The sequence below is a fragment of the Pseudomonas spirodelae genome, from assembly GCF_034653255.1.
GTDB lineage: Bacteria > Pseudomonadota > Gammaproteobacteria > Pseudomonadales > Pseudomonadaceae > Aquipseudomonas > Aquipseudomonas spirodelae.
Genome location: NZ_JAYEET010000001.1, coordinates 173,015 through 230,685 on the forward strand (window position 1 = coordinate 173,015; position 57,671 = coordinate 230,685).

Annotated in this window: 48 protein-coding genes and 6 tRNA genes (2 of these 54 running past the window's edge); 19 read left to right on the forward strand and 35 right to left on the reverse strand. The window is 59.3% G+C overall.

What is annotated here, in order from left to right:
* The 7 genes in view from gspK to gspE are tightly spaced (at most 13 nt apart) and all read right to left on the reverse strand, a layout consistent with a single transcriptional unit that may run on beyond the window.
* Nucleotides 1–514, reverse strand: partial view of a type II secretion system minor pseudopilin GspK gene (gene gspK, locus SOP97_RS00800; RefSeq protein WP_322947695.1) — the 5' portion only. Its footprint begins 452 nt before the window's first position; the window shows 514 of its 966 coding nt (coding positions 1–514); the start codon lies at nt 512–514; its stop codon lies beyond the left edge, outside the window.
* Complete coding sequence (gene gspJ, locus SOP97_RS00805; RefSeq protein WP_322947696.1) at nt 511–1,206, reverse strand: type II secretion system minor pseudopilin GspJ; 696 nt, start codon at nt 1,204–1,206, stop codon at nt 511–513. Before gspJ ends, gspK begins: the two co-directional genes overlap by 4 nt.
* Nucleotides 1,203–1,592 (reverse strand): type II secretion system minor pseudopilin GspI, encoded by a 390-nt coding sequence (gspI, locus tag SOP97_RS00810; protein ID WP_322947698.1) that lies wholly within the window; start codon nt 1,590–1,592, stop codon nt 1,203–1,205. Before gspI ends, gspJ begins: the two co-directional genes overlap by 4 nt.
* Nucleotides 1,589–2,131, reverse strand: a complete 543-nt coding sequence (gspH, locus tag SOP97_RS00815; RefSeq protein WP_322947700.1) for a type II secretion system minor pseudopilin GspH — start codon at nt 2,129–2,131, stop codon at nt 1,589–1,591. Before gspH ends, gspI begins: the two co-directional genes overlap by 4 nt.
* A 5-nt stretch (nt 2,132–2,136) precedes the next feature.
* Nucleotides 2,137–2,562, reverse strand: a complete 426-nt coding sequence (gene gspG / locus SOP97_RS00820; RefSeq protein ID WP_090242975.1) for a type II secretion system major pseudopilin GspG — start codon at nt 2,560–2,562, stop codon at nt 2,137–2,139.
* 3 nt (nt 2,563–2,565) lie between these two features.
* Nucleotides 2,566–3,783, reverse strand: coding sequence for a GspF family T2SS innner membrane protein variant XcpS (gene xcpS / locus SOP97_RS00825; RefSeq protein ID WP_322947703.1), 1,218 nt, complete (start codon nt 3,781–3,783; stop codon nt 2,566–2,568).
* Nucleotides 3,784–3,796: 13 nt separating this feature from the next.
* Entirely contained in the window at nt 3,797–5,284 is a 1,488-nt protein-coding gene (gene gspE / locus SOP97_RS00830) for a type II secretion system ATPase GspE (RefSeq protein ID WP_322947705.1), read from the reverse strand.
* A gap of 294 nt (nt 5,285–5,578) precedes the next feature.
* Between gspE and gspD (SOP97_RS00835) the strand changes: the two genes are divergently transcribed.
* From gspD (SOP97_RS00835) to gspD (SOP97_RS00860), 6 genes are all read left to right on the forward strand, one after another.
* Nucleotides 5,579–7,828: a type II secretion system secretin GspD gene (gene gspD, locus SOP97_RS00835; protein WP_322947707.1), complete on the forward strand. Its 2,250-nt coding sequence runs from the start codon at nt 5,579–5,581 to the stop codon at nt 7,826–7,828.
* A 436-nt stretch (nt 7,829–8,264) separates the two neighbouring features.
* Complete coding sequence (locus SOP97_RS00840; RefSeq protein WP_322947709.1) at nt 8,265–10,826, forward strand: M66 family metalloprotease; 2,562 nt, start codon at nt 8,265–8,267, stop codon at nt 10,824–10,826.
* Nucleotides 10,823–11,284: a hypothetical protein gene (locus SOP97_RS00845; protein WP_274087920.1), complete on the forward strand. Its 462-nt coding sequence runs from the start codon at nt 10,823–10,825 to the stop codon at nt 11,282–11,284. The genes SOP97_RS00840 and SOP97_RS00845 overlap by 4 nt, the downstream gene beginning before the upstream one ends.
* An 86-nt stretch (nt 11,285–11,370) precedes the next feature.
* On the forward strand, nt 11,371–11,826 hold the full coding sequence (locus SOP97_RS00850) for a type II secretion system protein N (RefSeq protein ID WP_274087919.1): 456 nt from the start codon (nt 11,371–11,373) through the stop codon (nt 11,824–11,826).
* A 480-nt stretch (nt 11,827–12,306) separates the two neighbouring features.
* Nucleotides 12,307–12,954, forward strand: a complete 648-nt coding sequence (locus SOP97_RS00855) for a type II secretion system protein N (protein ID WP_411912010.1) — start codon at nt 12,307–12,309, stop codon at nt 12,952–12,954.
* Between the two features lie 4 nt (nt 12,955–12,958).
* The gene (gene gspD, locus SOP97_RS00860; protein WP_274087917.1) at nt 12,959–14,908 is read left to right on the forward strand and encodes a type II secretion system secretin GspD; all 1,950 of its coding nucleotides are present in this window, start codon (nt 12,959–12,961) and stop codon (nt 14,906–14,908) included.
* A 60-nt stretch (nt 14,909–14,968) separates the two neighbouring features.
* Here gspD (SOP97_RS00860) and SOP97_RS00865 read toward each other — a convergent pair whose 3' ends face one another.
* From SOP97_RS00865 to leuC, 14 genes are all read right to left on the reverse strand, one after another.
* On the reverse strand, nt 14,969–16,180 hold the full coding sequence (locus SOP97_RS00865) for an O-succinylhomoserine sulfhydrylase (RefSeq protein WP_274087916.1): 1,212 nt from the start codon (nt 16,178–16,180) through the stop codon (nt 14,969–14,971).
* A gap of 45 nt (nt 16,181–16,225) precedes the next feature.
* Nucleotides 16,226–17,734 carry an amidophosphoribosyltransferase gene (purF, locus tag SOP97_RS00870; protein ID WP_274087915.1) on the reverse strand — a complete coding sequence of 503 codons (1,509 nt, stop codon included), beginning with the start codon at nt 17,732–17,734 and terminating at the stop codon, nt 16,226–16,228.
* A 45-nt stretch (nt 17,735–17,779) separates the two neighbouring features.
* The gene (locus SOP97_RS00875) at nt 17,780–18,334 is read right to left on the reverse strand and encodes a CvpA family protein (protein ID WP_322947714.1); all 555 of its coding nucleotides are present in this window, start codon (nt 18,332–18,334) and stop codon (nt 17,780–17,782) included.
* Nucleotides 18,335–18,481: 147 nt separating this feature from the next.
* Nucleotides 18,482–19,090: an SPOR domain-containing protein gene (locus SOP97_RS00880; protein ID WP_322947716.1), complete on the reverse strand. Its 609-nt coding sequence runs from the start codon at nt 19,088–19,090 to the stop codon at nt 18,482–18,484.
* Nucleotides 19,074–20,381, reverse strand: a complete 1,308-nt coding sequence (folC, locus tag SOP97_RS00885; protein ID WP_322947718.1) for a bifunctional tetrahydrofolate synthase/dihydrofolate synthase — start codon at nt 20,379–20,381, stop codon at nt 19,074–19,076. Before folC ends, SOP97_RS00880 begins: the two co-directional genes overlap by 17 nt.
* Nucleotides 20,378–21,262: an acetyl-CoA carboxylase, carboxyltransferase subunit beta gene (gene accD / locus SOP97_RS00890; protein WP_274087911.1), complete on the reverse strand. Its 885-nt coding sequence runs from the start codon at nt 21,260–21,262 to the stop codon at nt 20,378–20,380. The genes folC and accD overlap by 4 nt, the downstream gene beginning before the upstream one ends.
* Before the next feature lie 224 nt (nt 21,263–21,486).
* Nucleotides 21,487–22,107: a phosphoribosylanthranilate isomerase gene (locus SOP97_RS00895; protein WP_322947721.1), complete on the reverse strand. Its 621-nt coding sequence runs from the start codon at nt 22,105–22,107 to the stop codon at nt 21,487–21,489.
* A gap of 51 nt (nt 22,108–22,158) precedes the next feature.
* Nucleotides 22,159–23,025 (reverse strand): tRNA pseudouridine(38-40) synthase TruA, encoded by an 867-nt coding sequence (truA, locus tag SOP97_RS00900; RefSeq protein WP_322947723.1) that lies wholly within the window; start codon nt 23,023–23,025, stop codon nt 22,159–22,161.
* Nucleotides 23,026–23,028: 3 nt separating this feature from the next.
* Complete coding sequence (locus tag SOP97_RS00905) at nt 23,029–25,848, reverse strand: FimV/HubP family polar landmark protein (RefSeq protein ID WP_322947724.1); 2,820 nt, start codon at nt 25,846–25,848, stop codon at nt 23,029–23,031.
* Between the two features lie 154 nt (nt 25,849–26,002).
* Nucleotides 26,003–27,013, reverse strand: a complete 1,011-nt coding sequence (locus tag SOP97_RS00910; RefSeq protein WP_274087907.1) for an aspartate-semialdehyde dehydrogenase — start codon at nt 27,011–27,013, stop codon at nt 26,003–26,005.
* Nucleotides 27,014–27,158: 145 nt separating this feature from the next.
* Nucleotides 27,159–28,271 (reverse strand): aspartate-semialdehyde dehydrogenase, encoded by a 1,113-nt coding sequence (asd, locus tag SOP97_RS00915; RefSeq protein ID WP_322947726.1) that lies wholly within the window; start codon nt 28,269–28,271, stop codon nt 27,159–27,161.
* A 54-nt stretch (nt 28,272–28,325) separates the two neighbouring features.
* On the reverse strand, nt 28,326–29,408 hold the full coding sequence (gene leuB / locus SOP97_RS00920) for a 3-isopropylmalate dehydrogenase (RefSeq protein ID WP_322947728.1): 1,083 nt from the start codon (nt 29,406–29,408) through the stop codon (nt 28,326–28,328).
* A gap of 92 nt (nt 29,409–29,500) precedes the next feature.
* Nucleotides 29,501–30,148: a 3-isopropylmalate dehydratase small subunit gene (gene leuD / locus SOP97_RS00925; protein WP_322947730.1), complete on the reverse strand. Its 648-nt coding sequence runs from the start codon at nt 30,146–30,148 to the stop codon at nt 29,501–29,503.
* Between the two features lie 10 nt (nt 30,149–30,158).
* Nucleotides 30,159–31,586, reverse strand: coding sequence for a 3-isopropylmalate dehydratase large subunit (gene leuC / locus SOP97_RS00930; RefSeq protein WP_322947732.1), 1,428 nt, complete (start codon nt 31,584–31,586; stop codon nt 30,159–30,161).
* A 185-nt stretch (nt 31,587–31,771) separates the two neighbouring features.
* Between leuC and SOP97_RS00935 the strand changes: the two genes are divergently transcribed.
* Both SOP97_RS00935 and SOP97_RS00940 read left to right on the forward strand, forming a co-directional pair.
* Nucleotides 31,772–32,665 (forward strand): LysR family transcriptional regulator, encoded by an 894-nt coding sequence (locus tag SOP97_RS00935; RefSeq protein ID WP_322947734.1) that lies wholly within the window; start codon nt 31,772–31,774, stop codon nt 32,663–32,665.
* 103 nt (nt 32,666–32,768) lie between these two features.
* Nucleotides 32,769–36,068: a sensor domain-containing protein gene (locus SOP97_RS00940; protein ID WP_322947736.1), complete on the forward strand. Its 3,300-nt coding sequence runs from the start codon at nt 32,769–32,771 to the stop codon at nt 36,066–36,068.
* A gap of 48 nt (nt 36,069–36,116) precedes the next feature.
* On the opposite strand, the gene SOP97_RS00945 is transcribed toward SOP97_RS00940, so the two are convergent.
* Nucleotides 36,117–36,563 (reverse strand): Hsp20 family protein, encoded by a 447-nt coding sequence (locus SOP97_RS00945; protein WP_322947738.1) that lies wholly within the window; start codon nt 36,561–36,563, stop codon nt 36,117–36,119.
* A gap of 131 nt (nt 36,564–36,694) precedes the next feature.
* Here SOP97_RS00945 and SOP97_RS00950 point away from each other — a divergent pair, with 131 nt between their 5' ends.
* Entirely contained in the window at nt 36,695–37,441 is a 747-nt protein-coding gene (locus tag SOP97_RS00950) for an SDR family oxidoreductase (RefSeq protein ID WP_322947740.1), read from the forward strand.
* A 3-nt stretch (nt 37,442–37,444) separates the two neighbouring features.
* Here the strand turns inward: SOP97_RS00950 and SOP97_RS00955 are convergent, their stop codons facing one another.
* The 5 genes from SOP97_RS00955 to SOP97_RS00975 all read right to left on the reverse strand — a co-directional run bounded on the left by SOP97_RS00955 (nt 37,445) and on the right by SOP97_RS00975 (nt 42,217).
* Nucleotides 37,445–38,422, reverse strand: a complete 978-nt coding sequence (locus SOP97_RS00955) for a tRNA dihydrouridine synthase (RefSeq protein ID WP_322947743.1) — start codon at nt 38,420–38,422, stop codon at nt 37,445–37,447.
* Between the two features lie 138 nt (nt 38,423–38,560).
* Nucleotides 38,561–39,010, reverse strand: a complete 450-nt coding sequence (locus SOP97_RS00960; RefSeq protein WP_274087897.1) for an acyl-CoA thioesterase — start codon at nt 39,008–39,010, stop codon at nt 38,561–38,563.
* A complete protein-coding gene (locus SOP97_RS00965) occupies nt 39,007–39,657 on the reverse strand; it encodes a bifunctional 4-hydroxy-2-oxoglutarate aldolase/2-dehydro-3-deoxy-phosphogluconate aldolase (protein ID WP_322947746.1) in 651 nt (216 codons plus the stop codon). The genes SOP97_RS00960 and SOP97_RS00965 overlap by 4 nt, the downstream gene beginning before the upstream one ends.
* A gap of 22 nt (nt 39,658–39,679) precedes the next feature.
* A complete protein-coding gene (edd, locus tag SOP97_RS00970) occupies nt 39,680–41,488 on the reverse strand; it encodes a phosphogluconate dehydratase (protein WP_322948010.1) in 1,809 nt (602 codons plus the stop codon).
* Nucleotides 41,489–41,536: 48 nt separating this feature from the next.
* A complete protein-coding gene (locus SOP97_RS00975) occupies nt 41,537–42,217 on the reverse strand; it encodes a 6-phosphogluconolactonase (RefSeq protein ID WP_322947748.1) in 681 nt (226 codons plus the stop codon).
* A 203-nt stretch (nt 42,218–42,420) separates the two neighbouring features.
* Here SOP97_RS00975 and SOP97_RS00980 point away from each other — a divergent pair, with 203 nt between their 5' ends.
* Nucleotides 42,421–44,175 carry a sensor domain-containing diguanylate cyclase gene (locus SOP97_RS00980; RefSeq protein WP_322947750.1) on the forward strand — a complete coding sequence of 585 codons (1,755 nt, stop codon included), beginning with the start codon at nt 42,421–42,423 and terminating at the stop codon, nt 44,173–44,175.
* Nucleotides 44,176–44,373: 198 nt separating this feature from the next.
* Here SOP97_RS00980 and SOP97_RS00985 read toward each other — a convergent pair.
* The 6 genes from SOP97_RS00985 to SOP97_RS01010 all read right to left on the reverse strand — a co-directional run bounded on the left by SOP97_RS00985 (nt 44,374) and on the right by SOP97_RS01010 (nt 47,439).
* A tRNA-Glu gene (locus SOP97_RS00985) sits at nt 44,374–44,449 on the reverse strand.
* Nucleotides 44,450–44,513: 64 nt separating this feature from the next.
* Nucleotides 44,514–44,589 (reverse strand) — tRNA-Ala (locus SOP97_RS00990).
* A gap of 51 nt (nt 44,590–44,640) precedes the next feature.
* Nucleotides 44,641–44,716 (reverse strand) — tRNA-Glu (locus SOP97_RS00995).
* A 63-nt stretch (nt 44,717–44,779) separates the two neighbouring features.
* A tRNA-Ala gene (locus tag SOP97_RS01000) sits at nt 44,780–44,855 on the reverse strand.
* Between the two features lie 145 nt (nt 44,856–45,000).
* The gene (gene gltX, locus SOP97_RS01005; RefSeq protein ID WP_322947752.1) at nt 45,001–46,482 is read right to left on the reverse strand and encodes a glutamate--tRNA ligase; all 1,482 of its coding nucleotides are present in this window, start codon (nt 46,480–46,482) and stop codon (nt 45,001–45,003) included.
* A gap of 36 nt (nt 46,483–46,518) precedes the next feature.
* The gene (locus SOP97_RS01010) at nt 46,519–47,439 is read right to left on the reverse strand and encodes a LysR family transcriptional regulator (protein WP_322947754.1); all 921 of its coding nucleotides are present in this window, start codon (nt 47,437–47,439) and stop codon (nt 46,519–46,521) included.
* Between the two features lie 106 nt (nt 47,440–47,545).
* Between SOP97_RS01010 and SOP97_RS01015 the strand changes: the two genes are divergently transcribed.
* Genes SOP97_RS01015 through SOP97_RS01025 form a run of 3 tightly spaced genes read left to right on the forward strand, consistent with a single transcriptional unit; the run spans nt 47,546 to nt 51,082 of the window.
* Nucleotides 47,546–48,595 (forward strand): HlyD family secretion protein, encoded by a 1,050-nt coding sequence (locus SOP97_RS01015; RefSeq protein WP_322947756.1) that lies wholly within the window; start codon nt 47,546–47,548, stop codon nt 48,593–48,595.
* The gene (locus SOP97_RS01020; protein WP_459349889.1) at nt 48,585–50,135 is read left to right on the forward strand and encodes an MDR family MFS transporter; all 1,551 of its coding nucleotides are present in this window, start codon (nt 48,585–48,587) and stop codon (nt 50,133–50,135) included. The genes SOP97_RS01015 and SOP97_RS01020 overlap by 11 nt, the downstream gene beginning before the upstream one ends.
* 47 nt (nt 50,136–50,182) lie before the next feature.
* Entirely contained in the window at nt 50,183–51,082 is a 900-nt protein-coding gene (locus SOP97_RS01025; RefSeq protein WP_322947758.1) for an EamA family transporter, read from the forward strand.
* Nucleotides 51,083–51,178: 96 nt separating this feature from the next.
* Here SOP97_RS01025 and uvrB read toward each other — a convergent pair whose 3' ends face one another.
* Nucleotides 51,179–53,194: an excinuclease ABC subunit UvrB gene (gene uvrB, locus SOP97_RS01030; protein ID WP_274087889.1), complete on the reverse strand. Its 2,016-nt coding sequence runs from the start codon at nt 53,192–53,194 to the stop codon at nt 51,179–51,181.
* Nucleotides 53,195–53,380: 186 nt separating this feature from the next.
* Between uvrB and SOP97_RS01035 the strand changes: the two genes are divergently transcribed.
* From SOP97_RS01035 to SOP97_RS01055, 5 genes are all read left to right on the forward strand, one after another.
* Nucleotides 53,381–54,577, forward strand: a complete 1,197-nt coding sequence (locus SOP97_RS01035) for an amino acid aminotransferase (protein ID WP_274087888.1) — start codon at nt 53,381–53,383, stop codon at nt 54,575–54,577.
* Between the two features lie 65 nt (nt 54,578–54,642).
* A tRNA-Asn gene (locus SOP97_RS01040) sits at nt 54,643–54,718 on the forward strand.
* Nucleotides 54,719–54,727: 9 nt separating this feature from the next.
* A tRNA-Pro gene (locus tag SOP97_RS01045) sits at nt 54,728–54,804 on the forward strand.
* 337 nt (nt 54,805–55,141) lie between these two features.
* Nucleotides 55,142–55,366: a DUF2061 domain-containing protein gene (locus SOP97_RS01050; protein WP_274087887.1), complete on the forward strand. Its 225-nt coding sequence runs from the start codon at nt 55,142–55,144 to the stop codon at nt 55,364–55,366.
* 106 nt (nt 55,367–55,472) lie between these two features.
* A complete protein-coding gene (locus SOP97_RS01055) occupies nt 55,473–57,032 on the forward strand; it encodes a glycoside hydrolase family 17 protein (RefSeq protein ID WP_274087886.1) in 1,560 nt (519 codons plus the stop codon).
* Here the strand turns inward: SOP97_RS01055 and SOP97_RS01060 are convergent, their stop codons facing one another.
* A complete protein-coding gene (locus tag SOP97_RS01060; protein WP_274087885.1) occupies nt 57,033–57,401 on the reverse strand; it encodes a hypothetical protein in 369 nt (122 codons plus the stop codon).
* 103 nt (nt 57,402–57,504) lie between these two features.
* Here SOP97_RS01060 and SOP97_RS01065 point away from each other — a divergent pair, with 103 nt between their 5' ends.
* Nucleotides 57,505–57,671, forward strand: partial view of a hypothetical protein gene (locus SOP97_RS01065; protein ID WP_274087884.1) — the beginning only. Its footprint extends 406 nt past the window's final position; the window shows 167 of its 573 coding nt (coding positions 1–167); it begins with the start codon at nt 57,505–57,507; its stop codon lies off the right edge, out of view.

Genomic DNA, 57,671 nt, shown 5'->3' on the forward strand with positions numbered 1-57,671 from the left:
GATAGGCAGGCTGTGCCAGCAGGTATTGATTGTCTTCCGCGCCATAACCGCCCGAAGGCTGATCGTCGGCATCTAGCCAATCAAGCAGACGTTCCGCGTAGGGCGCTTCGATCTGCAGCCCCAGCAGCAGACGGCGAAATTGCGCCACCGCCGCTGCGTTGGGCTGCCCTTGGCGCAGCATGCTGTTGAGGTTGAAACGTCCGCTTAGATCGCTGATCTGTACGCGCAACGCGCCGCCCTCCTCCAGAGCAAAAGGCGCACGGGGTTTGGCCCACGCCTCGCCCGGGTAATCCACCGGCGCCCGCGGGTCACCCTCGCGCAAGTCGCGCTGCAGGATGGCTTTGGCCAGGGTTTCGCCCCCCAGGGCGTAATGCCAGGCCTGGCGCACGTGCAACTGATTGGCGCTGCTGCGAATCGATAACTGCTGGCGCGCAATGATTCCAGCGCTGACTACCGTAACCACGGCCACCACCAGCAACACGGTTATTAACGCCATACCGCGCTGCTGGCTCATGGCTGTGACTCTGCGGGAGGTTCATCGGCTAATTCAGCAGAGCCCTCGGGATTCTGCTGCGGTGCTTGTTGCAGACGCTCAGGCAAGCCTTCAGGCAGGCGCAGTAACCGGCGCAACTCGCCATAACGACGATGCTGCAGCACCAGCTCAATGGCTTGCGGCAGAAGCTTGAGCGCCTCATCGGGCTTTTTGTCTAGCGGCGGCCAATTGGTCTGCCAGATACCCTCTTGATCCAAGTAACGCAGCTGCAGCTGGGTGACACCGTCCAGCGCCTGCTGAATCTGCGGCTGGCTGTCCTGAGCTTGATCCAGCACTGTCCAGTAACGCCGCTGCAACTGCTCGCCACTGAGCTGCCAGCGCACCCGCTGCAGGCTTGAACGGGGCTGCCCCAACGGGTTGCGCCAGCCATTGCGCGTCAACTCCAAGACCGGATTTTCGGGGCCGTCGCCCATCAATGCGGCGCGTGAGTCGCCAAAGGCGTCACGCACAGGCCTCGCCTGCACCTGAAGCACATCGCGCTCGAACGCCGCCATGGCGCGCACCAGTTCACGCAACTGCAATTCATGACTGCGGGTGACCTTGTCGGTTTGCAGCACGCTGTCGAGCATGCGGTAAGTAGCCAGCCCCAACAGCGCGAAGATGGCGATGGCGATCAGTAATTCAAGCAAGGTGAAACCGCGCACTGCCCTCATCGCATCACCCCGACAAAGCCATTTAGGCTGACCACGGACCGCTCACGCACACCGGCTGCGGAGCGGTCCTGCGCCATCGGTGCCACCCACAACGTAACACGGCGCATATCCGCCTCGCTGGTCGCCTCGACTTCGCTTTGCCATTGCCAACGCCGCCCGGCGAACGCTACTTCACCCTGCTCACGACCATTCGCCACAGGCTCGCGCGCCAACTGCATTTCACTCAAGCGGTTATCGGCAATCCACATTGCCAGGGTTTTATCCTCCAGACGGGCGGCGATTTGTAGGCTGCGGGCGGTGGCGGTCAGCACACTGGCGGCGACCAGCGCGAAAATCGCCAAGGCCACCAGCACCTCCAATAACGTAAAACCGCCCATGCGTTTCATTGATTGCGCTCTGCTGGCTGCAGGACTTCGACCACCGGCAGACGGAAACCATCACTGACCAGCTGCAGGCGCAAACCATTGCTACGGCGCTCAGCCAAGCGCAGGCGAAATGGGCTGATCTCGCCGCTCGACAACAGCAATAGCTGTGGCAGCAGCCCCACCTTAGCGGGAGCATCGCCTGCAGATGTCGGCAACGCCAACGCAGCACCCTCCAGCTCAACGCTCAATTCGGCCCAGGCTGGCAATGCATGCGCCTTGCTGCCCAGGGCTTGCCAGGTCTGCTTGATCGGGTCATAGCGCAGCACTTGATAAGACTCTCGAGCAAGCAACAGACCGTATTCCTGATTGTCTAGCACGGCCTCTTCAGCCAGCACGCCTATCAATCCGGCTAACCGTTCGGCTTCGTTGTGCAGCTCACGTCCTGGGCCGGCAATGCCCACACTGAGCACCGCCAGACCGATCAGGCTGCCGAGAATCACCAGCACCACCAGCAGCTCGATCAGGGTAAAGCCGCCAAGCCGATTTGGTTGCTGGCACATGCGGGTCAGAGGTCCCAGTTACCGATATCGGCATCCTGGTCGCTACCGCCATCCTTGCCATCTGCCCCCAAGGAATAGAGGTCAAAAGCACCCTTAGTACCGGGGGCCAGGTACTGATAAACATTGCCCCAAGGATCGACCGGCATGCGCTTGAGGTAACCGTCGCGGTTCCAGTTTTTCGGCTGCGGGCTGCCGGATGGCTTCTTCACCAACGCTTCAAGTCCCTGCTGGGTGCTTGGGTAGGCATGGTTGTCCAGCTTGTACATGTCCAGGGCAGCCGACACCGCCTTGATGTCACCCTTGGCGACAGTGACCTTGGCCTGATCAGGCCGACTCATCACTTGCGGCACAACCAGAGCCGCCAGGATGCCCAGGATGACCACCACCACCATGATTTCGATCAGCGTAAAACCTTTCTGTGTCTTGCTCACTGTTTACCCCACCAACTGATTGAGAGACAGAATCGGCAGCAGAATGGCCAGCACGATCACCAGCACCACCGCCCCCATAAACACCAGCATAAAAGGCTCAAACAGGCCGACCAGCAGCGCTACCTGGGCACTCAGATCGTTTTCCTGATTACGCGCGGTGCGGGCCAGCATCTGGTCCAATTCGCCGGAGCGCTCACCGCTGGCAATCATGTGTAGCATCATCGGCGGAAACTGCCCGCTGGCTTCGAGCGCGCGGGTCAGGCTGCCGCCCTCGCGCACTTTTTGCGCGGCGATGACCACATCCGCACGGATCACTCGGTTAGCGATAACCTGTGCGCCAATCCCCAGGGCGTCAACCAAGGGCACACCACTGCGGGTCAGTATCGCCAGGGTCGAGGCAAACCGCGCGCAGTCAGTCGCACGAATCAAACGCCTCAGCAGCGGGATGCGCAGCAAAAAACCATGCCAGCGGGCCTTGATCGCCTCATCCCGCAACGCCCAGCGCAGGGTAAATACACCCAGCACTAGGATAATCACCGCCAGCCAGCCCCAGCCTTTAACCCAATCGCTTAAGGCAATCAGGCCGCGGGTCAGTGCCGGCAGGGTTTGTCCGGAATCAATAAACACCCGCACCACATCAGGCACCACATAACCGAGCAGAAAACCGACGATCAGCAAAGAGGTGCACATCAGGATCAGCGGATAAAGCAGCGCCAACTGGATTTTCTGCCGCGACTGCTGGCGCTGCTCGGTGTAGTCGGCCAACTGCTCCAGCACCGGCCCCAAATGGCCGGCATGCTCACCGGCCGCCACCGTGGCGCGGTAAAGCTCGGGAAACGCCGACGGGAACTCTTTCAGGCTGCTGGCCAGGTCATGCCCCTCCAGCACTCGCGCCCGCACCGCCAGCAACATGCCCTGAATGCGCGGCGAAATAGCCTGCGCCGCCGCTGCGCGCAGGGCCTCCTCAATAGGTAACGCGGCCTGCACCAAGGTCGCCAACTGACGGGTAATCAACGCCAGATCACGGGCCGAAATACCGCGAGAAAAACTGAAATGGCTACCTGCGCCGGCAGGTTCCCGGGTGCGCGTGGCTTTAACAGCCAAAGGCGCCAGCTGCCGCTCACGCAGTATCTGCCGCACCTGGCGGGCACTATCGGCTTCCAGCACACCTTTCTGCTGGCGGCCTTTGCCATCGAGCGCGAGGTATTCGAAGGCAGCCATTAGTTGTCCCCACTCATTCTTCGCGAGTCACACGCAGCACTTCTGCGACCGTAGTCACCCCCTCCAACACCTTGCGCCGGCCATCCTCACGAATGCTCGGGCCCAGGCTGCGGGCGTGACGGGCCATCTCCTGCTCGGAAGCGGCGCTGTGAATCAAGGTACGCAGGTGCTCATCAAACACCACCAACTCATAGATCCCGGTACGCCCACGGTAGCCCTGCTGATGGCACTCAGCACAACCGCCCGCGTGATAGAGCGTCGGCGCAACGTCGGCAGCCACACCAAGCAGCGCGCACTCGGCCTCATCCGCCTGGTAAGCCTGTTTGCAATGCGGGCAGAGCACCCGCACCAGACGCTGGGCCAATACACCGAGCAAGGAAGACGCCAACAGAAACGGCTCAATGCCCATGTCCACCAAGCGGGTAATCGCACCAATCGCACTATTGGTGTGCAAGGTCGACAGCACCAGGTGGCCGGTTAAAGAGGCCTGTACGGCAATTTCGGCGGTTTCCTTGTCACGAATTTCGCCGACCATCACCACATCGGGGTCCTGACGCAAGATGGCGCGCAGACCACGGGCAAAGGTCATCTCGACCTTGGTGTTGACCTGGGTCTGGCCGATGCCCTCGAGGTGGTATTCGATCGGGTCTTCAACGGTGAGGATATTGCGCGTGCGGTCATTCAGGCTGACCAGGCTGGCATACAGCGTGGTGGTCTTGCCCGAGCCGGTGGGTCCAGTCACCAGCAGAATGCCGTGGGGCTTGCGCACGGTGGCTTCCATCAACTCACGGTCGCGCGCACTCATGCCCAGATGCTGCAAATTCAAACGGCCTGCCTGTTTGTCGAGCAAACGCAGCACCACCCGCTCGCCATTGGCCGACGGCAGCGTGGAAACCCGCACATCCACCTCGCGGCCCCCGACTTTCAGGGAGATCCGTCCGTCCTGCGGCACGCGCTTCTCGGCGATATCCAGGCGCGCCATCACCTTAATTCTGGAGACCAGCAGCGCTGCTAGCTCACGCTTGGGCTCCAGTACTTCACGCAAAATGCCATCCACGCGAAAGCGCACGACCAAGCGTTTCTCGAAGGTTTCCAGGTGAATATCCGAGGCATTTTCCTTGATCGCTTCGCCGAGAATGGCGTTGATCAAACGGATAATCGGCGCGTTGTCCTCTTGCTCAAGCAGGTCCTCGGTTTCTGGCACCTGTTCAGCTAAGGAGGCCAAATCCAGGCTCCCGCCCAAATCTTCGGCCAACTGCATGGATGCTGAGTCGTGCTGGTAAGCCTTGGCCAGGGCCTGTTCAAACGCAGCAGCAGGCAACCATTGCAGCGTCAGCACCGAAGCGGCAATCCGCTGGGCTTCTTGCACCACGCAAAGGTCACTGCCTTCACGTACGCACAGCTGCCACTGCTGCTCGTGCTTAAAGAAAAACACGCCCTGGCGACGGGCAAAAGCAAAGGATAATCGCGGCGGCTGAGCAGTTAAAACGGTGGACCGCATGCGTAGTCACCAAGGCTATCTATACGTAATAGGGCGGCTATCTTGCCGGCATTCTCGCTCTTTGCGCAGAATAAACCACAAAATGCGATTCACCTCGCAGATCGTGTAAACCGATCTTAGAAATACAGCCATTGCTCAGTAGTATCCGCGCAACTGAACACGTGCTCCACCGGTAGCAGCGCATCCCCCCGCACACAACGCGTTACTTACCTGTATCTCACCCAACGTTTATAGCACCCCATCTTGGCTGAGCGCAGACACCGCGCACGCTCGGACAATAGAGACAACACCCCCATGAGCAAACTTTCCAGCAGACTCGCTCTGCGCCTGGCCCTGCCGCTTATTGCCATTTTGGCCAGTACCGTACTTTCTATGGCCAATGCCACCGAGCCAGAAACCACAGACAGCTGGACGATCAATATGAAGGATGCGGACATCCGCGACTTCATCGAGCAGATTTCCACCATCAGCAATCAAACGTTCGTGATTGATCCGCGGGTCAAAGGCCACGTCACTGTGATCGCCCAAGAGCCCATGGCCCTGGCGGAGGTGTACAAGTTATTCCTTTCGGTCATGACCACCCACGGCTATGCGGTGATGCCCGACGGCAATCAACTCAGTGTCATACCCAGCAACGAGGCCCGCACGGCGGCGGGCACTCAGGGCAATATGGAAACCCGGGTTATCCAGGTGCAGCATGGCGCGGCCAACGATCTAATCCCGCTCATCCGCCCGCTGGTGGCGAACTACGGCCACCTGGCAGCCGTGAGCTCGTCCAATTCGCTGATCATCAGCGACACGCCGGCCAATATCAGCCGCATCGGCGACATCATCCACCAGCTCGACAGCAGCAATCAGGACGACTTCAGCGTTTACGAGCTGCGCCATGCTTGGGTGCACGACATGAGCGAGGTGATCAATCGCTCGCTGAAAAACAACCAAGGTGGCGGCGCTCAGGTGATTGCCGATACACGCGCCAATCGCCTGCTACTGCTGGGTCCGCACGAAGCCCGTGCGCGCTTGCTAAAACTGGCCCAGAGCCTTGATACACCAAGCTCGCGCTCAGCCAATACCCGGGTAATTCGCCTGCGCTATGGCGATGCCAAAGAAATGGCCAGCACCCTGGGTGATTTCGGCGAAAACATGCAACAAAGTGAGGGGCCCAGTGGCTCACCGCTCAAACTGATGATTCGGGCCGATGAAAGTTTGAACGCCATTGTGATCATGGCTGAAGCCGATACCGTGAGCATGTTCGAGGACTTAGTGCGCCAATTGGACGTGCCCCGCGCACAGGTATTGGTTGAAGCCGCAATTGTCGAAATGTCTGGCGACATCAGCGAAGCCCTCGGCGTGCAATGGGCGATTGATGGCCGCAGCGGCACGGCGGGCCTGGGCGGGGTCAATTTCAGCGATACGGGCCTGTCAGTCGGCACCCTGCTCGGCGCAATTGCCAGTGGTGAGGACGCCGCATTGGCCGCTGGCTTACCCAACGGCGCCATCCTGGGCATCGGCAATGACAAGTTCGGCGCACTGGTGACGGCGCTGTCGGCCAACAGCAAGAGCAATTTGCTGTCCACACCGACGCTACTGACCTTGGACAATCAAACCGCCGAGATTCTGGTGGGGCAGAATGTGCCCTTTCAGACCGGCTCCTACACCACCGATGCGGCCGGCTCGAGCAACCCTTTCACCACGATCGAGCGTAAAGATATCGGCGTAACCCTTAAGGTCACACCGCACATCAACGAAGGTGCGACCCTGCGCCTGGTCATTGAGCAGGAAATTTCCTCCATCGCCCCAAGCTCCGGGCTGAATGCTCAGGCTGTGGACCTGGTCACCAATAAGCGCTCAATTAAAAGCACCGTACTGGCCGATGACGGCCAGGTCATCGTGCTCGGCGGCTTGATTCAGGACGATGTCACCAGCACCGAAAGCAAGGTGCCGCTGCTGGGCGATATTCCAGGGCTTGGTCGGCTATTTCGCTCAACCCGGGAAGTGCGCCAAAAGCGCAACTTGATGGTGTTCTTGCGCCCCAGCGTGGCGCGTGACGGCGTGGGCCTGGCCAACCTGAGCCTGGGCAAATACCGCGACCTCAGGCTGCTCGGCAAGGCTGGTGGCCACGACAACCTGCCGGAAGATGCCAGTCAGCTGTTTAACCGCAACGCCCCCGAGCCTTCGGTGGACTTACGCCAAGAGCCGCCACAAAGCTTCGCCGTACCGAGCGCAACGCTGATCGAAAAACCCAAACCGGTAGACCCCAACACCTTGGGTGATGGACTCGGCGGTGAATCGTTCAGCCCCCCAGCAAGCACCTCAGAGCACTTCACCATCGAGCTTATACAGGGCAGTAATCCTGACTTTATGCAGGCGCTGCTTGAGCGCAATACCGGCTTGCCATTGCGCCTGCATAAACGCCAACAAGACGGTAACGATCACTACGCCGTACGTTACGGCCGCTACCCCAACCGCGAACTGGCCGAGCAAGCCCTGGCTGCACTCCCGCAACAGCTGCCCAAGCGCCGCGCGCTGGTCATTGCCGAATAAACCGCAGCGATTGGCGCCCAATTTAACCCAGGCGCTATCGCTGCAAGCGCCTATTTAGAGGAGTTCAGGCGCTATAACCATGCTTCCTACGGCGTAGCTGACAAAAATCGGCACTTATCAACAAACAACGCTATCAGTGACAGCTAGACGATCAAAATAAACTATCAAAGCCCTTCTGAACGTGAACCAGTAGAGGTCTGTTTACTGGTGACACAGGCAGTATGCCGGCCATATTTTTAGCCCCGGATCTGTTATGCAACCTTATGTGAAGCGACTGTCGGTTTTGTGTTTAGCCTGCCTGCTTGGGGGCTGTTTAGAGAAAGGCGGAGGCGGAGGCAGTAGCAAACCGACAGGCGTCACTGGAACGCCAACAGATCAGACTCAACCTGACGCGGACAAGCCACTCACACCGCCAGCCTTGCCGGTTCCTCCGCCCTTGGAAAAACCGGGATTCCCCGAACCTACCTCTGCGGTGATCGACGAAGTCAACGCCCTGGGCTTCTATGACAAGGATCAGAACGGCCAGCCACGTCCGATTCGCAATGACCTAACCGGTAACCTACCGGCCATGCTGCAGTTTGTACAAAGCCATTCGGTAGACCCCAGCGGCAACGAAGCGCGCAATATGCCGCGCCTGACCAGCGAGCGTGAGGCCTTGCTGCTGGTCACGCCCGACCCAAGCCTGGGCACGCTGCAGCAACTCGAACTGGAGGTCTCCCTCGACGGCAAGCCGCTGGGCAAGCTGGCCATGCGTCATCCCGACCAGCTGTACAAAGCGGATCGCAGCAGCGCGGACGCTCGCCCCGACGTGGTGTATTCACGCCGCGCCTGGTCGGCCGTATTGCCATGGAACTGGGTGCAACCCGGTTTAACCCTGCGCCTACAGGATGAGCATGGGCGCAGCGGCCAGATCGCTGACAGTGCTATCGACTTTGCCCCGCCCGGCGAATTGGTGGTGCAGTCCATCCGCTTAGGCTTACTCACGCCGCCACCCACCAGCGGTGGTCATTGGTTTCTGACTCAGCCAGCTCGCGCCGCCACTGATTACTTCCAGACGGTACCCATTGCGCGCCTGGTCGCCAGCCAGTACGAGGACATGTACCTACCGCGAGTGATGATCGGCAGCGGGAAAATTTACGACGTTGCTATCGATGGCAGCAGCGCATCCAACGGTGGCGTGTATGAAGGCGATATGCGTGAAAACACTGCTAAGTCGACGTTCAGCACCGGCATCAACCTGGCCAATATTGGCGTCACCAGCGCAGACATGACCCAACAGGAAAACCCGCACCTGACCCAATCGGCGGTTATCCACCATGCGCGCGGGCTTTATATAAATGGCCTGCACAACCACGGCCTGAGCGGCGGCAATGGCCAGCTGACCCTAATCGACTCGGTTGGCAACGAATTCAGCCACGAAATTGGCCATCACTATGGTCTTGGCCATTACCCAGGCCAACAAGGCGATAATTATTTTTGGGCCGGACATCACCACGACAGCGGCTGGGGCTATATCGCCTACCGCAAACGCATGCGCGCCAACCTGCACTGGAACCGTGACAAAAACGACGGTATGAAGGGTATGCCGGTGTATGCCGATGCCTACAGCTTTGGCAGCGACGCGATGTCGGGCGGGCACTACGCCAGCAGCCTGGCGCGTTACACCCACTACACCGGCTACAGCACCAAACTCAAAATCCAGCCGGCGATGGACAAAGTCATGGTCAGCGCCAGCTCGCCCACCGGCTATCGCAAATGGGACGCCAACACACGTCGCATGGAGGTGTTTACCGCCCGCGTGCCGAACTCTAGCAAGGTTTGGTACAACAGCGCCGACGGCAACTACCTAGTACCACGGCGCTTTGGCGTTCAAGTGTTCACCTTGTTAGGCGGCTATGACCCGGTCACCGGCAGCGCCATTCTGTATCCGCCAGCACGCGGCAACTGGGGCCATGTCTTCAATTTGCCTGCCCCGGTTAACCAAGACACCCAAAAGACCTGCTGGGTCAGCGTGAACTTTGCCAATGGCAAAACCCAGGATATTGCCGTAGCGCCGAATCGTATGGGCAGCAATGCCAACAAATTGCATATCAACCTGGCGCAAGATGAACAGCCCTTAACCGCCGCGCTGTCTTGCCAAGAGGCCGCCAACGCTGCTCAGGAACTGGCCCGAGTCGACTTCCCTCAAGGCCTGCCAGCCATGGCGCCGGTGATTATCGTGGGCAAGGAAAACGGCTTTAACGCGTTGCGTGCGGCCGAGCTTCCGACCCTTGAGGAGGGCCTGCAAGCGGTTGTCGATCAGCGCTATATCAGCCTCACCGACGCCACCCAGTTGCTACTCGACAGCTACGCCGACGACCTGCGTGGACTTTCGACTGCAGCGGCCGGCGTGGTGCAGCGCTACCAGAAACAACAAACCCTTGGCCTGCGACTAAACCGCTGGATGGACGCCTACAAAGCCCAACTCGACGCCCGCGACCCGGACGCTGAACAAGCCTTGCGCGACCTGCTCGAACACCTGCAACTGAACCCGCAGCCGCTATTGCCTGCAGCCGAGTTGTTCAGCATGGCTAACGGTAACTGCATAAAAGCCCAGCCGGGGGATGAAACCGCGTCGGTGTATGTATTGGCCAAAGCGCAATGCACGACAGGTGCGGATGAGCAGTGGCTGACTGACGCTAACGGGCGTATTCGCAGCGCCGTGGATCTCAGCCAATGCCTGACCGATCAGGGCTCGGTCAGCCTCACCCGCTGCGATGACAGCCAGCAAAACCAGCGTTGGGATATCAGTGCACTGCCGCGAATCAAGCGAGCCGACCGCTGCCTCGATCTGTCTGGTGGGTATCTCACCAATGGCCGTGGCAAGTTAATCACTTATGGCTGCAGCGGTGGCGGTAACCAGCAGTGGGCCAACCTGACCAGCAACAACAACTTGCTGCTGCCTTTGGTACACGCCAGAAACATCGCTGCCATTGCGCAATTGGCCAAGAGCGAATGAAGCTGATCTGTACTGCGTTGTGGCTCAAACATAGCCTGCCCGCACTGACGGGCCTGGTTTTACTCAGTTGCAGTTTCACCAACATGGCCGACACGGCTGACTGGCGGTTGCTGGGGACGATGGTGCACGCCAATCAAGCGCGCTCCTCGGCGCTGTTGCAGCTTGGTAACGCCGCCCCACAGCGCCTCACAGTAGGCCAGCCGCTACCGGCAGGCGGCGAACTGCTGCACATTGGGCGTGACCACATTGTGGTTCGCCTCAATGCCAACGATACGGCCAAGCTCCGATTGCAAGGCCGGTTGCAGCCGCTGGATACCCCCTTAGCACAGTTCACCCGCCCACCGCCTAGCCAGCCCGAGCCGCAGCCAGCCTTGTGCACAGCGCAACAACAAGCCCCCATGAGCCCTGAGCAACGCGAGGAGCTGCAAGCCCTAGGGCTGTGCCGCGCCACTTATTGAACGCTGTACCAGAAACTCAACCATCGGAATAACAGGTTCCTGCCTGCTCACGCCGATGGTGTTAGATGTTTACTAGGAATATTGAATTGTCTATTGCCGCATCCCTCTCACAATCGACTGCCAAGCGCGCGACAACCCTTATGGGCGCGCTGTTGCTCTGTGCATGTGGCGCCTCCCTGACCCTCCAGACCCATCAGTTTTGGCAGCTACTGCAACCAGTCGCCATAACGCCAACTAAAACCGAACGACAGACGCCCGTGAGATTAAAACACGCCGAAATAGCTGAGCTATTCGGCAAAAACAGCGCAGCCAATGCGCCTCCAACCACACCTTTGCACCTGACACTTCTGGCCAGTTTCACCCACCCCGACATAGCCCGCTCTAGCGCAATCATCGGCCAACCCGACGAACCGGCTCGGCGAATTAGGGTGGGCGAAAGTATTCGCAACGGCATCGTGCTCAGTGGCGTCTTCCCAAAACACGTCACATTGACCCGCAACAACCGCAGCGAGGTCCTTTACTTCGCCGAGACTCAGCGCTAAATGCTGGCCAGCGATAGCCAAACACCACTAAAGCGGCGCACCGATTAAGCACGAAAACCGTTTACTCACCCCCTGTCACACTGAAAAGCGACATCGGCAATCCCCTCCTCGACCTCTCGTGCCGCGTCATCGAAGCGGTGACTCAGCAAACGCTGATCCCTCCGCGACCTCGCTATGGGTATTCCCCATCACTCAGCCCACGCGAACAATCCCAGCCTGCTCAGCCATAGTGGGCGGCCAGGCCAAGAAGGCCGGCAAAAACAACAGAGTCATTTGCATAGGCTTTAATTTAATCATCGGTATACGCGCCAGCTTAAAGCCGGGTTATGCGCTGTAATTCGTTGTAGGTTGTTCACACTGTTAAACGGCGTTGGCACATTGAATGGAACGGCACACTCCCCCCTGTGGGGGGGGCTGTCAAACATTCAGCAAATGTCTATGATCAGCGCGCAAGCCACGCCACATAATAATAAGTTCGGAGTGACGCCCTTGCCCCTTCTAGGCTCCCATACCTGGTTACAGCGCCATGCCATCACCGTGGTGAGCTTCTTGCTGGTGGCCGCTATGAGCATCAGCCTTGCCTGGCAGACTGCCGAATGGGCGCGCTTGTTACGTGCGCCCGTGGCGGCCAGCAACAGCACAGCCACACTAGTGGCGACTGCATTGCCCGCCGAAATCGGCCAATTATTCGGCAGTGACGTCGCCAACGATCAACTGGCCCCTGACACCAACTTGCGCCTGACCCTGCTGGGCAGCTTTGTGCATGCGGATCCGCAACGCTCCAGCGCGATCATCCGCAGCGAAGGCAGCGTCGCTCAACGTTATAGCGTCGACAGTGAGATCAGCAGCGGCGTGCGCCTGCATGCGGTGGCAGCCGATCATGTCGAACTCATGCGCAATGGCCGGCGTGAAAGCCTGCGCTTTCCCCTGCACCACTCGGCCGCCGACAACCAGCAAAACTACACTCCCGAAGTGATGGCCGACCCGGTTGAACAGCTCAACGATCTGCAAGACGACAACCTGAGCCAACTGCGCGAGCGCATGGAAGCGCTGCGCCAGCAGATGCAGGACTCCGGCAGCCTGCCCGCGCCTGCTGATCCCACCGAACAGCCTACGGAAAACAACTGATCCGATGACTCCGATCCTCTCGCGCCTTACCTTCGCCTTCTTGATTGCCGGCCTGGCCTGCAGCCCGCTGCCCCTGAGCGCTGCCGTTACGGCGGTGGCGCCGAGCGCCAGTCAGCAAGAAGAACGCTGGACCATTAACCTCAAGGGCGCGGATATCCGCGAGTTTATTGATCAAGTGGCGCTGATCAGCGGTGAGACGTTTGTAATCGACCCACGGGTCAAGGGCCAGGTCAGCGTGGTATCCAACAGCCCGCTGACACTGACTGAGGTCTATCAGCTGTTTCTCTCAGTCATGGCCACCCACGGTTTCAGCGTGATGACCCAGGGCGACCAAGCGCGCATCGTGCCCAATGCTGAGGCCAAAGCCGAGGCGGATGGCGGGCGTAATGCGCCGGACCGCCTGGAAACCCGCTTGATTCAAGTCCAGCATGGCTCGGCGACCGAGCTTATCCCACTGATCCGCCCCCTAGTGCCGCAATATGGTCACTTGGCGGCGATCAGCAGCGCCAATGCGATCATCATCAGCGACCGCACGGCCAATATCGACCGTATCGAAGACCTGCTGCGCCAGCTCGACCAGAAAGGTCAGAACGACTACAGCGTGCTCAACCTGCAACATGCCTGGGTCATGGACACCGCCGAAGTATTGCGCAACGCCGTAGATCGCGGGCAGGCCAAAGGCACCTCCGGCACTCAGGTGATTGCCGATGGCCGGACCAATCGCCTGATCCTGCTCGGCCCACCTGGCGCCCGCGCCAAGCTGGTGGCCTTGGCTAAATCACTCGACAGTCCAACCAGCCGCTCGGCCAATACCCGGGTGATTCGTTTACGCCATGGCGATGCCAAAAGCCTGGCAGAAACCCTGGGTGAAATTTCCGAAAAACTTAAACCAGAATCCGCTGGAGAAGCCACGGGTAAGCCGCAGGCTGTGCTTATCCGCGCTGACGAGAGCCTTAATGCTCTGGTACTTCTGGCCGAGCCGGATGTGGTGGCAACGCTGGAGGATATCGTGCGCCAACTTGACGTACCGCGCGCGCAGGTCATGGTCGAAGCGGCGATTGTCGAAGTGTCCGGCGACATCAGCGACGCCCTGGGTGTGCAGTGGGCTGTAGATGCGCGCGGTGGCAGCGGTGGCCTTGGCGGCACCAACTTCAGCGGCACTGGGCTGTCGGTTGGCCGAGTCTTACAGGCACTCCAAGACAATAGAAACGGCACTGACAACAACACCCTGAGCAATTTGCCAGACGGCGCCATTATCGGCTTGGGCACCGACAGCTTCGGCGTACTGGTCACCGCCCTGTCGGCCAATAGCAAGAGCAACCTGCTGTCCACGCCGAGCCTGCTAACCCTAGATCACCAGAAAGCCGAAATACTGGTTGGGCAGAACGTGCCCTTCCAAACCGGCTCGTTTACCACCAGCGCGTCGGGAGCCGACAACCCCTTCACCACCATTGAGCGCCAGGACATCGGCGTGACCCTGAAAGTCACCCCGCACATCAACGACGGGGCGAGCCTGCGCCTGGAAATCGAGCAGGAGATTTCGTCCATCGCCCCCACCAGTCAGGGGGTGAATGCGGTCGATCTGATCACCAATAAACGCTCAATTAAAAGCACCATCCTTGCCGAGAACGGCCAGGTGATTGTGCTCGGCGGCTTGATTCAGGATGACGTCACCCAAGCCGACTCCAAGGTGCCCTTGTTGGGCGATATCCCCCTGCTCGGCCGGCTGTTTCGCTCGACCAAAGAAACCCGCGTCAAACGCAATCTGATGGTATTTCTGCGCCCGACGGTGATTCGTGACGCGGCAGGGATGGCGGCGCTGTCAGGCAAGAAATACAGCGATATCCGCGTGCTCGGCGATGTGCGTGAGGACTACCGGCCGGGCGTTCTGCCACAAAATCCGCTGCAGCTATTCGACAAAAACATGCCAGACGCTATTGATCTGCGCGAATAACACCCATAAAAAAAGCCCCGGCATTCACCGAGGCTTTTTGCTACAGCCTGTGCCGCTGATTCAGAGCGCTGCCAGCCCACGAGCCAGATCGGCCTGTAGGTCAGCCAGGTCTTCAAGACCGACCGCAACGCGGATCAGGTTATCGCGAATACCGGCATTCGCACGCTCCGCCGGACTCAAGCGACCATGGGAGGTGGTCGCCGGATGAGCAATGGTGGTTTTGGTGTCGCCAAGGTTGGTGGTGATGGAAATCACCCGCGTAGCGTCGATAAACCGCCAAGCCGCCTCTTTGCCGCCTTTCACCTCAAAGCTCACCACCGCCCCAAACGCACTCTGCTGACGCTTGGCCAGTTCGTGCTGCGGATGACTCGACAGGCCGGCGTAGTGCACGTGCTCAATACCCGGCTGTTGTTGCAGCCACTGCGCCAAGTGCAACGCGCTGCTGCAGTGTGCCTGCATACGGATACGCAGGGTTTCCAGGCCTTTGAGGAAAATCCACGCATTGAACGGGCTGAGCGTAGGTCCAGCCGTGCGCAGAAAGCCGACCGCTTCAGTCATCAGTTTCGCACTACCGGCCAACACGCCGCCCATGCTACGGCCCTGACCATCGATGTACTTGGTGGCCGAGTGCATGACAATGTCAGCACCGAGCTTGAGAGGTTGCTGCAGCGCAGGTGTACAGAAGCAGTTGTCCACTGCCAGTAACGCCCCTTTAGCATGAGCAATTTCCGCCAAGGCGGCGATATCCACCAGTTCAGCCAACGGGTTGGATGGCGACTCGACAAACAACAGCTTGGTGTTGGGTTTGCAGGCAGCAGCCCAACCGTCGAGATCCGCCAGCGGCACATAATCGACCTGCACACCGAAGCGCTTGAAGTATTTTTCGAACAGGCTGATGGTCGAGCCGAAGACGCTGCGCGACACCAGCACATGATCACCCGCACTGCACAGGCTCATGACCATGGCCAAAATTGCCGACATCCCGGATGAGGTGGCAACCGCCTGTTCAGCACCCTCCAGCGCCGCGATGCGCTCTTCGAACGCACGCACCGTAGGGTTGGTGTAGCGCGAATAAACGTTGCCGGGCACTTCGCCGGCAAATCGTGCGGCGGCATCAGCTGCGGTACGGAAAACATAGCTGGAGGTCGGGTAGATCGCCTCGCTGTGCTCACCTTCCGGCGAGCGGTGTTGCCCAGCACGCACCGCCAGGGTGTCAAAGCCAACGCCATCAAGGTCGCTGTCTAGACGCCCGGCCTGCCATTCAATCGTCATTAGCAATCCCCTCAAGCAGCCTGCTAAGCAGGCTATACCGCGTAATTAGTCGTTATACAGACCGATAACTGCACTGACCGCCTGGGACTGGGCCTTCGACATGTCATTACGGGCTTGCTCGATCTTGTTCAGGTAAGCCTCGTCAACATCGCCGGTGACGTACTTACCATCAAACACTGCGCAGTCGAAGTTATCGATCTTGATCTTCTTGCTACCACTGACCGCTTCAATCAGATCCGGCAGATCCTGGTAGACCAGCCAGTCGGCACCGATCAGCTCGCAGACTTCCTCGGTGGTGCGGCCGTGAGCGATCAGCTCATGGGCGCTAGGCATGTCGATACCGTACACATTCGGGTAGCGCACGGCAGGGGCTGCCGAACAGAAATACACGTTCTTCGCGCCGGCTTCGCGGGCCATCTGGATGATCTGCTTGCAGGTGGTGCCGCGCACGATGGAATCGTCCACCAGCATCACGTTCTTGCCGCGGAATTCGAGCTCGATGGCGTTGAGCTTCTGCCGTACGGATTTCTTCCGTGCGGCCTGGCCCGGCATGATGAAGGTACGGCCGATATAGCGGTTCTTGACGAAGCCTTCGCGGAACTTCACGCCCAGATGGTTGGCCAGCTCCAGCGCGGCGGTACGGCTGGTATCAGGAATCGGGATGACCACATCAATGTCATGCACTGGGCGTTCACGCAGGATCTTGTCGGCCAGCTTCTCGCCCATGCGCAGGCGCGCCTTATAGACCGAGATGCCGTCCATGATTGAATCCGGACGCGCCAGATAGACGTGTTCGAAGATGCACGGTGCATATTTGGGATTGCTCGCACACTGACGGGTGAACAGTTTACCGTCTTCGGTGATGTACACCGCTTCGCCCGGCGCCAGATCGCGAATAAGGGTGAAACCAAGCACATCCAGCGAGACACTTTCCGAGGCGATCATGTATTCCACGCCCTCGTCGGTATGGCGCTGACCGAAGACGATCGGGCGGATACCGTTAGGGTCGCGGAAACCGACAATGCCGTAGCCGGTGATCATCGCCACTACGGCGTAACCACCTACGCAGCGCTCATGCACGTCAGTCACTGCAGCGAATACATCTTCCTCGGTCGGCTGCAATTTGCCGCGCTGGGCCAATTCGTGAGCAAACACGTTGAGCAGCACTTCCGAATCGGAGTTGGTGTTCACATGACGCAGGTCGGACTCGTAGATCTCCTTGGCCAGCTGCTCGACGTTGGTCAAGTTGCCGTTATGCGCCAGGGTGATGCCGTAGGGCGAGTTGACATAAAACGGCTGCGCTTCAGCCGAGCTGGAGCTGCCCGCAGTTGGGTAGCGCACATGACCGATGCCCATGTGGCCGACCAGGCGCTGCATGTGGCGCTGCTGGAATACGTCACGCACCAGACCGTTGTCCTTGCGCAGGAACAGGCGGCCATCATGGCTGGTGACAATACCGGCAGCATCCTGGCCGCGGTGCTGGAGGACGGTCAGCCCGTCATACAGCGCCTGATTGACGTTCGATTTACCGACGATACCGACAATGCCGCACATGTGACGCAACCCCTACTTAATGAAACACGATAATTGCGAATGCACTTACGGCAGCTTTGGCTGCAGCAGTGCCTCTTTAAACGGTAATTCCACCGGCGCAGTTACACCGCTGGCCAGCCACTGACTGGACAGGCCTAAAATCAGGTTTTTTGACCAGTCGGCCACCATCAGAAAATGTGGCAAGAGTGTCGATTGCTGCCACCAACTGTCTTGCTGAACCGGGGCCAGGCTGATCAAGCCAACCAGCACGACCACCAGCAAACCACCACGGGCGGCGCCGAAAACCATGCCGAGAAAACGATCAGTACCCGACAGCCCAGTGACCCGGATCAACTCACCAATCAGGTAATTGACCAGGGCACCAACCAACAAGGTAACCACAAATAGAATCGCGCAGCCTGCAATCACGCGCGCCGAGGGTGTCTCGATAAAACCCGCCAAGTGCTGCGACAGTGCGCCGCCAAACATCCAGGCGACCACGCCAGCAATGATCCAGGTGAGCAGCGACAAAGCTTCCTTAACGAAACCTCGGCTCAGACTGATCAGACTTGAAACGGCGACAACGGCGATAATCGCCCAATCGACCCAGGTGAATGCCACGATGCAGGTTACCGACGAGAAAGGCGCTGCATTTTAGCAGAGCACCTGTGCGGGGAGTAAACAAAGGATTCGCCAACCGCTGAAATGCCCGAGCCGCCTTTCGGCAAATCTGCCACCCACGCTTGACGAAGCCACTACGCCATTGAGTCAGTTCGCCTCAGGCTGAAAACGCACCACAAAGCCATTGAGCTTGTGCTGACGATTGAGCTGATCACGCAGGCGATCCGCCTCGGCACGCTCAATCAACGGTCCGACAAACACCCGATTCATACCGTCGAAATTACGGATATAGGCGTTATACCCCTGAGTGCGCAGGGTTTTCTGCAGTTTCTGCGCGCCATCGCTACTGGATAAGCTCGCCAGCTGCACAGACCAGCTGACCGGCAGGCTATTAGCGTCCAGCTTACTTGGCGCTACTTGAGGCGCCGCTGCCACAGGCTTGGCCGGTGCAGCTGGCTGCGCAGGCGCTACCGGAGCAGCAGACGGCTCATCTACAACCGTATCAACGGACTCCAGGCTCTGTGTGGCCTCAGCACCAACCGGCTCATCGGGCAACAATTGCGGCTCTGGTACGACCACGGGCTGCAACTCAACCTCTGGAACCTCAGGGGCCACCGGCATTGCCGGTGCATCGACTAAAACTCGCTGCGACTCATCTTCACGCGATAGCAGCATCGGCAGGAAGATCACTGCCAGCGCCAGCAAAACCAACGCACCGACCATGCGCTGCTTTAATCCCTTATCCAGCAAAGCCATCCTGCACGCCCCTATTGGCTTGGCGGCCCAGCCAATCCAAGGCCTCGGCCACGCAGTAAAAAGATCCAAACACCAGCACTTCATCGCCATCTGCAGCCTGTGCACACTGAGCCTCAAGTGCAGCCTGCACATCTACATGGGCCGTTACTCGCGCCCCGCAGCTGTGTAAGTGCGCGTGTAGCTCGGCAGCTGCACGCGAACGGCCTATTGGCAGCGGCGCAACCGCCCAACTCGCTACTTCACTTAACAAGGGCGCCACCACACCGGGCAAATCCTTGTCAGCAAGTAAACCAAACACAACTAAGCGTTTACCGGGTACCGGCCGATTTGCCAGTCGCTGCGCGAGATACTCAGCAGCATGGGGATTATGCCCAACATCAAGCAGCAGCGTGAGTGACTTACCTTGCCAATTCAACACTCGACGATCGAGCCGTCCAGCGACTCGCGTTTGCTGCAGCGCCTGACTGATCTCCTCAGGCTGCCAAGGCAGCTGCATCAAGGCATAAGCCTGCAGGGCCAAGGCGGCGTTCTCCATGGGCAGATCGAGTAACGGCAGGTTTGCCAGACTCACTACTGCGCCCAGATGGTTAAGACCGCGCCAGGACCACTCCTGCGCATTGGTGCTCAAGTCATAGTCACGACCACGCAAGAAAAATGGCGTATCGAGCAGAGCCACCTGATCAAGCAAGGGTTGCGGAGGATCAAGGTCACCACACAAGGCAGGCTTGCCGGCACGGAAGATCCCGGCTTTCTCGAAGGCAACTGATTCGCGGCTATCGCCTAACCAATCGGCATGATCAATACCGATGCTCGTGACCACAGCAATATCAGCATCCAGCAGATTCACCGCATCCAACCGGCCGCCCAGACCGACTTCCAGCACCAGCGCGTCCAGGCCTGCCTGCTGGAATAACCAGAACGCAGCCAGTGTGCCCATCTCAAAATAGGTGAGTGACGTGTCGCCACGCGCGGCTTCAACCACTGCGAATGCCTCGCAGAGCATGGCGTCAGTAGCTTCAACCCCCGCAACCTGGACCCGCTCGTTGTAACGCAGCAGATGCGGCGAACTGTATACGCCGACCTTAAGCCCCTGCGCCTGCAGCAACGCAGCAATAAAAGCACAGGTTGAGCCCTTGCCATTGGTTCCGGTGACGGTGATTACCCGCGGCGCCAGCCTGCCCAAACTCAGGCGCTGCAACACCACCCGGGAACGCTCCAAGCCCATGTCGATGGCGCTTGGATGCAATTGCTCGAGATAGCTCAGCCAATCAGCAAGGGTGCGCTCGGTCATGCCGTCGCCGGCAACGAAACAGGGGAAGGCAGGCCCATAAACTGCGCCAGTAGACGCGCCAAGCGCGGACGCAGCTCTGCACGATGAATGATCATATCGATGGCGCCGTGCTCCAGCAGGAACTCGCTGCGCTGGAAGCCTTCTGGCAACTTCTCGCGCACGGTTTGCTCGATCACGCGCGGACCGGCAAAGCCGATCAACGCACGGGGCTCAGCCACAATCACATCACCAAGCATGGCCAAACTGGCAGACACGCCGCCATAAACCGGGTCGGTCAGTACCGATACAAACGGAATACCCTCTTCGCGCAGGCGCGCCAGCACGGCCGAGGTTTTGGCCATCTGCATTAACGAAATCAGCGCTTCCTGCATGCGCGCACCGCCGGATGCGGAGAAGCACACCAGCGGGCAGCGCTGCTCCAGCGCCGCATTGGCGGCACGCACAAAGCGCTCACCAACAATCGCCCCCATCGAGCCACCCATAAAGGAGAACTCGAAGGCGCAGGTCACTATCGGCATACCTTCCAGGGTGCCACGAATGGCCACGAGCGCATCTTTCTCACCCGTCTGCTTTTGCGCGCCCACGATGCGGTCTTTGTATTTCTTGCTGTCGCGAAACTTCAAGCGATCGACTGGCTCAAGCTCGGCACCCAGCTCCTCGCGCCCCTCTTTATCGAGGAAGATATCCAGACGCTCACGTGCACCGATACGCATGTGATGATTGCACTTGGGGCAAACATCCAGGGTCTTGCCCAGCTCGGGCTTGTAAAGCACCGCATCACAGGATGGACACTTGTGCCAAAGGCCTTCGGGCACCGAACTCTTCTTGACCTCGGAACGCATGATCGATGGGATGAGTTTGTCTACCAACCAGTTGCTCATGCTCTTGATTCTCCAAAGCTGTTAACCGAACGGGCTGCGCTTTATGCGATCAGGCCTATACGGGAAAATTCATGAGTACAGCCGTTTCAGGGGCCGGTGCATTGCCATTACGGCGGCGCTCATACACCCGCCACCCTTGAACGACCGCCTGCAGCGTTCATACATTCTGCAACAGGGGTATGGACGGCCAAGCAGGCTAAGCCGTCACATCAACCCAGCACACCTTAAGCAGCTTTTACCGCCTGCATGAAAGCGCGAATCTTCTCAGCATCCTTGATGCCCTTGGTTAGCTCAACGCCACCACTGACATCTACAGCATAGGGACGCACACGAGTAATGGCGTGCGCAACGTTTGCAACCGTTAGGCCACCGGCCAGAATGATCGGCTTGCTCAAACCTTCCGGCACCAGCGACCAATCAAAAGCCTCACCTGTGCCCCCCGGAATACCTGGCACATAGGTATCCAACAGTACACCACTGGCATTCTTATAGAGTTCAACCTGCGCGGCGATATCGTCGCCCGGCTTAACCCGCAGCGCCTTGATATAAGGCCGGTGATAACCATCACAATCAGCTGGGCTCTCATCACCGTGGAACTGCAGTAAATCAAGCGGCACAGCATCGAGCAGCTCACCCAACTCGCAGCGACTGGCATCAACGAACAAGCCCACGGAGGTCACAAACGGCGGCAAAGCACTGATGATCGCGCGCGCCTGCTGCACTGTGACAGCTCGCGGGCTCTTGGCATAAAACACCAGCCCAATCGCATCCGCACCTGCCTCGACAGCCGCCAATGCATCTTCTATGCGGGTAATGCCACAAATCTTGCTGCGAACGACTGACAACAGGATGACCTCAGTTAATTCAGTGTGAACGGGATGCTAGCAAATAGCCTTTCAGGCGTCAGCCGCCACATCCGGCAAGCCGGAAAGAAAGTGCGGCCCCAGGTAGCGCTTAGGTAAATCGAACTCCTGCGGATAGTCGACCTGCACCAAATACAGCCCATAAGGGTGCGCAGTCACCCCACCGGTACGGCGCACACGAGTTTCCAGCACTTCCTGCGCCCACTCAATCGGGCGCTCGCCGGCACCGATGGTCATCAGAACCCCAGCGAGATTACGCACCATATGATGCAGGAAGGCATTGGCACGGATATCCAGCACGATAAACCGTCCGTACTGGAGCACCTCCAGGTGATGCACAGTCTTGATTGGCGATTTAGCCTGACACTGACGCGCACGGAAAGCACTGAAATCATGGGTGCCGATAAATGCCTGGGCCGCCTCACGCATGCGCTCAATATCCAGCGGGCGATGATTCCAGGTCACCTCTTCGGCCATATGCGCCGGGCGGATCTGGTCGTTATAAATTACATAACGGTAGCGTCGCGCTTGCGCACAAAACCGCGCATCAAAATGCGCCGGCATCGACTTGGCCCACGTCACACTGATATCACCGGGCAAGTTCATGTTTGCCCCCATCACCCAGGCGTGCATAGAGCGATCAACTGGCGTATTGAAATGCACCACTTGGGCACTTGCATGCACCAGCGCATCGGTACGCCCTGCGCAGCTCAACGTAACGGCAACACCACCCGCGACTTTAGTGAGGGCTTTTTCCAGCGACTCCTGAATAGAAGGCACACCGGCGCTCTGCCGCTGAAAACCACGGTAGCGTGAACCTTTGTACTCAACACCGAGGGCTATCTTGAAAACGCCAACGGCAGCCGATTCGGCTGCCGTTGTAGTAGGACTTTCAGGCATGTATCAGACCAAATTAGCGATCAGCTCACGGGCTTCTTGTTGCTGACCATCGTTACCTTCACTGATGACTTCATCGAGAATATCGCGAGCACCTTCGGTATCGCCCATGTCGATGTAGGCGCGAGCCAGATCGAGCTTGGTGGCCGTCTCGTCGGTACCCGAGAGGAAGTCGAAGTCATCGTCATTATCCAGCGCAGCACTGGCAGAAGCAGCGCTTGCCGGCACGTCCAAATCTACAGGTTGTTCCAGATCATCAGATAGCAAGTCCAACTCCGCGCTGACCTCATCTAGTTGAGCGGCAAAGCTATCGTTCGATGGCTGACTAGGCGCCTCGTCACTCAGTGAAAGGTCAAAGTCTGCCGACAGATCAAAATCACCACTCAACTCTTCCGCTGGCAGATCAAAGCTTGGCTCAGTTGGCGCAGCACTTGGCTCGTCATCCAGGCTAAGCAGGAAATCATCTTCAGCCGACGCTTCAGGCTTGGCAGGGGCATCCAGATCCAGGCTGAAATCAGCCAGGTCGTCAGCGCCCAAATCCAGCTCACTGTCGCTGCTATCAGCGAGGCTCAGGCTAAAGTCCAGATCATCGGCTTTGCTCTCAGTCGGTTCAGCCGGTGAGCTGAAATCCAGATCGCTGTCGAACGACAAACTATCCAAATCCTCTAAGGCAGCCTTCTCGCCAGCAGCCTGCAGATCACGATCCAGTTCAGCTTCAAGATCATCCAGGCTCAAATCGAACGCATCATCTTGATCGGCAACAGCAGGTTTTGCGCTTGGTTCGTCGAGTGTCAGGTCGTCCAGGCTGAAACTATCCAGACTTTCCGCGGCGGTCGCAGCCACTGCAAAGCCTGCACCCGCAGCAACAGTCATGGCTGGGTAGCGCGCATTGATTTGATCAAGCTCAGCAGCACTGCCGCCAATTTCGCGCAACTCGCTGTCCTGACGCGCGAAACCATTGCGGTCACCCATTTCGGCATAGACCTCCATCAGTTTCAGACGCAGGTCACTGCGTTGCGGCTCGTCATTGATCGCGCCCTGCAGTAGCTCAGCGGCCTGAGGGAAGCGACCGTAAGCGATATAGATATCCGCCTCACCCAGTACATCACCGGTTTGCGCGGTAACACGTTCTTCATTGGGCAGATCGTTTTGCTGGTTCTCTAGGTCTTCAGCCAAGCCAGCAAAACCGTCATCCGGCAGATCCAAACCAGCGCCCAAATCGGACGAATCGTCACCAGCCGCTAGATTTTCCTGCAACTGCGCTTCTTTAAGTGCATTACGGCGCGACAGCATCATCAGCGCTATCAGTAATAGCAGCAGCGCACCGCCACCTGCGGCGCCCAGCAGCATCGGATTGGCCAGCAGATCATCAAGGGTGCTTTCCGCTTGCTGCTCAGCCACTACTGGCGCTTCAACAACAGGCGCTACAGGCGTGACTGGAGCAGGCTCAGGCGCGGCAGCCGGTGCAGCCTCCGGCACCTCTATCGGGGCCACGGGCTCAACTGATGCTGCCGGCTCTTCACTGTAATTGAAATCGGTTTCAGCAGCTGGCGCTACGGGAGGCGTAACAGCAGGTTCTTGCGGCGCGGCCTCTGGAGCAGACTCTGCGGAAGCGACCGGTGCTTCAACTGCTGGTGTTTCTGGAGCAACAGGCGCAACCACCGGAGCAGGCGCCTGCCCCTGTGCGGCCAGGTCAGCCTGCAACTTGGCCATCTGATCATCTTTCAATTGAATCAGACGCTGTAACTTATCGAGTTGGCTCTGCAGATCAGTCATGCGGCCTTTCAGCTCGTCATTTTCACGACGGCTGGAGTCCAGGCTTTCCTGAGTCACGGCCAACTTGTCATTTATTGCTTTGGTATCAGCCGCACCTTTGTCGCTACCGGCAGTTGCTTTACCGCTATCAGCAGAAACCAGTTTCAGGCTATCACCGACTTCGACCTTGGCCGGCGCCGCGGCGGCACTGGTGCGCTTGGTAGCATCCAGCTGGCGGGCGCTAGCGACAGCACTACGCCCTTCACGCCAGGCTGTATTTTGTTCTGCTACCTGAGCGAGTGCTTCGCCTTGAGCACGCTTCTTCACCTGCTGCTCATCCGGTAGGCGCAGCACCTGACCGCTTTTCAGGCGGTTGATGTTGCCACCGATAAAGGCATCAGGATTCAGGTCTTGGATCGCCAACATGGCTTGATGCACGCTGCCACCGGCACGTGCACGCTGGGCAATTTCCCAGAGTGTATCGTTGGCCGTGGTGGTGTATTGGTTACCGTCTAACGGTTTGGCCGTAGGCGCGGCAGGTGCAACAGAAGGCGCGGTATTGGCTGCTGCCGCAGGGCGCGGTGCAGGAGCCGGTGTTTGCAAGCGAGGTGCAGGTGCCGCGGCAGCTACAGGGAGCCGAGCAGCCGCTGGGATCACGCTTTGCGGGGTATAAAGCGGCGGATCAAGCAGCAAGGTGTACTCACGAAGCAAACGGCCATTCGGCCAGAGCACTTCTACCAAGAAGTTCAGGTAGGGCTCACGCATGGGCTTGCTAGACGTCACCCGGATAACGCTTTTGCCATTGGGCTTAAGTACTGGAGTGAACTTCAGATCGGTCAGGAAGTACTGACGATCCACACCTGCTTTGGTGAATGCTTCTGGGGACGCCAGGGTTGGCAATAGCTCATTAGAAGCCAGGTCGCGCACTTCCAGTAACTCAATCTCAGCCACTAAGGGTTGATTGAGCGCTGACTGCAGAGTGACTTCACCCAGCCCCAACGCGTGGGCCATACCGGATGACAGTGCCGAAGCAGCTGCAATTGCCAGCACCAGTTTGCGAACCCGAACCATAGCGTTATCCCTTGTTTTATCTTTTTTTCTCGACCAGCGAGAGGATCTTGAAAATTGCTGCCTATCACGCCCGAAGACGCAACCCCATTCAGCAATTAACTCAGCCAGTATTGCCAAGCTCGAAAGATTCTTCAAATTTCTAGGTAAGTATCTTTTACAGATAATGTTTTATCAACAACTCGGCCAATTGCACAGCATTCAGCGCGGCGCCTTTTCTCACATTATCAGACGCAATCCACAAATTGAGTTCTGCGGGGTCAGCCAAACCGGCGCGCACGCGACCGACATAGACCACATCCTGCCCCACCGCATCGCCAACCACTGTTGGATAATCGTCCAACTCCACCAACTCCACTGACGGCGCAGCATCCAACGCGGCATAAACCTGCTTGATGTCGATGCTCGATTCAGCCTGAAGCGACACACTCAAACTGTCGCCAAAGAACACCGGAACCTGAATACAAGTCACCGCCACTGGCAGCGTCGGTATAGCCAGCAACTCTTGAAGCTCGGCGGCAATCTGCCGCTCCAGCGCGGAGTGCCCTTCACTGTCGCCCTGCTCAACCTGAGCCAGCACATTGAAAGCCATTTGCCGGTCAAACAGACGAGGTTCAAGTGAACGCCCGTTGAGCAATTCCGCCGTTTGCCGCGCTAACTCCGCGATACCTTCACGCCCTCGACTGGAGACAGCCAGGCAAGCAGTCACCGTAACGCGGCGAATGCTGAGGCTCTCAGGCAAAGCCGCCAGCACAGTTGCCAGCGCAACACCCGGCGCACTTGGGCTGGTCATTAAATATGGCGCAGCCACAGCGGCTAGCACCTGCGCATTAGCTTCAGGCACTACTCGCGGCGCCTGCGCGGCCGGCAAGCCGCTGGCCAAATCAATCACCGCACAACCTGCCGCGCCCGCCTGCAACGCGTACTTCTGCGTCACCTTGCTACCTGCCGCAAAAAACGCCAGGCGCACGCTGGAGAAGTCAAAAGTTTCCAGGTCTTTTACCCGCAGGTTCTTACCCTTATAAGACACAGAACTTCCCGCCGACTCGCCACTGGCGATCACGTGCAAATTAGCCACGGGGAATTCGCGCTCTTCCAGCAATTGCACCAGGGCTTCGCCAACGCTGCCAGTGGCGCCAATTACGGCAATATCAAAGGTACGGGTCATGGTAAAGCTCGCAGAAATAAGCCCAGCACTGTATAGCCGGCCCCACCAAATGCAAAGGAGCGGACTGCTGAGCACTCGATTTGACTCGGATGCCCTGCAGCCCGCTCCTTATTGGCTAGGCAATAAACGCCGCAGCGCCGTGCGATTAACGCTCCAGCAGAATACGCAGCATGCGGCGCAACGGCTCAGCAGCACCCCACAACAACTGGTCGCCAACAGTAAACGCCCCCAGGTACTGCGAGCCCATGTTGAGCTTACGCAGGCGACCGACCGGCACGCTCAGGGTGCCCGTCACAGCGGTTGGGCCCAGCTCACGGATGCTCGCTTCGCGCTGATTCGGCACCAACTTAACCCATGGGTTGTGCTGACTGATCAAACCTTCGATGTCCGACAGCGGTACATCCTTATTCAGCTTGATGGTCAATGCCTGGCTGTGACACCGCATGGCACCGACACGCACGCACAAACCATCGACCGGAATCGGGTTCTTGAAACGACCGAGAATCTTGTTGGTTTCCGCCTGAGCCTTCCACTCTTCACGGCTCTGCCCGTTCGGCAGTTCCTTGTCGATATAAGGAATCAGACTGCCGGCCAACGGCACGCCAAAGTTGTCGACCGGGAAGGACTCACCACGCATGGCCTCGGCAACTTTACGGTCGATATCGAGAATGGCGCTGGCCGGATCCGCTAACTCGTCCGCCACCGCCCCATTGATCGCGCCCATCTGCTTGATCAACTCGCGCATATTCTGCGCGCCAGCGCCGCTCGCGGCCTGGTAGGTCATGGCACTCATCCACTCGACCAAACCAGCCTCGTACAAACCACCCAACGCCATCAGCATTAGGCTAACGGTGCAGTTGCCACCGATGTAGTCCTTGGTACCAGCATCCAGCTGCTGATCGATCACCTTGCGGTTGACCGGATCGAGCACGATCACCGAGCTGTCGCTCATGCGCAACGACGAGGCCGCATCAATCCAATAGCCCTTCCAGCCGGCTTCGCGCAGCTTGGGGAAGACTTCATTGGTGTAGTCGCCACCCTGACAGGTCAGGATCACGTCGAGGCTTTTCAGCTCGTCAATGCTGTAGGCGTCCTGCAAAGGCGCCGTTTCCTTGCCAATCGCCGGGCCTTGGCCGCCGACATTGGAGGTGGTGAAGAATACCGGTTCGATCAAGTCGAAATCCTGCTCTTCCAGCATGCGCTGCATCAGCACGGAGCCGACCATGCCACGCCAACCGATCAGACCTACACGTTTCATAACCACTACACCTATATAAGCTGACCGCCGGAACCGTCCGACGGGTCAGGAAGATTACAGACTGCGTAACGCTTCGACTACTGCATCACCCATTGCGGTAGTGCCGACCTTGGTCGTACCCGCGCTATGGATATCACCGGTGCGCAGGCCCTGATCGAGCACATTGCTCACGGCCAGCTCAATAGCGTCCGCAGCTGCGGCCTCATTGAAGCTGTAACGCAGCATCATCGACACCGACAGAATGGTCGCCAGCGGGTTGGCAATGCCCTGCCCGGCGATATCCGGTGCACTGCCGTGGCACGGCTCATACATGCCTTTATTGTTGGCATCCAGCGAAGCGGACGGCAGCATGCCGATAGAGCCGGTCAGCATGGAAGCCTCATCCGACAGAATGTCACCGAACATATTGTCGGTCACCATCACGTCGAACTGCTTGGGCGCACGCACCAGTTGCATCGCCGCGTTATCCACGTACATGTGGCTGAGCTCGACGTCGGGGTAATCCTTGGCCACTTCAATGACCACGGCGCGCCACAGTTGGCTGGAGGCCAGCACGTTGGCTTTATCCACCGAGCAGAGTTTCTTGCCGCGCACACGGGCCATGTCGAAGCCCACGCGGGCGATCCGGCGGATTTCGCTTTCGCTGTACGGCAGGGTGTCGTAGGCCATGCGCTCGCCGTTTTCCAACACCTTGCTTTCACGCGGGCTGCCGAAGTAGATGCCGCCAGTCAGCTCACGGACGATGAGGATATCCAGGCCGGCAACGATTTCGCGCTTGAGGCTGGAGGCATCGGCCAGTTGCGGATAAAGAATCGCCGGGCGCAGATTGCCGAACAGCCCCAGCTGCGAGCGAATTTTCAGCAGACCGCGCTCCGGGCGAATGGCCGGATCAATGGCATCCCACTTCGGCCCGCCGACGGCGCCAAGCAAAATGGCATCAGCGGCTTTGGCCCGCGCCAGGGTTGCGTCAGCCAGTGGCACGCCGTAACGGTCGATGGCCGCCCCCCCGAGATCATCGAAGCTCAGCTCGACGCCCAGGGTGTACTTATCGTTAGCCAGGTTCAGCACCTTGACCGCTTCGGCCATGATTTCCGGGCCGATACCGTCACCGGGGAGAATCAGAATCTGCTTGCTCATTACATCCCTCATTCTTTGAGTCGGGCTCAACCTATCTGTGGTCGAGCCGATGTCCGGCGGGTTACGGCCTGCGGCCTACCCCACCCTACGAATTATTTGATTGCGCCGAACAGCCACGGGCTGCGCTGCTGATAAGTACTTTCAAAGGTTTTGATCGCGTCACTGTCCTGCAGGGTCAGGCCGATATCGTCCAGACCGTTGAGCAGGCAATGCTTGCGGAAAGCATCGACTTCGAAGCTGTACTGCACACCATCCGGGCGAGTCACGGTTTGTGCGGCCAGATCGACAGTCAGTTGGTAGCCAACCGTGGCTTCAGCCTGCTCGAACAATGCGTCGACCTCGTCTTCCTTGAGGATGATCGGCAGCAGACCGTTCTTGAAGCTGTTGTTGAAGAAAATATCGGCAAAGCTCGGGGCGATGATGGTGCGAAAACCGTACTCTTCCAGCGCCCAGGGCGCGTGCTCGCGGCTCGAACCACAACCGAAGTTCTCCCGCGCCAGCAGCACGCTGGCGCCTTGGTAACGCGGGAAGTTCAGCACGAACTCCTGGTTCACCGGGCGCTTAGAGTTGTCCTGATTCGGTTGACCGACATCGTGGTAGCGCCACTCATCAAACAGGTTAGGGCCGAAGCCTGAGCGCTTGATCGATTTCAAGAACTGCTTAGGGATGATCTGGTCAGTGTCGACGTTGGCGCGATCCAATGGAGCGACCAGGCCGGTGTGTTGAGTAAAAGCTTTCATGGTCGAGTCCTCAGGCCTGAATCAATTCGCGCACATCGATAAAGCGGCCAGTTACGGCAGCAGCGGCAGCCATGGCTGGGCTGACCAGATGGGTACGCCCACCTGCTCCCTGACGGCCTTCGAAGTTACGGTTAGAGGTAGAGGCGCAATGCTCACCGCTGCCGAGTTTGTCCGGGTTCATCGCCAGGCACATGGAGCAGCCCGGCTCGCGCCATTCAAAACCGGCTTCAATAAAGATCTTGTCCAGCCCCTCGGACTCGGCCTGGGCTTTGACCAAACCCGAGCCCGGCACCACCATCGCCTGCTTGATGGTTGCAGCGACCTTGCGGCCCTTGGCCACTTCGGCGGCGGCGCGCAGGTCTTCAATCCGCGAGTTGGTGCAAGAGCCGATAAATACCCGATCCAACTGGATATCGGTAATCGCCTGATTAGCCTGCAAGCCCATGTATTTCAGGGCGCGGGTGATCGAATCCTTCTTCACCGGATCGCTTTCGGCGGCGGGGTCCGGCACGTTCTGATCAACGGCCAACACCATTTCCGGCGAAGTGCCCCAGCTCACCTGCGGCTTGATGTCTTCAGCTTTCAGCTCGACAACAGTATCGAACACCGCATCGGCGTCGGACACCAGGTCCTGCCACTGCGCCACGGCCTTGGCCCAATCGGCACCTTTGGGGGAGAACGGACGGCCTTCGACATAGGCGATGGTTTTCTCATCCACCGCCACCAGGCCCACGCGCGCGCCGGCTTCGATCGACATGTTGCAGATGGTCATGCGCCCTTCCAACGACAGGTCGCGAATGGCGCTACCGGCGAATTCCAACGCATGGCCATTACCGCCCGCGGTGCCGATTTTGCCAATAACAGCCAATACGATGTCCTTGGCGGTGACGCCGAACGGCAGTTGGCCTTCGACCAGCACCTGCATGTTCTTCATCTTCTTGGCCACCAGGCACTGGGTCGCCAACACATGCTCGACCTCGGACGTGCCGATGCCGTGGGCCAACGCGCCAAATGCGCCGTGGGTAGAAGTGTGCGAGTCGCCGCAGACCACGGTCATGCCGGGCAAAGTCGCGCCTTGCTCCGGACCGACCACGTGGACGATGCCTTGGCGCACGTCGTTCATCTTGAATTCGAGGATGCCGAAGTCATCGCAGTTCTCATCCAGGGTTTGCACCTGAATCCGCGACACTTCATCGGCGATGGCCTCCAGGCCGCCCTGGCGCTCGGCCTTGGTGGTCGGTACGTTGTGGTCCGGGGTGGCGATGTTGGCGTCGATGCGCCACGGTTTACGGCCCGCCAGACGCAAGCCCTCAAAGGCCTGCGGCGAGGTCACTTCGTGGAGGATGTGACGATCGATATAGATCAGCGACGAACCATCGTCACGGCGCTTCACTTCGTGCATTTCCCAGAGCTTGTCGTAGAGCGTTTTGCCGGCCATCAGCTTTCCCTCATCAGCATGTTTCTACGCCTGGGCAAATAGCCCTTTGGCTTATGGGGTAATCCTATGGACTTAGAACAAATTACTCAAATTCATATTTTTCATCATATGGATTCCGCCCAGGAATAGAGCTAGATTACAACGCTTACAGCACACCCACTCTGCACACCACCAAGGGCTACTTAATGGATCTCGCCACCCTCAATGCCTTTATTGCCATTGCCGAGCTGGGCAGTTTTTCCGAGGCCGCCGAGCGTTTACACCTGACCCAACCGGCCGTCAGCAAGCGCATCGCCAGCCTGGAGCAGCAGCTCAATGTGCGCCTGTTCGATCGCCTGGGCCGCGAGGTCAGCCTGACCGAAGCAGGTCGTGCGCTGCTGCCGCGCTCTTATCAGATTCTCAATGTGCTGGACGACACTCGCCGCGCATTGACCAACCTAAATGGCGAGATCAGCGGCCGCCTGACCCTGGCCACCAGCCATCACATCGGCCTGCATCGTCTGCCGCCGCTGCTGCGCGCCTTTACTCGGGCACACCCGCAGGTGGCGCTGGACATTCAGTTTCTCGACTCGGAAGTGGCCTATGAAGAGGTGCTGCACGGCCGCGCCGAATTGGCCGTGATCACCCTGGCCCCGGAAACCCGCGAGCCGGTGCATGCAGTCGCCGTGTGGGACGACCCGCTGGACTTTGTTGCCGCCCCCGAGCATGAGCTGGCGCGTAAAGGTGCAATTAGCCTGGCCGATATTGCCCACCACCCGGCGGTATTCCCCGGCGGCAACACCTTTACCCACCATATCGTGCAGCGTCTGTTCGAGGCTCAGGGCCTGACCCCGAATATCGCCATGAGCACCAACTACCTAGAAACCATCAAAATGATGGTTTCCATCGGCCTGGCCTGGAGCGTGCTACCGCGCACCATGCTTGATGACCAAGTCGCGCGCCTGCCATTACCCGGCGTCCAACTGACTCGCCAGCTGGGCTATATCAGCCACACTGAGCGCACGCTGTCGAATGCTGCACGGGCCTTCATGAACCTGCTGGACGCTCAGCGCGATGACCTTGCACTGGCTGGGGACTAACGGCTAACGTGAACAAATAACGATAAGAAAGGGTTCTGCATGACTCAGCCCAACCGCTCGGCCAGCAGCCACGAAACCTACTCATATAAAGGAAGCGTTGGTCGTGGCCAAATCCAGTGATCGCCGTCCACCCTTGCCGTTTATTCCGGCGCTGGACCCTGCCGAATTTGAACGCACATGGAACGACGCGCCACGCCTGCTACGCGCCCTTAATGGCGCAAAACTGGGCGCCTGGTATTGGGACATCGACAGTGGCCGGGTCAGTTGGTCACGCCGCGCGCAGGCCCTGTTCGGCTTCGACCCCAAACACCCCCTGCACAAACAAATCGACTACATCGAGCTAATCCCCGCCGAAGATCGCCCTGAGGTCCTGCAGTTATTCGACCAATTGCTCGCAGGCAACCCGAGCCCACATGCTTTTCGTCACCGTGTCCACTGGCCTGACGGCAGCCTGCACTGGCTAGAGATCAGCGGCAGCCTGCAACTTGATGCTGACGGCAAACAGCGCGTCATGGGGGTCATCCGCGACATCACCAGCCAGCAGGCCCGCGCGCAAGCGCTGCGCAGCAGCGAGGATAAATTCGCCCAAGCCTTCAACTACAGCCCGGACGCCGTAGTCATCACCGACAAAGCCAGCGGCCGCTTTATCGAAGTCAACGCCGGCTTCGAGCAGCAGTTTGGCTGGAGCAGTGAACAAACCATAGGCCGCACCTCCCTGGAAATAGGCATCTGGGCGTCCCTGGAGGATCGTCGACGGATGATGGATGCGATCAGCCATAACAGCCTCAATGGCCTGCAAGTATCGCTTTATCACCGCGACGGCAGCATCCGCAAGAACCTGCTCTTCGGCGGTGAAATACTGTTGCAAGGTGCACCCTGCCTGGTCCTATCGCTGCGTGACATCACCCAGCAATGCGAACAAGAGCAGGCGCTGCGCGACAGCCAGGAGCGCCTGAACCTGGCACTCGACTCAGCTGACCTCGGCACCTGGGACTGGCATATACCCAGCAACATGCTCTTTGGCTCGCCCCGCGCAGCCAAACTCCACGGATTACCGGAGCAGCCGTTCCACGACGATTTCCGTAAATTTTTCAGCTGTGTACCGCTGTCGGACCGTCATGCCATGCGCATGCATTATCAGCAGTTGGCGCAAGGCAGCGCTGATAATTACCAAGTGACTTACCAGGCGATTTATTCCAACCAGGAGGTTCATTACCTCGAAAGCACCGCCAAGCTTTACCGGGATGCTGACGGTAAACCAGTGCGAATGGCGGGCATCCTTATCGATATCAGCGAGCGAGTCCGCCGCGAACAGAGCCTGATTACCTCAGAAGCCAAATTTTCCAGCCTGTTTCAGGCCAGCCCAGATCCAATTGCCCTGACGACTATGCCGGAAGGCGTTGCCCTGGAAATCAACTCAAGCTTTAGTCAGACCTTCGGCTGGCAACCCGACGAAGTAATAGGCCACAGAATGGTCGACCTGAATTTCTGGGCCGACCTCAGCACGCGGGCCGAGCTGTACAGCAAACTGGAGCGTGACCAGAGCTTGCACAATGAGCTGGTGCAGTACCTGGATAAACAAGGCCGAGCGATCACCTGCGTGATCTCCTCACGGCCGGTGCTGCTGAATAAGCAAACCTGCCTGCTTACCACCTTCCGTGATATCAGCGAACGGCAGAAAGCCCAGGCAGAGCTGCAGGCCAGCCAGGAAAAATTCGCCCTGGCATTCCACTCCAGCCCAGATGCCATCACCATCACCGAACGCGACAGCGCCCGCTACATTGAGGTCAATGAAGGATTCTGTCGGCTAAACGGCTACACGGCTGAAGAGGTCATTGGCCGCACAGCGCTAGAAATTAATGTCTGGGCTGACCCATCTGAACGCACTCAAATGCTGGAAATGCTCAAGCGCGACGGGCATGTTCACCGCATGGAGATGCGCGGCAGGCACCGCGATGGGCGAATTAAGCAGGTTGAGGTTTCTGTTGAACCGATCCAGCTCCATAACACCCCCTGCCTGTTGCTGACCGCCCGCGACATCAGCGAACTCAAAGAAGCCCAAGCCCAGGTGCAACATCTGGCTTATCACGACTCACTGACAAATCTGCCCAACCGTGCCCTGCTGCTCGACCGCCTGACTCAGCAGATCGCCTTGCTCAAGCGTCACGATCTGCACGGCGCCCTGCTGTTTATCGACCTTGATCATTTCAAACACATCAATGACTCACTTGGCCACCCGGTCGGTGATGCCGTACTCAAGCTAGTCACCGCACGCCTGGAAGCCAGCGTGCGCCAGGAAGACACGGTGGCGCGACTGGGCGGTGACGAATTTGTCGTGCTGATTTCCGGCCTGGAAGGTAAGCGTTCTGCAGTCCTCAGCCAAGTCCGCAGCGTGGCGGAGAAGCTGCGTAACCTGCTGGCCGAGCCAATGCAGCTCGATGGCCACCAGTTGCAGGTCACACCGAGCATCGGCATCGCCTTAATCCCGGACCACGGCGACACACCCGCTGACCTGCTCAAACGTGCCGACATCGCCCTCTACCGTGCCAAGGACTCAGGGCGTAATACCATCCAACTGTTCCGCAACACCATGCAGAAAGCCGCCAGCGAACGCTTACGCCTGGAAAACGACCTGCGCCTGGCCCTGGCGCGCGGCGAGTTCGAGCTGCACTTCCAACCGCAGGTGGATGCCCGCACCAACCAGATCATCGGCGCAGAAGCCTTGCTGCGCTGGATGCACCCGACACTGGGCGCGCAATCACCGGCGGTGTTTATTCCGATTCTCGAAGAAAGCGGCTTAATTCTCGAAGTCGGTGGCTGGGTGCTCGCCGAAGCCTGTCACGCCTGCGCACAACTGCTCAAGCAAAGCATTATCGACGCGGCGCAGTTCAGCCTGTGTGTGAATATCAGCCCACGACAGTTCCGCCAGGTTGATTTTGTTGAGCGAGTAGAAAGCTGCCTGGCCAGCAGCCACTTGCCGGCGCACATGCTCAAGCTGGAAATCACCGAAGGCATCGTGATCCAGAATATCGACGACACCATCGCCAAGATGAACCGCCTCAAGCGACTCGGCGTGACCTTCGCCATGGACGATTTCGGCACCGGCTACAGCTCGCTGACCTACCTCAAACGCCTGCCGGTGGATGTCCTGAAGATCGACCAATCCTTCGTACGCGACGCCACCTTGGATGCCAACGATGCGGAAATCATCCGCGCCATCGTCGCCATGGCGCATAGCCTAGGGCTGGACATTATTGCCGAGGGGGTTGAGCAGCTTGATCAGCTGGAGTTTCTCCAGCAACAGGGCTGTCATCACTATCAGGGTTACCTGTTCAGCAAAGCGCTACCGCTGCAGTCATTTCACCAATTACTGCACGCCAATCGAATCTCCGCGCCTCGCTAAAACAGCAAGGACACCCGAAGGTGCCCTTGCTTTACACGCGCCTGACAATTAGTGGTTAAGCAGCGTCTGGCTTGCTGCAATCGGAATGCGCTTTGCCTTAGCTTCTTCCGGCACGATGCGCATCAGGTCGATATTCAGCAGACCATTGACCAGGCTAGCTGCCTTGACCTCGATATGGTCGTCCAGGCGGAACGTCAGTTTGAATGCACGCTGAGCAATGCCCTGGTGCAGGTAAGTGACGTTCTCAGCGCCGCTCTCACGCTTGCCACCACTTACGGTCAGTACGCCGCGTTCGACCTGCAGCTCCAGGTCATTTTCCTGGAAGCCCGCCACCGCGACTACGATGCGGTATTGGTCGTCGGCGTGTTTCTCGACGTTGTAGGGTGGATAGCCGCTACCGGTATCGTTGCGCATAGCCGACTCGAACAGATCATTGAATCGGTCGAAACCAACAGACTGACGCAGCAGCGGATTCATCGAAAATCCAGTGTTCATAATCAGACCTCCTGATATTCAGCGAGTGATTAACCCGGGACCCGACTTCGGCATCCCACAATGCTGAAAATAGGGCGACTCAACTCGATTTCAAGCGGCTGAAAAATTTTCTTACAGGGAGAGAAAACGCAATGAGCCAGGTCATGTTGATCACGGGTGCCAGTCGCGGTATCGGTGCCGCTACCGCCAGGCTGGCAGCGGCCCAAGGCTATGCACTGTGCCTGAATTACCGCCAGCAACAGGCCGCGGCTGAGTCGCTGGTTAGCGAGATCACCCAGGCTGGCGGCCAGGCCATTGCCGTGCAGGCCAACGTCGCCGACGAAAGCCAGGTCATGCAGCTGTTCAGCCACCTTGATCGGCAATTTGGCCGCCTCGATGTCTTGGTCAACAACGCCGGCATACTGGAAACCCAAATGCACCTGGAGCAGATGGACCTGGCGCGCTGGCAACGGGTCTTCGCCACCAATGTGTTCGGCAGTTTTCTCTGCTGCCGGGAAGCAATCAAACGCATGTCGACTCGCCAGGGCGGCAAAGGCGGCGCCATCGTCAACCTGTCCTCGGTCGCCGCTCGGCTCGGTGCACCGGGCGAATACATCGACTATGCGGCCGCTAAAGGGGCAATCGACAGCATGACCCTAGGCCTGGCCAAGGAAGTGGCCGCTGAAGGCATTCGCGTCAACGCCGTACGACCAGGAGTGATTGCCACTGAGATTCACGCCAGCGGCGGTGAGCCGGAGCGGGTCGCACGCGTCAGCCAGAGTGTGCCCATGTGCCGCGGCGGCCTGGCCAGTGAAGTGGCCGAGGCGATTCTCTGGCTGGCCAGCAAGCAAGCGTCCTACACCAACGGCGCGCTACTGGATGTCAGCGGCGGACGCTGAATATCAGGCGCTCGCCTGCTGACGCTGCGCTTCAGCAAACTGGATACCGAGCAAGGCATCGATACGCAGGCAATCGTTTTCTCGGCGCAGCAGGCTGAACAGCTCGGTGGCTTCGGGGTAGCTACGGGTGAGCATCGCCAGCCATTGCTTAAGCCGCCCCGGGGCATAGCGCGGTGAAATTTTGCGCCGCGCCTGCAGCCAGAAATCCGCCAGCAGCGGCTGCAATTCGGCCCAGCTCATTTCAACCACGGCCTGCCCGGCCTTGGCAGCAGCAATTTGCCGAGCCAGGTCCGGGCGCGCCACCAGGCCGCGACCGAGCATGATGTCCTCGACCCCACTGACCTCACGGCAACGCCGCCAATCGTCCAGGTTCCAGATATCGCCATTGGCGAACACCGGCACCTTGACCGCCTCCTGCACCCGCGCCACCCACTCCCAGTGCGCCGGTGGCTTGTAGCCTTCGACCTTGGTCCGCGCGTGTACCACGATCTGAGTAGCACCGCCGTCAGCCAGGGCTTGCGCGCACTCCATGGCATCGTCCTTGTGGTCGAAGCCCAGGCGCATTTTCGCCGTCACCGGAATGGCCGCTGGCACCGCGCGCCGTACCTCGCAAACGATGGCATGCAGCAGCTCGGGCTCTTTGAGCAGCACGGCACCACCACGGGACTTGTTCACCGTCTTGGCCGGGCAGCCGAAGTTGAGGTCGATGACCGGCGCACCCAAGGTGCAAGCATAAGCCGCATTATCGGCCAAACAGCTGGGATCAGAGCCCAGGAACTGCACGCGCAGCGGCGTGCCAGCGGCCGTTTGCGCGCCACTGAACAACTCGGGCGCCAGCTTCTGGTAGGTACTGGCCGGCAATACCCGCTCCGTTACCCGGATAAATTCGGTCACGCACCAGTCGATGCCGCCAACCCGGGTCAGCACATCGCGAAGGATTTCGTCGACTAACCCCTCCATCGGGGCCAGGGCGATTTGCATACGTTCAGCTCTCAAAGAAAATCGGGCGCCATGTTTGACGCGGCACAGCAACGACCCGAAGAGGCGGCCGCCATAAAAAACGCCGCGTAGTGTACGCGGCGCAACGAATCAGTAGCCAGGCTTTAGCCCAACGGCGCGTCAAAGCTCCATGGGGAACGCTGGCTGTAACGCCGCCCCGTAGCCTTCAACAAACTCCGCGGGCATGCGCTTGGGCTTGCCACTGGACAGCTCGATGCAGACAAAGGTGGTTTTCGCCCGCAACAGCGTCACACCATCTGCCGGGCGGATCAGCTGAAAACAGCGATCCATCTTCAAGCGCTGATCGGACTCGACAATCCAGGTAGCCATTTGCAGCTGCTGACCCTCATAGGCGCTAGCCAAATAATCGATTTCATGGCGCAGCACGGCCATGGCGCGATCCAAACGGCGGTACTCGGCCAAATCCAGCCCAAGAAACTGCGAATGCCGCCAGGCGCTGCGCTCCAGCCAACTGACATACACCGCATTGTTGGCATGCCCAAGGCCGTCGATATCGTCTGCCGCGACCTCGATATCAATCACAAACGGGTTACTCAAATCCCACATCATGCCGACTGCTCCAGGCTACCCGCCAACGCCCGAGCCTCAGCGGCCAACTGGGTGATTTGGTCCCAGGCACGGGCGCGCACCAGGTTACTGGGCGCAATCCAAGTACCGCCGACGCAAGCCACATTAGGCAAACGCAGAAAGCCCAATAAGTTATCCAGGGTAATCCCCCCGGTTGGACAAAACCGAATACCGGTGAACGGCCCCTTGAAGCTCTTGAGCATTTTGATGCTGGTGGCGCCGTCGGCCGGGAATAGCTTTAGCGAGCGATAACCGTACTCCAGCGCCAGCAGCACTTCGGAGGGGGTCATTACGCCGGGTAAATACGGCAAACCGGAGTCCTCAGCGGCGGCCGCTAGACGCTCCGTGCACCCCGGGCTGACGGCGAACTGCGCACCGGCTTCGCGGGCCTCATTAAACTGCTCGGCATGAATCACCGTGCCGGCGCCAATCAATAGATCCGGCAGCTCCTTGCGCATGGCAGCCAGCGCATCCAGCGCGCGCGGCGTGCGCAGCGTCACTTCCAGCACGCGAATACCACCGGCGTGCAGCGCACGGGCCAAGTCCACCGCCAAGCTGACGTCTTCGATCACCAACACCGGCAAAACCGGGCGGGCCTGTTGCAGCACCGCATCCATCGTCAGGTTCATGCTTTGCTCCCCGCTCTCAAACTCAATCTTCAAATAGGCTGCTGGCACCCTGCTCAGCTGAACCGACCAGGCGGCGCTGGGCGCCAAACATTTCCAGGCCAAAGCCCAATTCCATTTCGTCACTGCTTGCCGCCAAGGGCCGTGCAGCGAGTTGCTGCTCACTCAGCTCTACCTGGAGCAGGCCGTGCTGCGCATCCAGCACCAGCCAGTCGCCATCCTGCAACCGCGCCAGAGCGCCGCCCGCGGCGGCTTCCGGGGTCACATGTAAGGCGGTGGAAACCTGCCCGGAAGCCCCGGACATACGCCCGTCGGTGACCAGCGCGACACGTTGTCCAGCCTGCTGCATATTGGCCAGCAAGGGCATCAGTTTATGCAGCTCGGGCATGCCATTGGCTTGTGGACCTTGGAAGCGCACCACCAGCACCAGGTCGCCTTGCAGTTCACCCGCACTGTAAGCCGCCTGCACCGCCGCTTCCGAATCAAAAATGCGCGCATGAGCGCGAATCTGCCAATAGGCCGGATCCACCGCCGAGGTTTTCAGAATGGCGCGCCCCAGGTTGCCATTCAGCAGCACCAGCCCACCCTCCTCGGCAAACGGCTCAGCCGCTGTACGGACAATGTCGCGCGCCGGGCTCTGCGGCGGCAGCTCGCGCCAAGCCAGGTGCTCGCCGTCCAGCCACGCTTCGCGGGTATAAGCGCGCAAGCCATGCCCGGCGGCAGTGGTTACATCGTCATGCAGCAAGCCTGTGTCGAGTAACTCACGCAGCAACCAGGCAGGGCCACCAGCGGCCTGGAACTGATTCACGTCCGCCGCGCCATTGGGATACACCCGCGCCAACAGCGGCACGACCTTGGACAGCGCGGCAAAGTCATCCCAACTCAGCTCATAACCGGCCGCGCGGGCAATGGCCGGCAGGTGCAAGGTGTGATTGGTCGAGCCGCCGCTGGCGAGCAAAGCCACCACAGCATTGATCAGCGCCCGCGCATCAATCTGCTGACCGACCGGCAGGTAGCGCTCACCCTGGCGGCTGTTATGCGCCACCAAGCGTGCAGCCTCATCGGTCAGGGCATCGCGCAATGGCGTGTAAGGGTGAACAAAGGCACTGCCCGGCACATGCAGCCCCATGGCCTCCATCAGCAACTGGTTGGTATTGGCCGTGCCATAAAAAGTACAGGTCCCTGCCTGGTGGTAGGCCGCCAGCTCAGCAGTCAGCAACTCATCACGGCTGGCTTCACCGCGGGCGAAGCGCTGGCGTACGGCGGCTTTTTCTTTATTTGGCAGGCCAGAATGCATAGGCCCAGCAGGGACGAACACAGCTGGTAGATGACCAAAATGCAGCGCGCCGATCAGCAGCCCGGGGACGATCTTGTCACACACCCCGAGGTACAACGCGCCGTCGAAGATGCCATGGGTCAGGCCTATGGCAGTAGCCTGGGCAATCAGATCGCGAGAAAACAGCGACAGCTGCATGCCCCCCTCGCCCTGAGTGATGCCATCACACATGGCCGGCACACCGGCCGCAAATTGCGAAGTCGCACCGGCTCTGGCCAGCGCCACCTTCAGGCGCTCGGGATAATCCTTGAGCGGCGCATGGGCCGAGAGCAGGTCGTTGTAACTGGAAATGATCGCCACATGCGGCGAACCACCCTGCTTCATGATCAGCTTGGCGTCATCGGGTTGCGCAGCCAGGGCATGGGCCAAATTTGAGCAACCCAACGCCTGATGCGCAGTGCGCCCTGCCGCCTGCGCCAGGCGCTGCAAATAGCGCTGGCGACGTTTCGCCGAGCGCAGCTCCAAGGCGGCGGTAACCTGCTCAACAACCGGATGCAACATGACGGCTCCCTTTATCTGCGAGGTACAAGCCTGCAGTGTAACGGCTCAAGGTGCCCAGTAGATGTTTACCGGCATGGGGCTGCACTGCAGCCAGGCATATAGAGGCAGATCCTGAGCCGCAGATTCATCCGCCAACACAGCGTCAATTAATTCGCGCTTACGCTCGCCAAACGCCAGCAAACCCAACCATTGCCCACGCTGCAGCATGGCCAGGTTCAGCGATAAGCGCTCACTGGGCGCTTGTGGCGCCTGCGCTGGCAACGCCGCCGGTTCAGCAGCCGGGTCGAGTGCCGCCGCCAGCCCCGGCATGCTGGGAAACAACGAAGCGATATGACCGTCCTCGCCCATACCCAGCAGTACCGCGCTAAATGGATGCCACTGCTTCAACTGCTCGCCCCACGCTAACGCCGCCTGGGTCAGCGTGGCACCCTGGCGCGGGTCAAGGCAGTGGGCTTCAGGTAACCCCTGCTGCAACAATTTCCAATTGCTCTCGGCCGCCTGCGCCGGCACCCAGCGCTCATCACTGGGGCTGAGGTCGATACGTCTTCCATCCAGCTGCTGCGCCAGCAACGGCAGCAACGCCTGCGGGCTGCTACCGCCGGGCAGCACCAACCCAGCACGCGACTGCGTCGCCAAGGTGGCCTGAACTTGCGTCGACAGATCGAGGGCCAGCGCTTGCAAACAAACATTGCGCTCGGCATAGCAATGCAACAAATTACAGCCCATAAGTAACCTCATCTAAGCTATCGACCTGTCATAAGCCCACGCAATAATGCACCTTTTGCAGTAGTAGCCAACGCTCTTGCCATGAGAAATCTGTTTTGAATGTGTTGCTGCGCGTCCTTTTAATGTTGCTGCTGCCGACATTGGCTCAGGCCACAAGCCTGCCTCTGACAGCGAGCAACTCGCAGCTACTGCCCGGCCCCAGCATGCAAGTCTGGGTAGACCCTGAGGGCACGGCAGACATAAACAGCGTTCGCCAGCTCCCAGCCTCGGCCTGGCAACCGGTGGCGCGCCGCGATGCCAGCTTCGGCTACAGCCAATACGCTTACTGGCTGCGCGTCAGCCTGCAAAACCCTAGCGATGAGGCGATCAACTGGGTCTTACTGATCGGCAATCCGCTGCTTGATCGGCTAGATGCTTACGGGCTCGACGGCGACCGCGTTTATCAAGCCGGTGATCAACGACCCTTTCACCAGCGCTGGATCGATAACCGCCAACTGGTGCTGCCATTCAGCCTGGCAGCCGGGGAACAGCGCGAGCTCATACTGCGCATGCAGACTGACGGCGCGGCCAATCTCAGTGCCAGCTTGATGAGCGCGGAAGCCTTCAACCACCACGAACAACGCATGCTCCTGCTGCAAGGGCTGTTTTTTGGCGCCCTGCTGGTCATGCTGATCTACAACCTGTCGATCTTTAGCATCACCCGTGATCGCAACTACCTCTGGTACAGCCTGTTTGTCGCCAGCTTTAGCGTCTATCAGTTTATTCAGCTGGGATTTGCCTTTCAGTGGCTTTGGCCAAACTCGCTGGCCTGGCAGCAGCTGAGTTTCCCCCTCAGCTCAGGCCTGGCCACCCTGTTCGGCATTTGTTTCACCTACGGCATTCTCGACCTTAAGAGCCAGCCCCCCGCCTACACCTGGATCAGTCGCACCTTACAGGGCTGCAGCCTACTGGTAATGGCGCTGGCCCTAACTGCGCCTTACCAAGTGGCACTGTTCGGTAGCTTTGCACTGCTAATCGTCTGCGCGATTGCCGGCTGCATCATCACCGCACTGCGCTGGCGCGCAGGTTATGCGCAGGCCAAATTGTTTGCCCTCGGCTGGTCAGCACTGGTTATCGCCAGCCTGTTTAGCGTACTCAGCGGCACAGGGGTGATTGCTAACTCACTGCTGACGCTGCACGCCCAGCAGATCGGCAGCCTGCTGGAGCTGGTGATTTTCTCGATCGCCCTAGGCTCTCGTATTCGCCAAGCCCAGAACGATTACCAACTGGCCCAGGTACGCCTGTTTGCCAAAGAGCATCAGCTGCGCATGGAGCAAGCCAAAAGTCTGAACTTGCAACGACAGATCAATGAAGGTCTCGAGGCCCGCGTACAGGAGCGCACGGCCTCGCTGGAGCAGGTCCTAAACGAGCTTTCAACGGCCAACCAGCAGCTGGCAGAACTCAGCCGTCGCGACAATCTTACCGGGCTGTTCAATCGTCAGGTACTCAACGAAGAACTGGAGCGCATGCTCGCGCAGGCCAAACGCAGCCGGCAGTCGATCGCCGTATTGATGATGGATTTGGATCACTTTAAACAGGTCAACGACCGCTACGGCCACCTGCTTGGCGACGCCTGCCTACAGCACGCCGCCCAGCGCATGCAGCAGCGCATGCGCGGCAACGACCTGCTGGTTCGCTTCGGCGGCGAAGAATTTGCAGTGGTGCTCGGTGATACGGATCTGTTCGGCGCGATGGATCTGGCTGAGCAGTTGCGTGAGGACCTGGATACTCATCCGTGCCAGCAACATGGGCTGAGCATTAGCCTTAGCCTGAGCATTGGCGTCTACGCGCTGATCCCAGATGCCACGTGCAGTCGCGAACACTTGCTGCAGCAGGCCGACCAGGCGCTTTACCGGGCCAAAGCCGCCGGGCGCAACCAAGTCATCGGCCAGGAAAGCAATGCACTGGATGACGCCTGAAACTTATAGCGCTCGCACTTCAGCGCTGCTAACGACAAGCCCACAGAGAACGCGGCACACACAACCAAACGGCGTAAGGAATTAAGCCCGTGCGGCACACACTCAATCTCTCGCCGCGCAGATTTATCAGGCGCTAGAAAAACAAAAGGGCCATTCAGTTAAGAATGACCCTTCAAAGTCCCGCAAAGCGGGCAAAAATGGCGTCCCCTAGGGGACTCGAACCCCTGTTACCGCCGTGAAAGGGCGGTGTCCTAGGCCACTAGACGAAGGGGACGAAACCTTCGAAAAACAAGGCCAGCTTTACGCTGGCCCGTGGCAGTGTAGTTACTGCTTTAAATTGGTGGAGATAAACGGGATCGAACCGTTGACCTCTTGCATGCCATGCAAGCGCTCTCCCAGCTGAGCTATACCCCCAGATTTATCGCCTCTCGGCTCACAGCCCAAACTAGCACTGCTTTTTGAAACTGGCGTCCCCTAGGGGACTCGAACCCCTGTTACCGCCGTGAAAGGGCGGTGTCCTAGGCCACTAGACGAAGGGGACGTAACCCTTCTAAAAACAACCAGCTACTGGAGCTGATTGTGGCAAGCCTTTCGGCTTTGAAGATGGTGGAGCTAAACGGGATCGAACCGTTGACCTCTTGCATGCCATGCAAGCGCTCTCCCAGCTGAGCTATAGCCCCATCTCAAGGACGGGGCGCATGTTAAGAGCGCACCCCGCCTCTGTCAACATTATTTTTACTAACAAGCCTATTTTTTATGCTGACAGAACAACCACTTACCCAATCCCGGCCGGCTTATACAAAACCGACAAGCGGTACACAGCAATCAGGCGATGCTGGCCAGCAGCTTTTCCCACTCTTTATTTTCTTTCTTCGACACACCACCGAGCAGCTCAATGGCCTGACGCAGACGGAAGCGGGTTAGGTCCGGACCAAGGATTTCCATGGCGTCGAGCACCGACACAGAGCTGGCCTGGCCTGTAATCGCGGCAAACATCAGCGGCATGGCGTCGCGCAGCTTCAGCTCCAGGTGTTCAACCACGGCCTGAATGCAGCCAGTGATCTGGTCTTTTTCCCACTGGCGCAGCGCTTCAAGCTTCCACAGAATCAACTGCATCACCTGACGCACCTGGTCGGCCGAGAGTTTTTTGTGCGCGAACAGTGCGGCATCTGGCGCTACGCCACCGGCGAAGAAGAAACTGGCCAGCGGGGCAATCTGGCTGAAGATTTCCACCCGACCCTGCACGTGCGGCGCAATCTGCATCAGGTAATCGCTGTTGAAGGCCCACTTCTGCGCGCCGGCGGCAAACTCTTCAACGCTCAGCTCACGCATCCACTGACCATTGAGCCAGGACAACTTCTCCAGATCGAAGATCGGACCGCCCAGGGAGACCCGGTTGATATCGAAGTGTTCGACCATCTCGTCGAGGCTGAACTTCTCGCGCTCGTCGGGCATCGACCAGCCCATACGCCCGAGGTAGTTGAGCATCGCCTGCGGCAGGTAGCCCATACGCTCGTAGAAGGTGATCGAGGTCGGGTTCTTGCGCTTGGACAGCTTGCTCTTGTCCGGATTACGCAGCAGCGGCATGTAGCACAGCTGCGGCTTATCCCAACCGAAGTATTCGTACAGCAGAATCAGCTTGGGCGCCGATGGCAGCCACTCTTCGCCACGCAGTACGTGGGTGATGCCCATCAGGTGGTCATCGACCACGTTGGCCAGGAAGTAGGTCGGCAGGCCATCGGTCTTCATCAGCACCTGCATGTCCATGCGGTCCCACGGGATCTCCACTTCACCACGCAGCATGTCCGGCACCACGCACACGCCGTTAGTCGGCACCTTCATGCGCACTACGTTCGGCTCATTGGCTGCCAGGCGCTGCTGCACCTCAGCGGCCGACAGGCTCATGCAATGGCCGTCATAACGTGGCGTCTGCTTGGCTTCCATTTGCTCGGCACGGACCTTGTCCAAGCGTTCGGCACTGCAGAAACAGTGGAAAGCATGGCCTTTTTCCACCAGCTCGGCGCTGTACTTCTGGTAGATGTGACCGCGCTCGCTCTGCCGATACGGGCCGTGCGGGCCACCGACATCCGGACCTTCGCTCCACTCGATACCCAACCAGCGCAGGGCGTCGTAAATCTGCTGTTCCGACTCACGGGTCGAACGCACCTGGTCGGTATCTTCGATGCGCAGGATAAATTCGCCACCGTGCTGACGGGCAAAGCACAGGTTGAATAGGGCGATATAGGCGGTGCCTACGTGCGGATCACCAGTGGGCGACGGCGCGATACGGGTACGAACGGTGGTCATGGCAGCTCTCAGAGGAATGTGCAACGGGCAATCATTTCAAGGGCGCGATATTAACAGGCTGGCCGCCGCTGGCTCCAGCAACCGGCCATCTGATAGCGGCAAACTGGCCATCAGGAAATCCAGAAAGGTTTTCACCTTCATGGCCTGGAAGCGCCGTGAAGGATAGACCGCATACAACTCACCGACAGGCAGGCAGGCTTCTGGCAATAGCTCAATCAAGCGGCCTTCTGCCACCGCCAGCGCGGTGATCATCACCGGTAGACCGGCAATCCCTGCGCCCGCCAGCGCTGCTTCACGGGCAAAGGTGATGTTGTTGCACGCCAATGCGCGCTGACAGGCAATACTTTCACCCAGCAACGGCCAATAACGCGGCGAGTCATTGGGCAACACAATCGCCCGATGCCCCAGCAACTCACCCGTCGCCCGTGGCGTACCGTGCAAGGCCAGGTAGTCGGGACTGGCATGTAACCGACGGCGGGTCTCAAAGAGCTTGCGCGCGATCAGCGTGGAGTCCTGCGGCTGACCGACCAGAATGGCGATATCCACGCCCTCCTCAACCGGATCGACATGCCGCGAGGTTAGCTCCACTTCAGCATTGATCTGCGGATACAGGCGCATGAAATCGCCCAGCACGCGCCCAAGAAACAACTGACCAAACTCAATCGGCGCGGTAATGCGCAACAAGCCGGAAGGCTCCTGCTGCAGTTGCATCACCGCCTGCTCGGCTTCGGCAAAGTCGAGCATGATCTGCCGACACCGCTCGTAATAGGCCTGCCCCACCTCGGTCAGACGTAATTTTCGCGTGGTGCGATTGATCAACCGCACCCCAAGGCGCTCTTCCAGCAAGGCGATACGCCGGCTGACGGTCGATTTCTGCATACCCAGCCCCTGCGCTGCCAGGGTGAAACTGTGACACTCGACCACCCGCGTAAAGATCAGCGCATCATCCAAGCCCATGATTGTTCCCTATAAGCAACAAAGTTTATGAAGTCTAACGACTACAGGCGCTAAAGGAACACTGGTAAATTTGCTTACACTTTTGCCCGAGCCTCGAGCGCACGCTATGCCCGCCCAACTTAAACGCCGCCTGTACATCTTCCTGACCATTCTCGCCCTGATTGCCGCCGCTCTATTCGGCCACTGGCTGCTGATCGGGCGTTACCTCGAAAGCACCGACAACGCCTACGTTCAAGGGGAAATCACTCGCGTATCCAGCCAACTTGGCGCCCGCATTGAGCAAGTGCTGGTGCAGGACAATCAGTACGTTGAAAAAGGCGAGTTGCTATTGGTGCTGGAAAGCGCTGATTTTGAGTTGGCCAAGCAACGCGCTATCGCCACCCTGGCGACCCACGAAGCCGAACTCAGCCAGGCGCGCAGCACGCTGGAGCAACAAGCCAGCCTGATTGCTGCCAGCCAAGCCGATGTTTCGGCTAGCGAAGCCACCCTGGGGCGTACGCAGATTGATCTTTCCCGCGCCCAAGCCCTGCGCAAGCCAGGCTTCGTCTCCGAAGAGCGCGTGACCACCCTGGCCGCCGACAGCCGCATCGCCCGCTCGCAGGTCAGCAAAGCCCAGGCTGACCTGCAAGCCCAGCGCCTGCAGGTCAACACCCTCAATGCCGAGATCAAGCGCCTGCAAGCACAGATCTCCAGCGCCCGCAGCGACCTGGCGCAAGCCGAGCTGAACCTCACACGCACGCAGATTCACGCCCCGATCAGCGGTTTTATCGGTCAGCGCGCCGCACGTAACGGCCAAGTCGTCCAGGCCGGCGCTTACCTGTTGTCGCTGGTGCCGGATCAGGACATCTGGATTCAAGCCAACTTCAAGGAAACCCAGATCGGCCGCATGCGCCCCGGGCAGAGCGCCGAACTGACCTTCGACAGTTATCCCGATACGCCTATCGAAGCGCGGGTAGAGAGCCTGTTCGCGGCGTCCGGCGCACAGTTCAGCCTGTTACCGCCGGACAATGCCACCGGCAACTTCACCAAGGTGGTGCAACGCATCCCGGTGAAACTGACGTTCGCCGCAGACAACCCGCTCAAAGGCTTGATCCGTCCAGGCATGTCGGTCGAAGTCACCATCGATATCAACGACAACGCTCGCCATGGCGGCTGATGCCCTGCTTCGCCCCACAGGCGAACCGAGCCGGCGTGACTGGATTGCGGTGATGAGCGCCATGCTCGGCGCATTCATGGCCGTACTGGACATCCAGATCACCAACTCCTCCCTCAAGGACATCCAGGGCGCCCTGTCGGCCACCCTGGAAGAAGGCTCGTGGATTTCCACCTCCTATCTGGTCGCGGAAATCATCATGATCCCGCTCACCGCCTGGCTGGTGCAGTTGCTCTCGGCGCGGCGCCTGGCGGTGTGGGTATCCGTCGGCTTTCTGTTCTCCTCGCTCCTTTGCTCGCTGGCCTGGAGCCTGGAGAGCATGATCGTCTTCCGCGCCATGCAGGGCTTTACCGGCGGCGCGCTGATCCCGCTGGCGTTTACCCTGACGCTGATCAAACTGCCCGAGCATCACCGTGCCAAGGGCATGGCGCTGTTTGCCCTGACCGCCACCTTCGCGCCGTCAATCGGCCCCACACTTGGCGGCTGGCTGACCGAAAACTTCGGCTGGGAATACATCTTCTACATCAACGTGCCGCCGGGCCTGCTGATGATTGCCGGGTTGATGTATGGCCTGGAAAAGAAAGCCCCACACTGGGAAATGCTCAAGAAAACCGACTATGCCGGCATCCTCACCCTGGGCCTCGGGCTCGGCTGCCTGCAGGTGTTTCTCGAAGAGGGGCATCGCAAGGATTGGCTAGAGTCCAGCCTGATCAGCGGCCTGGGCAGTGTGGCGGCGATCAGCCTGGTGCTGTTTTTCATCCTGCAGACATCCAGACCCAACCCACTGATCAACCTCGGCGTGCTGCGCGAGCGCAACTTTGGCCTGTCGAGTATTTCCAGCGTCGGCCTCGGCATGGGCCTGTATGGCTCAATCTATGTGCTGCCGTTGTACCTGGCGCAGATTCAGGGCTACAACGCCCTACAGATTGGCGAAGTAATCATGTGGATGGGCGTACCGCAGTTGTTCCTGATCCCCTTTGTGCCACTGATGATGAAAAAGATCTCACCGAAGTGGCTCTGTGCCATTGGCTTTGGCCTGTTCGGCGGCGCCAGCTTCCTCTCGGGCGTACTCAATCCGGACTTTGCCGGCGAGCAGTTCAACCACATCCAGATCATCCGCGCACTCGGCCAGCCCTTGGTGATGGTGACCATCTCACTGATCGCCACCGCCTATGTGATGCCGCAGGATGCTGGCTCGGCTTCCAGCCTGTTCAACATTCTGCGCAACCTTGGCGGCGCCATCGGTATCGCCCTCCTCGCCACCCTGCTCGACAGCCGCGCCAAGGTGTATTTCGATTACCTGCGCGAGTCGCTGGTACCGAGCAATCCGCAGGTCGCCGAGCGCCTGGCACTGCTAACCGAGAAGCTTGGCAGCGAGCAGGCGGCCCTGGCCAAGCTCAGCGAAATCACCCATCAGCAGGCAGCGATCATGGCCTACAATGACGCCTTCCATTGCATTGGCATCGCCCTCGGCATCAGCATGCTCGCCGTGCTACTGACCCGTAAGTTGCCTGCCGGCGCCACAGGTGGTGCCGCTCACTAATCCATACCCTGCGCCGGTTCTCGGCGCAGCGTTGTTTCAGGTTACCCATGTCTGAGTCCGCTGCACGCGCCCGCACACTGTTGCTGATAGGCGCTTTTGCCATTATTTACCTGGGCTGGGGCACTACCTACCTGGCCAACCACTTCCTGCTGCTGGAACTGCCACCGTTCGTCATCGGCAGCCTGCGCTTCTCCCTGGCCGGGCTATTGGCCCTGGCGTGGGTAATTCTCAGCGGCCAGCTGCGTATTCAGCGCAGCGATTGGGGCGGCGTACTGCTGGGGGGCTTAAGCCTAATTACAGTCGGCCAAGGCGCCTTGATCTACGCCAACCAGTATTTGCCGACCGGCATGCTCGCCATGCTCTACACCACGCTGCCACTCTGGAGTGTGGCGCTGGAATGGCTGCTCGGGGAGCGCCCACCGCTGTGGGTGATGTGCGGCCTGGCGCTGGCCTGCAGTGGCATCGTGCTGCTGATGAATAACGGCCTGGGCCAGAGCGCCTCAACCGAGCAGTGGTTAGCCGGTCTGCTGGTGGTCGGTGCCACGCTGCTGTGGGCCTGCGGCGCCTGGCTATTGCGCCAGCGCCCGCCATTTCGCTCCAGCTGGCTGGGGCTGAGCCTGCAAATGCTGATCGGCGCACTGCTGCTGGGTTTATTCGGCCTTTGGCACGGTGACTGGCAAAGCCTCGACCTGCATAGCCTGAGTGCTAACGCCTGGCTCTGGCTGGCATACCTGGTACTGCCAGTGAGCCTGGGCGTGTACCCAGCCTATTTCTGGTTACTGCGCGAAGTGCGCCCCAGCCTGGTATCGACCTTTGCCTTTGTGAATCCCGTCGTCGCCCTGCTGCTGGGTTACCTGCTATTGGACGAGCACCTCAGCCTGTTAGCCATGCTCGCCTGCGGCATTACCCTGGGCGGCGTGGTACTGATTATTTTCGGCCGCCGCTGAACAGCATTTTGTGGGAGGGGCTGGGCGGCACTCCGCTTTAGCCGCGAACAAAGCAGGCGCCTTGTCGCGGCTAAAGCCCCTCCCACACCCAGCCAATCAGACCTGCAGCAATCGATCGCGCAGCTTCTGGATCTCATCACGCAGCTGCGCGGCGGCTTCAAATTCGAGGTCGCGCGCCAGGGCATACATTTTCTCTTCAAGCTGGCGAATGCGTTTAGTGATCTCGCTCGGCGAACGCAGCTCGTTCTCGTAACGCGCACTTTCTTCCGCCGCCTGGGCCATGCCTTTGCGCTTCTTGCTACGCGCACCGGGCACAACAGCGCCTTCAAGAATGTCCTTAACGTCCTTGAACACGCCCTTTGGGGTGATGCCATTGGCTTCGTTGAAGGCAATCTGCTTGTCGCGCCGACGCTCGGTTTCACCAATCGCCCGCTCCATCGACCCGGTCATGCGGTCGGCATACAAAATCGCCCGACCATTGAGGTTACGCGCGGCGCGACCAATGGTCTGGATCAACGAGCGCTCAGAGCGCAGGAAGCCCTCTTTATCGGCATCGAGAATCGCCACCAGCGAGACTTCCGGCATATCCAGGCCTTCACGCAGCAGGTTGATCCCCACCAACACGTCAAACGCACCGATACGCAGGTCACGGATAATCTCCACCCGCTCCACGGTATCGATATCCGAGTGCAGATAGCGCACCTTAACGCCATGGTCGGCCAGGTAATCGGTCAAATCCTCGGCCATGCGTTTGGTCAGGGTGGTGACCAGAACACGCTCCTCAATCGCCACGCGCTTATGGATTTCCGAAAGCAGGTCATCGACCTGGGTCAGCGCCGGACGCACCTCGATCTGCGGGTCGACCAAGCCAGTTGGCCTTACCACTTGCTCGATCACCCGCCCTGCGTGCTCGGCCTCATAGTTACCCGGCGTGGCCGAGACGAAGATGGTCTGCGGGCTGGCCGCTTCCCACTCTTCAAACTTCATTGGTCGGTTGTCCAGCGCTGAGGGCAGACGGAAGCCGTACTCGACCAGGGTTTCTTTACGCGAACGGTCGCCCTTGTACATGGCGCCGACCTGCGGCACCGAAACGTGGGATTCGTCGATCACTAGCAGCGCTTCGTCCGGCAGGTAGTCGTACAAGGTCGGCGGTGGCTGACCGGAGTCGCGCCCGGAGAGGTAGCGCGAGTAGTTTTCGATGCCGTTGCAGTAACCCAGCTCGACGATCATCTCCAGATCGAAGCGGGTGCGCTGCTCCAGGCGCTGCGCCTCCACCAGCTTATTGTTACTGCGCAGGTATTCCAGGCGCTCGACCAGCTCGACCTTGATCTTCTCCACGGCCTCCAGCAACACGTCACGCGGGGTGACGTAATGGCTCTTGGGGTAGAAGGTAAAGCGCGGCAACTTGCGGATGACTTCGCCGGTCAGCGGGTCGAAAGAGGAGATGCTCTCCACTTCATCATCAAACAGCTCGATGCGCACGGCCTCCAGATCGGATTCCGCCGGGAAGATATCGATCACATCGCCGCGCACGCGGAAAGTCGAACGGGCGAAATCCATGTCATTGCGGGTGTATTGCAGATCAGCCAAGCGTCGCAGCAAGGCGCGCTGATCCATTTTGTCGCCGCGATCAACATGCAGCACCATTTTCAAATACGACTCAGGGCTGCCCAGCCCGTAGATGCACGACACCGTGGTGACGATGATGGCGTCTGGCCGTTCCAATAGCGCTTTGGTCGCCGACAAACGCATTTGCTCGATATGGTCGTTGATCGAGGCGTCCTTCTCGATAAAGGTATCGGAGGACGGCACATAGGCTTCTGGCTGGTAGTAGTCGTAGTAGGAAACGAAATACTCCACCGCATTGTTCGGGAAGAAGCTCTTGAACTCGCCATACAGCTGCGCGGCCAGGGTCTTGTTCGGCGCCAGGACCAGGGTCGGGCGCTGAATCTGCGCGATCACGTTGGCGATGGAAAAGGTCTTGCCCGAGCCGGTTACGCCGAGCAGTGTCTGATGCGAAAGCCCCGCCTCCAGGCCCTCAACCATCTGCCGAATCGCCTCCGGCTGATCGCCGGCCGGCTGAAAACGGGTGACTAATTGAAACTCGGACATGACTGACCTCGGCAAGTGACTGTGACGCGATCTGAAAGCCTACGTCATAACACTGAAATGCATGCGCGCGCTGTCGCGACACGCGTTATGGGCCGGTATACTACCGGGCCACTTACGCAACCCCTAGTGCCAGTCGTAGCGGGGTGTTGCTTAATACTTACCTTCCTCTTCGAGTTGCCGCATCCCATGAGCCTGTTCTCTGCCGTCGAAATGGCGCCGCGCGACCCAATCCTGGGCCTCAACGAAGCATTCAACGCTGACCCTCGTACCACCAAGGTCAACCTGGGCGTCGGTGTTTACACCACCGAAGAAGGGCGCATCCCGCTGCTCCGTGCAGTGGCCGAAGCGGAAACCATCCTGACCGCAGCCCATGCGCCCCGTGGTTATCTGCCGATCGAAGGCATTGCCGCCTATGACCAAGCCGTGCAAACCATGCTGTTCGGCAAGGGCTCGCCACTGCTTGAACAAGGCCGCGTGATCACCACCCAGGCCATTGGCGGTACAGGCGCACTGAAAGTCGGTGCCGACTTCCTCAAGCGCTTGCTGCCTGACGCCACCGTCGCCATCAGCGACCCAAGCTGGGAAAACCACCGCGCGCTGTTTGAGTCCGCCGGTTTCCCGGTGCGCAACTACCGCTATTACGACGCCTTCAGCAACGGCGTTAACCGCGGCGGCCTGCTCGAAGACCTGAAAAACCTGCCTGTGCGCTCCATCGTCGTGCTGCATGCCTGCTGCCACAACCCGACGGGCGTAGACCTGACCCTGGACGACTGGAAAGCCGTGCTGGAGATTCTGCGCGAGCGCGAGCATGTGCCCTTCCTCGACATCGCCTATCAAGGTTTTGGCGATGGCATTGAGCAAGACGCCGAAGCTGTGCGCCTGTTTGCTGAGTCCGACCTGACCTTCTTCGTCTCCAGCTCGTTCTCCAAGTCGTTCTCCCTGTATGGCGAACGCGTGGGCGCGCTGTCCATCGTGACCGGCTCGCAAGAAGAAACCGGGCGCGTGCTGTCGCAGGTCAAGCGCGTGATCCGCACCAACTACTCCAACCCGCCGACTCACGGCGCCAGCGTAGTGGCCACTGTGCTCAATAGCCCAGAATTGCGCGCCATGTGGGAAGCCGAGCTGGGTGAAATGCGCGAGCGTATTCGCGGCATGCGCATGGCCATGGTCGAGCAGCTGGCGGCGCTAGGCGCTAAACGCGACTTCAGCTTTGTGGCACAACAGCGCGGCATGTTCTCTTACTCCGGCCTGACGACCGAACAAGTCGAGCGCCTGCGCAACGAGTTCGGCATCTACGCTGTGGGCACCGGACGCATCTGCGTGGCGGCACTCAACCAGCGCAATCTGCCTGCCGTGACCCAAGCCATCGCCGCCGTCCTATAAATTCAAAGGGGAAGTCATCAAGGGCTTGACTTCCCCTTTTGAATCAGTAGGATACGCGCCATCGTTCCGCGATAGCTCAGTCGGTAGAGCAAATGACTGTTAATCATTGGGTCCCTGGTTCGAGTCCAGGTCGCGGAGCCAGTTGTTCATCGGGGTATAGCGCAGTCCGGTAGCGCGCCTGCTTTGGGAGCAGGATGTCGGGAGTTCGAATCCCCCTACCCCGACCATTTTTGGGTCGCGATACAAACTAAAAGCATCATTGGTACTTAACCAATTGCTGATAGGTTTGAATCAAGCACCACGCAGCATTTCAAGCACGCTTGAAAACAAAAACCCGCCTAGTGCGGGTTTTTTATTGCTTGCCATCCACGGATAACCATCCCTCAGGCCGTCGCCAGGCTACGTTGAAAACTGTTGTTGATTGGCCCGCCAATGACGGCATCGGCAGCCAACCGAACCAATTACCAAAAGCTATTAAATCCATTCATACACAACATTTCTCCAATCAACCCTGAGCAACTAGGCTAGACCTCAATAAAGAGTAATTCTCAATTGAGGTGCAGCATGCTTAAGACTCTAACCTTCACCCTGATGCACTTTTGCATTGCCTTCGCCGTAACTTACGCCCTGACCGGCAGCATCGCCGCCAGCGGTCTGGTGGCCGCCATCGAGCCGCTGTGCAACTCAGTGGGCTTCTACTTCCACGAGAAAGTCTGGCAGCGCATTGAAGGCCGTTCAGTGGCGAACGATGCACGGCCGAAACATGCCTGGTTGCATCACCAAGCCTGAGTGATTAATGCCGGCATAAAACAACTGAGCCACGCACAAAAACAGCCCGCCAAGTGCAGGGGCAATCCGCTACTATGCGCGGCTCAGCCACCACACGCGCCCGCTCATGCCCGCCACTTCCCGCTTTCCTGCAGCGCCTTACCTGTTTGCCTGCCTCCTCGGTCTGCTAGCACTTTTCGGCCTGTGGTTTGGCATTGGCCAATCGCTTGAGTTGGCCGATGCCGCGACCCCGACGCACAAGCTGCAATGTGCGTCCTACACGCCGTTCGACAAAGATCAGTCGCCCTTCGATCAGCCCATCCAATTGCGCCCCGAGCGCATGGACGCAGACCTGGCAATACTGGCCAAGCGCTTTGAGTGCCTGCGCACCTACTCGGTGACCGGCCTGGAAGACTTGCCGAATATGGCGCGCAAGCATGGCTTGAAATTGATCGTCGGCGCCTGGGTCAGCCGCAACCCCGCCGACACCGCCGTTGAAATCGCCAACCTGGTCAAAGTCGCCAACGCACACCCGGATGTTGTCCAGGCGGTGATCGTCGGTAACGAGGCCTTGCTGCGTAAGGAAGTCACACCCGAACAACTGGTGGCGCTGATTGAGCAGGTCAAGGCACAGATCAAGCAACCCGTGACCTACGCCGATGTCTGGGAGTTCTGGCTCAAGCACCCGCAAGTCGCACCGGCGGTGGACTTCATCACCATCCACTTGCTGCCCTACTGGGAAGACAACCCCGCGGGCATCGAAACCGCCCTGCATGAAGTCGCCGAGGTGCGTCAGACGTTTGGTAAAGCCTATGCGCCGAAGGACATTCTGATCGGCGAAACCGGCTGGCCCAGTGAAGGCCGTCAGCGCGAAACCGCCGTACCGAGCCGGGTCAACCAGGCGAAATTCATTCGCGGCTTCGTCGCCATGGCCGAACAAAACGGCTGGCACTACAACCTGATCGAAGCCTTCGACCAACCGTGGAAACGCATCAGCGAAGGCGCCGTGGGCGGTTACTGGGGCCTGTATGACGCCGACCGGCAGGACAAATCGATCCTCGCCGGGCCCGTTTCCAATCTGCCGCACTGGCCGGCCTGGTTGGCGCTGAGCCTGGGCCTGTTTGCCACCACGCTGCTGCTTGCCGGCCGCCCACACTCACCCCGCGCTGCACTGCTGTTACCGCTGCTAGCGGCGCTGGGCGCGGCCTGTATCGGGTTGTTTGCTGAGTTAGCGCTAGTGACCAGTCGCTACCTCGGCGAATGGCTCTGGGCCGCCGCACTGATCGTGCTGAACCTGCTGGTACTGAGCCACGCAGCGCTGTTGCTGGGTCGCCATGATGGCTGGCGCGCTCGCCTGCTCCATTGGCTGCACAGCCGTGGCGCACTTTGGCTGGCGCTGAGCGGCTTTGCCGGCGCGGTGATGATGCTGGCGCTCGTGGTGGATGCTCGCTACCGCAGCCTCCCCAGCGCCGCACTCTTGCTGCCGGCACTGGTCTATCTATTCCGGCCGGTGGCCGGTTATCGCCGCGAAGTAGCCCTGCTGGCCCTGCTGATCGGCGCGGGCATTGCACCGCAGTTGTATCAGGAAACCCTGAGCAACTGGCAAGCCCTGGGTTGGGCCATGACTTGCGCGTTGCTGGTCGCCGCGCTCTGGCGCAGCCTGCGGGCCAAACCACAAACCGCCTGATCAGGCGGTTTGTGGCGCGCGCACCCAGCGCAGTAGCGCCAGCACCACTGCAAATACCGCAAGGCTCGCGCTGTACAGCACCAGCGCCGGCAGAGCGAGCAGCAATGCAGGCACTGCCAGGCGCTTACCCCAGGCACCTGGCAGCACAAATGCCAACACGGCACACACCAACGAAGCCCAGGCCAATACCCCGAAGTGGATCAACCAGCCAAGGCTTGCGCGCACCTGGCAAGCCAACTGCTGCGGGGCATCGACGCATAGACCGACCCACTGCGCGCCTTCCATCAACTGATAACGCAGCGCAACGCTCAGCGCCAAACACAGCGCGGCCGCGATCAACAGAGCCGTACTGGACAGGTAACGGGACATAAGCAAACCAGGCAGATAAGAAGGGCGCGTAGGATAAGCTGAGGCGGCAGCGATAACACGCTCAAGATCGCCTATTTAAGGTCGCTGCGGCTAAAATCCAGCCATGCTTATACGCCGCCTAATACTGCTCACCGCCAGCCTACTCGGCCTTTGGATGCTGTGGGTCATTCTGCTGCCCACGCCCAGCAACCTGCCAGCAAGCACATCAGTGAGCAACGGCAGCTGGCGCGTGGCCGAATACACCGTCAGCGCCCTGCAAAGCTTCCAGCT

What these genes read in the sequence shown, in the direction of transcription:
- gspJ (WP_322947696.1), bottom strand. Translation starts at nt 1,206, where the DNA reads ATGAGGGCAGTGCGCGGTTTCACCTTGCTTGAATTACTGATCGCCATC.
- gspI (WP_322947698.1), bottom strand. Translation starts at nt 1,592, where the DNA reads ATGAAACGCATGGGCGGTTTTACGTTATTGGAGGTGCTGGTGGCCTTG.
- gspH (WP_322947700.1), bottom strand. Translation starts at nt 2,131, where the DNA reads ATGTGCCAGCAACCAAATCGGCTTGGCGGCTTTACCCTGATCGAGCTG.
- xcpS (WP_322947703.1), bottom strand. Translation starts at nt 3,783, where the DNA reads ATGGCTGCCTTCGAATACCTCGCGCTCGATGGCAAAGGCCGCCAGCAG.
- gspE (WP_322947705.1), bottom strand. Translation starts at nt 5,284, where the DNA reads ATGCGGTCCACCGTTTTAACTGCTCAGCCGCCGCGATTATCCTTTGCT.
- gspD (WP_322947707.1), top strand. Translation starts at nt 5,579, where the DNA reads ATGAGCAAACTTTCCAGCAGACTCGCTCTGCGCCTGGCCCTGCCGCTT.
- SOP97_RS00845 (WP_274087920.1), top strand. Translation starts at nt 10,823, where the DNA reads ATGAAGCTGATCTGTACTGCGTTGTGGCTCAAACATAGCCTGCCCGCA.
- gspD (WP_274087917.1), top strand. Translation starts at nt 12,959, where the DNA reads ATGACTCCGATCCTCTCGCGCCTTACCTTCGCCTTCTTGATTGCCGGC.
- SOP97_RS00865 (WP_274087916.1), bottom strand. Translation starts at nt 16,180, where the DNA reads ATGACGATTGAATGGCAGGCCGGGCGTCTAGACAGCGACCTTGATGGC.
- purF (WP_274087915.1), bottom strand. Translation starts at nt 17,734, where the DNA reads ATGTGCGGCATTGTCGGTATCGTCGGTAAATCGAACGTCAATCAGGCG.
- SOP97_RS00880 (WP_322947716.1), bottom strand. Translation starts at nt 19,090, where the DNA reads ATGGCTTTGCTGGATAAGGGATTAAAGCAGCGCATGGTCGGTGCGTTG.
- folC (WP_322947718.1), bottom strand. Translation starts at nt 20,381, where the DNA reads ATGACCGAGCGCACCCTTGCTGATTGGCTGAGCTATCTCGAGCAATTG.
- accD (WP_274087911.1), bottom strand. Translation starts at nt 21,262, where the DNA reads ATGAGCAACTGGTTGGTAGACAAACTCATCCCATCGATCATGCGTTCC.
- truA (WP_322947723.1), bottom strand. Translation starts at nt 23,025, where the DNA reads ATGCCTGAAAGTCCTACTACAACGGCAGCCGAATCGGCTGCCGTTGGC.
- SOP97_RS00905 (WP_322947724.1), bottom strand. Translation starts at nt 25,848, where the DNA reads ATGGTTCGGGTTCGCAAACTGGTGCTGGCAATTGCAGCTGCTTCGGCA.
- SOP97_RS00910 (WP_274087907.1), bottom strand. Translation starts at nt 27,013, where the DNA reads ATGACCCGTACCTTTGATATTGCCGTAATTGGCGCCACTGGCAGCGTT.
- asd (WP_322947726.1), bottom strand. Translation starts at nt 28,271, where the DNA reads ATGAAACGTGTAGGTCTGATCGGTTGGCGTGGCATGGTCGGCTCCGTG.
- leuB (WP_322947728.1), bottom strand. Translation starts at nt 29,408, where the DNA reads ATGAGCAAGCAGATTCTGATTCTCCCCGGTGACGGTATCGGCCCGGAA.
- leuD (WP_322947730.1), bottom strand. Translation starts at nt 30,148, where the DNA reads ATGAAAGCTTTTACTCAACACACCGGCCTGGTCGCTCCATTGGATCGC.
- leuC (WP_322947732.1), bottom strand. Translation starts at nt 31,586, where the DNA reads ATGGCCGGCAAAACGCTCTACGACAAGCTCTGGGAAATGCACGAAGTG.
- SOP97_RS00935 (WP_322947734.1), top strand. Translation starts at nt 31,772, where the DNA reads ATGGATCTCGCCACCCTCAATGCCTTTATTGCCATTGCCGAGCTGGGC.
- SOP97_RS00945 (WP_322947738.1), bottom strand. Translation starts at nt 36,563, where the DNA reads ATGAACACTGGATTTTCGATGAATCCGCTGCTGCGTCAGTCTGTTGGT.
- SOP97_RS00950 (WP_322947740.1), top strand. Translation starts at nt 36,695, where the DNA reads ATGAGCCAGGTCATGTTGATCACGGGTGCCAGTCGCGGTATCGGTGCC.
- SOP97_RS00955 (WP_322947743.1), bottom strand. Translation starts at nt 38,422, where the DNA reads ATGCAAATCGCCCTGGCCCCGATGGAGGGGTTAGTCGACGAAATCCTT.
- SOP97_RS00960 (WP_274087897.1), bottom strand. Translation starts at nt 39,010, where the DNA reads ATGATGTGGGATTTGAGTAACCCGTTTGTGATTGATATCGAGGTCGCG.
- SOP97_RS00965 (WP_322947746.1), bottom strand. Translation starts at nt 39,657, where the DNA reads ATGAACCTGACGATGGATGCGGTGCTGCAACAGGCCCGCCCGGTTTTG.
- SOP97_RS00975 (WP_322947748.1), bottom strand. Translation starts at nt 42,217, where the DNA reads ATGGGCTGTAATTTGTTGCATTGCTATGCCGAGCGCAATGTTTGTTTG.
- SOP97_RS00980 (WP_322947750.1), top strand. Translation starts at nt 42,421, where the DNA reads ATGCAAGTCTGGGTAGACCCTGAGGGCACGGCAGACATAAACAGCGTT.
- gltX (WP_322947752.1), bottom strand. Translation starts at nt 46,482, where the DNA reads ATGACCACCGTTCGTACCCGTATCGCGCCGTCGCCCACTGGTGATCCG.
- SOP97_RS01010 (WP_322947754.1), bottom strand. Translation starts at nt 47,439, where the DNA reads ATGGGCTTGGATGATGCGCTGATCTTTACGCGGGTGGTCGAGTGTCAC.
- SOP97_RS01015 (WP_322947756.1), top strand. Translation starts at nt 47,546, where the DNA reads ATGCCCGCCCAACTTAAACGCCGCCTGTACATCTTCCTGACCATTCTC.
- SOP97_RS01020 (WP_459349889.1), top strand. Translation starts at nt 48,585, where the DNA reads ATGGCGGCTGATGCCCTGCTTCGCCCCACAGGCGAACCGAGCCGGCGT.
- SOP97_RS01025 (WP_322947758.1), top strand. Translation starts at nt 50,183, where the DNA reads ATGTCTGAGTCCGCTGCACGCGCCCGCACACTGTTGCTGATAGGCGCT.
- uvrB (WP_274087889.1), bottom strand. Translation starts at nt 53,194, where the DNA reads ATGTCCGAGTTTCAATTAGTCACCCGTTTTCAGCCGGCCGGCGATCAG.
- SOP97_RS01035 (WP_274087888.1), top strand. Translation starts at nt 53,381, where the DNA reads ATGAGCCTGTTCTCTGCCGTCGAAATGGCGCCGCGCGACCCAATCCTG.
- SOP97_RS01050 (WP_274087887.1), top strand. Translation starts at nt 55,142, where the DNA reads ATGCTTAAGACTCTAACCTTCACCCTGATGCACTTTTGCATTGCCTTC.
- SOP97_RS01055 (WP_274087886.1), top strand. Translation starts at nt 55,473, where the DNA reads ATGCCCGCCACTTCCCGCTTTCCTGCAGCGCCTTACCTGTTTGCCTGC.
- SOP97_RS01060 (WP_274087885.1), bottom strand. Translation starts at nt 57,401, where the DNA reads ATGTCCCGTTACCTGTCCAGTACGGCTCTGTTGATCGCGGCCGCGCTG.